The following is a 52,619-nucleotide window of genomic DNA, read 5'->3' on the forward strand; positions in this document are numbered from 1 at the left end:
ATGAGATAAAATCTGCCCATGGGCCATATTGTGCGACCAAGTCAAATCCAAGGCCATCAAGGTAAAACTTTTCGGTTTCTTTGATGTCTGCAACTTGCAGATGCAGATGTCCCATTTTTGTTCCTACGGCTATTCTTTTCCAAGGTGCACGATCCCATTCATCGAGCAGGTGCTCATCTAAAGCTTCCGTGGGCATGAAAACACGTCCGTTTTCCCATTGCCATGAATCCGAAGAACGGTCGCGGTAAATTTCGATCCCATTTCCATCTGGATCTTCTAAATACAGCGCTTCACTCACTGCATGATCAGCACCGCCAACGAGCGGATATCCTTCTTTCATAAGATGTGCGGCTATCGCTGCCAGATCTTTTCGTGTTGGCACAAGCAGCGCAAAGTGATAGAGACCGGCACTCCGCTTCTCCAGAGGCAGTGCGCCATCTTTCTGTTCAATTGTAATGAGCGGGCTGAGCCCGTTAGCAGTAAATGTGATCAGATTTGCCTCCTCTGTTAAGAGGCTTAATCCAAGCATTTTTGTATAAAAATCCTTTGATCTCTGCACATTTTTTACATACAGATCGACTCGGTCAACATAAGTGTATGGTGCTTTCTGAAAGTCCATTTGCAATCCCCCATTAAAAACGTAATAGTTACTTTATGTAAGTAAGTATATATTAATAAGTATACGATGTCTAATTATTTTTACCTCCCAAATTAATGGAAACCTTAACGTAATGGAATAGTCTTTGAAATAGCGTAGAAAGAAAAATAAAAAGAGCATATCCGCTCTTTGTGGATATGCTCGCCACTGCCTTGTATGATCAGTATTTGAATTGCTTAACGACCTGATCGAAGTGCTCGGAGGTTTCTTCCAGATTTTGTGCTTCCACTGTTATTCCGGTCATTGTCTGCTCAATTCGATTCATCGATTGATTGACTTGAGTGACACTTGCTGAGGTTTCTTGTGCCACCGCTGCCACTGCATCAATGGATGTTTTCATCTCAAAGCCAATCTGATTGACTTCCTGCAAACGTTCGGATACTTGTTTCATGTGCACACCGATTATCTGTACCTCATTATTGATAGATGCCAGTGCTTCATCGGTATGCTTCATCTGACCCACACCTGTTTCAGCGTGCTTTCTGCTTTCTGAAAGCGCCTCTTCTACAGTTTCTGAACCTTCATGAATGTCCTGCAGCAGTTCAGCCATTCCCTTTGCTGATTCTGATGTCTGGTTTGATAGTTTTCGAATGGAATCAGCAATGATCTGGAATCCTTTTCCCGCATCCCCAGCTCGTGCTGATTCGATCGTCGCGTTCAAGGCAAGCAGGTTTGTTTTACCGGCAATTTCATCGATCAATTCAGTCAATTGATTCAAGTTGCTGAGGCGAGCTTTAAAATGTTCCATCTTCTGTCTTGCTTCAAGAATACTCGAATCGATCAACTTCATCGTTAATTGTGAATGCTCAACAAGCCCCTCGCCCTCTTCTGTCAATTTTGAGGCATTAATTGTTTTTTTCACAACGGAGGCTAATGTGCCAACCTCCTGATCCAGCTTATGCATGAAGTCTTCGGTAAATCTGGCCATATTGCTTGTACTTGCCGCCTGATCCTCCAGACCATGGGCGATTTCATTCATCACTTTTGCTGTTTCATTGCTTTCCTGAGAGACTGTTTGCGTTGTCTCGATCAGTGTCCTGCCGCTTTTTTTCGTCATCTCCGCTGCCGATCTGATTGCCTGAACGATCGTCAGCAAATTAAGTTTCATCTTTTCAATTGAATCAGCAATTAAAGCAAGTTCATCACGTTTTTTGTGATTATGTATCTTTTCTTTATCTTCGCTTAAGTCACCGGAGGCAATACGATCAGTGGAAGCAATCACTTGTTTAAAGGCCGTGCGTGTTTGCCGGCCGATCCACATGGTAACGGCAACACTGATTGCAATAGTCAGAATGACGCTGACTGATAAAAACACTAATGCCCCAAGTACTTGATTGCGCACATTTTCAATCGCACGCTTTTCATCATTAATGACTGACTGGCGCAATTTATTGACATTGCTGATAATAGATTGCTGCACTTTGACCTGTTCCTTATGAACCTCTGTTATTTTTTGCTTATCATTCATTAAAACAGCCGGCACAAACTCACTTTGGAATAGATTAAATGTACGTGCATCCGCACTCATAATTTGGGTAAACCATTTTTTTTGTTCTGGCGTCTTCATATACGGCTTCAATCTTTTCTCCGCTTTTGTCAGCTTCATTTGATCATTTGTATAGAGTTTGACTGATTGATCGCCTGGATTGAGCAAATAATCAACGACTCTCGCATCCTTGGCACGAAACAGAGAACCGATTTCAGTAATTTGCGCCGCACGCTCCCCTGCTTCCCGGGCCTTCTCTGCTTTTTGCATCGTCTGCTCTAAAATAATTGCCGACGCGGTTGCGGAAATAAGCGTAAGAAACAAAACGATAAATAGTCCAATGGAAAACTTCATGCTGATAGTCAAATCTGTCCATGGCAATCGCATTATTCTAATGTTGCCTTTCAAAATCATCCCCCCGTTGTCCTGTGCTTCATTGCCTACTCTATTAGTATCAAGGAAATTTTTCTTCGAAAAAGCCATTTTATGTAAAGAAATTGTAAAATTCATATTTACACTATTTATTCGTTTTGATCTGATCCTTTTTCATCTCTGCTAAAAGAGCCGAAAAATCACAAATAAATAGTCTATCTTCCCCTTCTCTCCTCATAGAATTAATAGAGCAAAAGAGATAATGACATGAGGAGGGACGGGTTTGAATCCGATAAAATCACCAGATACAACTCATCGTACAATAATACAGCAACTACTCTACCACTACGTTTTTGTTTTGATCCTGATCTACGGACTCGCCATCCTCGTTGGCATCAGTCAAATGAAGATTAGTTATATTGAAGATGCAATGCAGAAAGCCAATTTACCGGCAAGTGTATTGCTGACAGAGACTTTTGGTGGCGAAAATGTTATTTATAACCACGCAATTAAAGCGCAGGAGCGTCCAAAATCAGTCTTCCATTTTTTATTTGAAGCAGCGACGGATCTCCATTTTGACGATAACCGAAGTCTGTTCGGATCAGAACTGCCTGGATTCACTATCTACAACACGCGTATTTTTGTTGCGGGAAAAGGCTTAAACTACAATAACCTGCCACAGGACAATCCTCCGCCACCTGAAATTAACATCGAAACGCCTGCGCCGAAAAAATCAGAGGAGAAAAATGCAGATCAATCAAATACAAAGCTCAAAAAAACGGTTCTGATTTATCATACACACCCGTGGGAGTCATATAACCCGATTAATAATGGGCAGGCAACAACAACAAATCCAGACAAAAGTGTAGCGATTGACGGAAATGAAATCGGCAGAATTCTTGCTCAAAATAACATTGGCTATGTTCATCTCATTAAACAGGGCTGGGGCTATAATGAAGCCTATCAAAGTTCACGCGCAATCGTTCAGAAAGCAATGAAAGAAACGCCGACATTAAGTTATCTGATCGATATCCATCGTGATTCTTCCGGAAGAAAGATAACAACCATGAGTCGCAATGGTGTCGACTATGCAAGGATCAGCATCGTTATTGGTGAAGCCAACCCAAATTATTCGGCTAATCTTTATTTGGCAAAAGAAATAAAAAGTGAACTGGATAAGCACTATCCGGATCTGGTGCGTGGTATTGTTGGCAAGACAAAGTTAACCGGGAACGGTGTCTATAATCAGGATTTGTCGAAAAATGCAATTCTCGTCGAAATCGGCGGTATCGATAATAACGAGCAGGAAATTACACGCAGTTCAAAGGCGTTTGCCGAAGCACTTGTACATGTGATTAAAAAATAAAAAGAGTTGTAATATTTAGCACCTGGTATTAGTATTAAGGTATAAATGTTGCTATTGCATTTATTTTCTGTACTGATAAGGGAGATGAGATCGATATGGAATTCACGGATCTGATTGCACCACAGAAATACAACCTGACGAGCGAGATCGATCGATTTAATTCAGATCGAATTGCACTGCGCTGGGAAAATGAATCCGGTGAAAAACGAACGGTTACGTATCACGAGTTGATTACAAAGGGCAAACAATTTGCAAATGTGTTAAACAAATTGGGCATCAAAAAGGGCGATAAGATTATGACGATTGTACCAAGAATTATTGATGCTTATATTATATATTTGGGCGCTCTGAGAGCCGGCATTGCGGTCATTCCTGGTTCGGAACTGCTCCGTTCCGGAGATATCAGCTTTCGAATTAATCAGGGCCAGGCAAAAGCGATCATTACTTATAAAGATTTCACAGATCAGGTAGATCATATCGAGGAACAGATGACTTCACTGCAATATAAAATTTCGGTAGCCGGTGATACGGATGGATGGCTGTCAATGAACGCTTTGATGGACGGAGCATCGGACGTCTATTCAACAGTCGACACCGATAAAGATGATATGGCATTCCTTACTTATACTTCCGGGACCTCGGGAACACCAAAAGGGGTCGTTCATACACATGCCTGGGCATATGCCCACCTTAGAATCGCACCTAAAAAATGGCTGAACATTAAGGAGGGGGATACAGTCTGGGCAACTGCCGGTCCCGGTTGGCAAAAATGGATATGGAGTCCGTTCCTGTCAGTGCTTGGGAAAGGCGTGACCGGATTGGTTTATTTTGGACGTTTCCATCCGGAAAAGCAACTGCAGCTGCTTCAGGATTACAAAGTCAATGTACTTTGCTGCACACCAACCGAATATCGATTGATGTCGAAAGTCGATCATCTTAAAGAATATGATCTCTCGAATCTTCATACCGCCTGCTCAGCTGGAGAGGCATTAAATCGCGGTGTGATTGACATTTTTAAAAATACCTTTGACATTCAATTGAAAGACGGTTATGGTCAGACCGAAAGTACATTGCTTATTGGCACACTCGTGGGAAAAGATGTACGTATCGGCTCCATGGGTCAGCCTATCCTCAATGAATTCATTACGATCATTGACGAAGATGGCAATCCAGTACCTGAAGGGGTTGTCGGTAATATTGCTGTGCGTCGGGATTTTCCGGCTTTGTTTAAAACGTATTATCAGGAACCAGAACGTTATCAGGCAGCCGTGCTTGGCGATTACTTCCTCACAGGTGACCGCGCGTCCCGAGACGCGGACAACTATTTCTGGTTTCAGGGCCGGCGTGATGATGTGATCATCAGTTCAGGATATACAATCGGACCGACAGAAGTTGAAGATGCCTTGCTGAAGCACGAAGCGGTTAAAGATTGTGCGGTGGTTGCAAAACCGGATACGATTCGTGGCAATATCGTTAAAGCATTTGTTGTCCTTAAAGATGGCTACACAGCGGATCCGTCACTTATTCCGCAACTACAAAAGTTTGTGAAACAGCAAACCGCGCCGTATAAATATCCACGAGCGATTGAATTTGTATCCGACTTACCCAAAACCGTATCCGGAAAAATCATGCGGTCAAAGCTTCGTGAACTGGAATTGCGTCGCGCAGGCGAAAAGCAAGGCAAATAATGCCTTTCCCTGCCATGTCATCAGAAACAGGTACCTAAAAAATCCCATAGATTCATTCCTGTCAATAAAACAAGAGGGTGTCTCAAAAGTCATTTGACGATGAGATGCCCTCTTGTTTGATCAGATCATGCATATGCAGATAGCGAAGTCCCGATTGGGCACGATAAACTCTATGGGAGAAGCCGGTTTATGTCATTCTGTTTCCTGTGTTGCCGACATGATTGCGGCGACCTCTCTCAATCGCTCCTTCCTTGTTCACTCAACTTAATGATCAAGTACATTCGTGAAAGGAGTAACCGGGAATAAAGATGAGCAGATAAATCCTGATGTCACCGTGATCAACAGAATGAATAAAAAATAAAGATCATATACGCTCCATCCAATTTCATAGTAATAGGTTCGGGCTTCTGTCATTGAGAAACGTTTTGCCTCCATAGCAATTGCTGTACGCTGGGCGCGACGAATGGACTGCGCCAGCATCATCAGTAAATAACGAATCATTTTATTAGAAAAAGCCTTCACGCCGTGCTGGTTTGCCATGCCACGAACACGCATTGCCTGACGAATATGTCCAAGTTCTTCCCCCATGACCGGAAGCATGCGAAAGGCGGCAAGACATCCATACGCATAACGGACGGGCACTTTTAATTGCTGCATCAATGAATAGAAAAACGGGACCGGTAATGTAGTCGTCGCAAAAACCATGCCGATCAGACTGAAGCAAAAAGTTCTTAATCCGAGCATAATTCCCCGTGCAAGACTTTCCTGTGTCATCATAATCAGCGAATAGTGAAAGATGACTGTGTTCCCTTTCCCGAACAGAATCATGGCTGAAGCACTGAACAGAGAGAGAATCAAGGTTAAGAGCACAAAACCAAATGACCATTTCCCACTTAACCCACACGCAAAAACATAGAGTACTAAAAAGAAAACCGAAGCCCAGATCATCGTATTCAGATTGTGTACGAATAAATAAAGAATAAACAGCGATGAGGTAAGCAGAAATTTCAAACTGGGATTAACTTTAAAAAATAATTTGCCTCGGTTCGCTATGATGTCACCCATTCCGCTCCCCCACTTTGTTTATAGCCATCACAGTCATCTTTGATGATTCGGCCGCCATCTACATGAACCACATGTGTTGCAAAGCGTCGGACAATTTCCATTTCATGTGTAACCATTACAATGGTTGTTCCTTCATTCTGCAATTGCTGAAATAAGTCCAGTAAAGCGAATGTATTTCGTGCGTCTTGTCCAAATGTCGGCTCATCCAGTATCAGCACGTCCGGATGATTAATCATCGCGGAAGCAACACTGAGCCTCCGCTTCTGTCCTGTCGATAGCTGAAAAGGATGCTGCAGGCGTTCATTTTTCAAATCATATTTTTCTAACTGACGGCTGACCCTGTGTTCGATTTCGTCGTCGCTTAGTTTCTGTATCCGAAGGCTGAATGCGAGTTCATCTTCAACTGTATCGGTAATAAATTGGTGCTCAGGATTTTGAAAGACAAATTGGACATGGTCTTCAGGTTTTTTAAATGGCCACTGAATTTGTCCGTTTGATCGCAGTAATCCCATTATTCCCTCGATTAAGGTGCTCTTCCCTGCTCCGTTTCGTCCAATAATGGCAACCCACTCACCACGGAAAATGGTCAGCTGTTCAGCAGTGAACTGCGCTTTTTTTTGTCGATAAACAACAAAATGCTTAAGCGTAAGCACCGGGGAGTCTCTGTCAATACTGTCGGTGTTCTGTAGTTCCTTTCTGCCTGAATAACCGGCCCACGCGTCCGGATGCCAGATGCCAAATGCATCAAGCTTACTTTTGTAACGTGTCAGAATATCATTTTTGGGACCGTCCGCGAAAATTTCGCCGTCCGCATTGAACAATACGACACGGTCAATGAAATCCAGGACATGGTCAATTTTATGCTCGACAATAATCAAGGTTCGATCGTGACCGATACGCCGCACGGTTTGCCAAAGTGTTTCTGTTCCTTCGGGATCAAGCAACGCGGTCGGTTCATCCAGAAATAAAATCTCCGGTTCCAGAGCAAGAATGCTGGCAATGGCCAAACGCTGTTTCATGCCACCTGATAACGTCCGAATCAGCTGATGGCTGTTCTGTAACTTTAATTGGACCAGATCTAAATAATACTGAATCAGTTGCGGCATCCTCACTCTCGGAATACGACGGTTTTCAAGTACAAAGGCAATCTCCTCATCCACATAAGGCATGCAGAACTGTGTTTCGGGATCTTGGAAAATATAGCCCCAGCGCTCCGGTATCCTTTTCCATTTTGTTCGCATGGGCAGTTCAATACTTTTTGGAGCAAGGCCGGATAACACATGTAAAAAAGTCGATTTGCCACAGCCCGACGGACCAAGAAGCAAAATTTTCTCCTTCGCTTCAAAATGAAAGGAAACATCTTTAAAAAGCATGGTATTTTTCTTAGGGAATGCGAGGCGAAGTTTTTCGACGCCCCAACGGTCCTCTTTATTTGTCAAGGACATCATAGTCTTCCTTAGTAACCGGGCGAAGTGACTGTGTTACTCCTGTTTTTTCCAGCCCTTTAACGAGCACATACGGGAGCAGTCCGGAAAGCAGGATGGCACCAATGATGCGAAAAATTAAATACAGGATCAAATTCCATCCGGCAAGCATCGGCAAATAGGCGTAACCTGCATCCAGAATAATCGATGCAATTAAAGCAGCAAATGCTGACAAAGAGACGACGCTGACTGAGAACTTTTTATACCGCCAAATAGCAAAGACTGCTTCGGAAAAAGCGCCTTGAAGCAAGCCGTAGTATAGATTAACGATTCCGCCGCTTCCGGCAAACAACATTTCAGCAAGTGCGGCTGCCGTTTCAGCAAGAAAGGCAACACCAGGCTTGCGAATCAGCAGTGCCGCAAATGGCGCTGCAATGAACCAGATGCCGTACAGCAACGCATCCAGATGCAGACCTAACGGCTGAACGAGATCATAGACTGGCCCCATCAGTCGAAAAACAAGTCCGAACACAAGTGCAATGACGATCGTAACAAGAATATCGGTTAAATTGAGTATAGTGTTTTTTCCTTTACTCATGGCAAAGGTTCCCCCTTAATTGTTACGAATATTTCATCCAGATCCCATAAAGAAATACCAGTCCGAAAATGAAAAACCGCTTTCATAATCATGAGAGCGGTTGTTGTTTTTCTTTTCAACCACTTTCCTACGCTGGCATTATCCAGATCAGGTCTAAGGGTCGGGAAATTTCCCTCTCAGCATATGATATGCACCCCTAGTGGACGAACTATTCATATTTTATTTTGACAAACTAACTTTACTACATCTCTATCGTTTCATCAAGCACGAGCATCCGTTGTATAAAATAACGAGTGATACACCAAAATAAAGCTACTTAGGTGAAACAAATCGGGGTTTTATTTATGAGACGGACAGGAATATTATTTTGGAAATCTGTGGTAGTGAGCACGCTCTTATTTTTTATTTTATTGCTGACAGATACTTCTGTAAGCAAAGCGGCGGTCGATCAGCTGATTAAAAGCGAACCTGCAGAAAGCGGTACCGCTATTATCCAGAAAGCTGATCTTATTGTACATGCGCGTCTTGATGAGCATATAAATCGATGGGATACGGGGCAGCGCCTCCCATCTGGTGCCCATTTCGTAAATGCCGAACAAGAGATTCATGTTCAGCAAATACTTAAAGGGCATACGGCAATACCGATGAACTTGCTGACGACGGGCATCGAACCGCTCCCTGCTCCCAGCGACTCACTGAACAAGCAATATACCGGTCCGCTTGCGGACGGAGAATATGTGCTGTTTTTAACACGTTATTCCTCATCAGGATTATTCATTTTAAGTAATGGCTTTTCCTCGGTTTATCCGCTTTATTTGGGTAAAACAATTGCTTTGGAAGATGGATTTCACGAATTTAGCGGGAAAACAATACCTGAATTAAAGCGTATGCTGCATACTTTCCAATAACCGTCCTCCCATTTTTCTCTGATCCAGTAATAATTTCTCTGGACAGGCCATATAGTCTACTAAAACAAGCCGAAATGGGAGGAAACAAGCCATGTTAAAAACAGACACATCGACCTATACGACCAAACGAAATCACATTTCTGCACGTATGGAACAAATCACCGCAAAAATCGAGCGTCTGTCCGCTGAAGAATGCTTGAATTGGATTACTCAGGCAATGTATCGTATCATTCTGTTCCTGGGTGTTCCCTACTTCCTTTATGTGCTCATTTCATTTATTCGTATGAACCATTAATTAGACATGACGTTCACTGGTTGCCTGAAGCATGGTATCCAGCACGTAATCAATTGATTTGATGGTTTCATAAAACCTTCTTTTCCGTGTATCTTTCTGAAAAGCGGTCACGCAAACAATTGCCAGATTATCGTAGGTGTCTTTAATCTGAACTGGGAAAAGATGCGCCGGTCTCTCAAACGCAGCCCATTTTTCAGCAAGTGGACGCCACTTATCGATAAGTATCTGCATGTGATCCGCAAATGGTTTAATTTCACGGTAAAAATCTGCTTGATCGTTCTCCTGTTGTGTCCGTTCCGTAAACTGACGATAGGCGGCTTGATTTAAATCTTTTAGTTGTCGGGTCAGCCGGTACAGCTGTGCTTCCATATCCTGATCCACAGTACACTCACTCCAGTCACATTATTTCTTTCAGTGTACCATGCGCTTATAAACGGGCCTTCATTTCTGCCTGAACCTGTTTCAAAAATAATCTTTTTGATACGGCACAAGTTCCGCTCCCTTTAACTAAGCAACTGAATTTTTTGCTTCTTTATGCTTTTTTTGCATACACTGCCAGTCTCTCCGCCAAAGAGGATCGACTCAAGCCGGCCGGATTGATATGGATCTGCGCCTCTCGCGGCATGTGCCAGCAGGTCTCCAATTTGATGCATTTTCTTTTTGGATTCTGAAAGTTTTGCCTGGCATAAGAAAAGATGGTTGTCGATAAGTGCCTCGTTTTTTCGAATAACTTTATTTTCAACCTGCTCCAGCTGCATCATCAAATAATCAATCTTAAAGTGAAGTTCCTGAATACTTATTCCCTGCTTTGCATGCATCCTGTTCCCTTCTCTCTCCGAGTTAATAGTGAAGAATTTCCACGCACAGCCGGAATCCCCTTCTCTCTCGACAAAACTAGAAGCAATCTCACAAAACTAGAGCAAATAGGCAGGATTCCTCCTGCTTTTTGCTTTGCTAAAATCTGCTGTTGTTTTTACTAGAGAAGATAATCATGCGAAAACATAACCTCTATGCGGCGGACTTTGGTATACTGATTTATGAAATAACCTGCTAAACCATGAATCTTTTAAAAGGAGAGCTGATTGTTCATGACCGTCTTTTATCCTAACGGGCAGCCTTACCGCAGCGCCAGGCAGACTAATGATAAAAGAACGGAGTCTGATGTTGTGTATGGTCACCGCGGGATGACATTGGAAGATGACTTAAATGCCACCAATCGTTATTATATAGAAACCGATCAGGCAGTGATTTACAAGAAGCCGACCCCAGTTCAGATCGTGCATGTTGCCTATCCCAAAAGAAGTGCGGCAAAAATTACTGAAGCTTATTTTCGCAAGGCATCGACTACTGATTATAATGGTGTATACCGGGGCAAGTACATAGACTTCGAGGCCAAAGAAACGACGTATGCCGGATATATTCCGTTAAAAAACTTTCACATCCATCAAGTCGAGCACATGAAGCGCATTAAGCGCCACGGTGGCATTGGATTCATTATCGTTAAATTCACGCAAAGTTCGGAAACGTTCCTGCTTGATGCCGATTATCTGGCAATGTTCTGGGACGCTTCTTTAAATGGAGGCAGAAAATCAATCCCCAGGCAGTTTTTTGGTGATCATGGCTACATGATTCCTCAAAACTATCTTCCCCGAATAGACTATCTTCGCGTTGTGAATGAGGTCTATTTTTAAACAGGTCATAATCTCTTGAAACAATCGAATACTATAAAACGTAAACCATGGGATTGGCTTTTGGAAAGGTAGGATCAGACATGGTTGAATACCATACGCGAATGGAAAGACGGCGCGCTGCCGAAACAGAAAAACAAAAAGGAAATCAGCACGCACCGATAAAAAAGAAAAAAAAGTCAGGCGGTAAGAAGCATTGGATGAAAAGAATTCTGATCATTCTATTGCTGACGTTTCTGTTTATGATTCTTGCCGGTACTATTTTTGTGCTCGCCGTGATCAGAGACGCGCCAAAATTGAATGAAAACGCGCTTCATAACGAAGTATCATCTGTCATTTATGACCAAAACGAAAAAAAAGCTACAACCGTTGATTCGGGACAGCATCGACAGTATGTTTCAATCGATTCGATCCCACTAACAGTTCAAGATGCATACCTTTCGACTGAAGATGTCCGTTTTTACAAACACATCGGTATTGATCCGATCCGTATTATGGGTGCAGGCGTTGCCCAGTTTACAAAAGGGTATAAATCTGAAGGAGCGAGCACGATTACTCAGCAGGTCGTACGAAATGCCATGCTGACGCAGAACAAGACATTTACACGAAAGATACAGGAAATGTATCTTGCCATTCAGTTAGAAAAGAAGTATACAAAAAAACAAATTCTCGAAATGTATTTGAACCAGATCTATCTTGGAGGCGGGCCCACATATGGCGTTGCTGCAGCCTCAGAACGCTATTTTGGAAAAAATGTGAAAGACGTGACGTTGGATCAGGCTGCAATGCTGGCGGCAATGACGCGAAATCCAGGTTACTACGATCCGATTAAGCATCCTAAACAAGCCAAAGAAAGACGGGATCTCGTTCTTGACTTAATGGTTAAGAACAAAGCGATTTCAGCTGCTGAAGCGGCAAAAGCAAAAGCGGTTCCAATGAAACAGATGACTAAGGGGCACCATAGCGTACCGGTAAGCAATCGTAAGTACGGCGCATTTCTGGATTATGTGCGTTATGAGCTCGTTAAGGTAAAAAAAGTGATCACAGAGCAAGAATTTGATTCTGGTGGATTAAAAATATATACCACACTTGATCCGGAGATTCAGCAGCAGACACAAGACGTGCTGAACAACGAAAAGTTATATCCGAATGTCCAGAAGAACTTCCAGGCTGCCGTGTCTGTCCTGGACACACAAACCGGAGCAATTCGCGCCCTTGGTGGCGGACGAAATTATAAATATTTGAATACGAACTGGTCATACGATGCACAGAGAAATGTCGGCTCAACAGCTAAGCCGATCATTGATTACGGACCGGCAATCGAGTATTTAAAATGGCCGACTGATTACGAAGTCAATGACTCGAAAGAAATTAAATACAGCTGGGGAAAAGAAATCAACGATTGGGATGGAAAGACACTCGGGAAAATGACCATCCGCAAAGCACTGTATTTGTCAAGGAATATTCCCGCATTGCAGACTTTCCAGAAAATTGAAGATCAGCTTGGCGGCACAAAAAGCATTCGTACCTTTGCAGAAAAGCTTGGATTTACAGATAAAGTCTTAAAAAATCTGGGAGAATCGTATTCGATCGGTGGCGGTGGCTTTGCCTCCAATCCGCTGCAGATGGCCGGTGCCTATGCTGCCTATGGTAACAATGGTATCTATAATCAGCCTTATTCTGTAATAAAGATTGTTAGACCGGATGGAGAGGTTATTCAGCTTGATCATGCTCGGCATGTGGCGATGCATGATTACACAGCTTATATGATTACGGATATGCTTAAAGATGTCATGACACGGGGAACAGGTGTAAGTGCCAATATAGCCGGCGCCAATCTTGCAGGAAAAACGGGTACGCAAAATGTACCGACCGATTACGCGGATCAATTTAATATCAATGCATACGGGCGCAGCAAAGGCTCTCTCGATGCATGGTTTGTCGGCTACAACACCCGATTAACTGCTGCAGTCTGGACTGGCTATGATGCAAATAAGAAAAAAATTGGCGATAAATCTTACGGCTCTTACTTAGGCCCAAACGAGCAGTCCTATGCCAAAGCAATCTTTAAGGATATTATGTCAGGATTCATGCCTGGTGCATCTGATTTCAGGCGTCCGAACTCAGTAACCGTTCTTAGTGGAGGAGAATTGGCGGTTAAAAATTCAAATGTGAGCAATCATTTTAAACAGGAACAAAAGTCGGACAGTTCCAGCAGCAGTTCTGCTCCACCGGAAAGCAGCAATTCAGAGAGCAGCAGTTCGAATCCGGCAAGCAGTAGCAGCTCCGCTCCACCGGAAAGCACCAGTTCGTCAAGCAGTAGTTCTACTCTGCCAGCAAGCAGTAATCCGGTAAGCAGTAGTACTTCTGCCCCACCGGCGAACACGGGAGAAGAACCTAATCCTTAATTCTGTTTTTTAGGTTTCACAGTAAAGAAAACATGGCCCGCATTTGTGTGCTTCCCTACTTTCGGACCGATTAAAAACAGCGACCGTCATTCTAATGGTCGCTGTTTTTATATTTCAATTAATGATTAATGTGTTGTGTCTTTCGGCAAGAACGTCTCTTCGCTGAATCTTCTGTAAGGAATCACCTATACCATAATCATTTTTACACACGTTTTCTTTTTTGCAGATAGGCCGCTCTCTTTTTTGTGAATTCCCGCTCCAGCTCATCCAGTTGAACAAAAGATAGATAACGGCTCGGCTGATGCAGTAAATAATTTAGCCTTTCTTTGCAATTAAGCGGAACAGCGGACAGAGTACTTATATTTTCGTACAAATCTACTTCATCCAGTGATTGAACCGGACACCCATTTGTCCAGAACAATTGATCAATCAATGCGGCAATGGACCGAATCATCGGTGCCCTGGCCTGCTCATACTTTCGCTGATGAAAGCATGAGCAGAGCGCATCTCGGTTCTTTTTCCAGTAAATATGAAAATAATTTTCTTCCTGTTCCCATGGCCATGGAAAAGAAAGCAGAACGTTGTGATGATAAAGCATGTCGTATAGAAAAGGCGTTTGAAAAGTATGGGGCTTGGAAACAGAACACTTTTCAATTCTTTTCTGATTTACAAAAAACGGTGCAAAGCGAAAGGAATCAGGTATCTCAAGATTTCGCGGCAAAACGTTCATAGCCTGCTGCACTTCCTTTCATCCGTTTTTTCCCTTCTCTGCATACGTCCAGCAATGGGCATTCCGGGCAATTCGGACGTTGCGCTTTGCAGTGATATCTGCCGAAGAAGATGAGCCGATGATGCGTTTCCGACCACTTTTCCCTCGGAAGCCGGCGCATTAGTGTTTTTTCTACGTCAAGAACACTATCTTTCCATCGGCATATCCCTAAACGTTTGGCTACTCGCTCTACATGCGTATCAACAGCAAGAGCCGGTTCGTTAAAAGCAACGGAAACAATGACATTTGCTGTCTTTCTTCCGATTCCAGGCAACTTCAACAGCTCATCCCGCTCTCTCGGCAGGACACTGTTATAGCGCTCGATAAGCATTTGACACATTTCTCTAATGTGTCTGGCTTTATTTCGATAAAGTCCGATCGAATGAATATCATTCTGAAGTTCTTCCAATGGCACAGCCAAATAATCATCAGGTTCATGATATTTTTGAAATAATTTTGGCGTGACGCGGTTCACTAATGCGTCCGTACATTGTGCAGAAAGCATAACGGCAATCGCCAGCTCAAAAGGAGTGCTGTGGTTAAGTTCACAGTGTGCATCTGGAAACATTGCTTCAATTGTATTGATGATTGCATCAAATTGTATCTGGTTCAGTTTTACTGCCTCCTTTATTCGCCCTGACCAAGCCAATTGTAGGTAGGCATTTTCGGTGTTTCGTCCGGCTCCCTTTTCTCTGATGAACGTATTTGGCGGCTTCTAATGCGTTCTCCATGTGCTTTCGCCTGTTCAAGCGTTTTAATTCCGTTTTTCTTCCAGTCAAATAATATGCGATCAATGTAACGAAAGTTCAGTTTTCCGGACACTACTGCCTCACGCAATGCTGCTTTTATGAGCACGGGAGAATGTCGGTCCTGATCCATCCACATCGCCAGCGTTTCACATTCAATCGGTGAGAGCGGTCTTCCAAACTCAGTTTCAAACAATGTATATAAGGTATTCTCATTATCTTTTACAGACATGTCTGTTTCACTGCGATACGCAGCACGTATCAGTTTTTCCCACAATGGATCAAGTGAGTATGCCTCCGCGTAAAGCTGCTGGTCGTTTTTCTGAATAATTGAGAGATATCCGCGCTGAATCAATTTGCGAAGCAAATCGGCACAATCGGTTCCATCAAGACTCATACGTTTTGCCAGATCATCGAAGGTAGGGAAGTCATCGCCTTTTGCGAGAAAAGAATGTACTTGAATAAGCATCATGCATTCCTGTTCGTCCAAGCCGATCTTATGGTAATATTCAATCAGCAACGAAGGTACGGATACAGTGCTGTTCTCAATCAGTTTCACCAGAAATTTTACATCCATTTTGCGACACCTCTATAGACATTATACCATGGATTGACCTTCTTTAATGGAATTCAGTTCAGATGTGGCAGCACTCCGGTTGTAGACTCCAAATAACATCAGGCGTATAAAGCCAAAAGAAATAAGCCTGGTTTATTGTTTACCAGGCTTAACACAAATCTGGATCAACTGTGATCATGGATAAATTCGGTTGAGCAGTCTTGGAAACGGAATCGTTTCACGAATATGATCAAGCCCGCAAATCCAGGCAACTGCACGTTCCAGTCCAAGACCGAATCCGGAATGAGGCACTGATCCATATTGACGAAGTTCCAGATACCATTTATAGGACGGATCATTCAAATGGTACTGTTCATAACGTTTTTTCATCAATTCCAGGTCGTCAATACGCTGACTGCCTCCAATAATTTCGCCGTAACCTTCCGGTGCAAGCAAATCTGCACATAAAACCACTTCTTCTCGATCGGGATCTGGTTTCATATAGAACGCCTTGACCTTTGCCGGATATTCGGTAACAAATACCGGAACATCAAAATGCTCAGCGATTGCTGTTTCGTGCGGTGATCCAAAGTCGTCGCCCCATTCGATATCGGTAAATCCCTCCTGCTTTAAAAAGTCAATTGCTTGATCATAGGAGATTCGTGGGAATGGTGCCTTGATCTTTTCAAGCTTTGTCGTGTCACGCCCGATTGTTTGCAATTCTGCTTGGCATTTTTGCAGTATCCGCTGTACAAGATAGGTGACGTAGCGCTCCTGTATTTCCAGACTCTCTTCGTGCGTGCAGAATGCCATTTCCGGTTCAATCATCCAAAATTCGATCAGATGTCGTCTGGTTTTGGACTTTTCAGCACGAAATGCGGGACCAAATGAATACACTTTGCCCAGCGCCATTGCAGCAGCTTCCATATAAAGCTGGCCGCTCTGGGATAGATACGCATCCCGCTCAAAGTATTTTGTATGGAAAAGATCGGTGGTCCCTTCGGCCGAGCTGCCAGTCAGAATCGGAGGATCCACTTTAGTGAAACCATGGTCATAGAAGAAATCATAAGTCGCTTTAATGATTTCATCACGAATTTTCAAAATGGCGTGCTGCCTGCTCGAACGAAGCCACAGATGGCGGTGATCCATTAAGAACTCTACCCCATGTTCTTTCGGTGTAATCGGATAATCATGTGCGATCTGAATGGTCTTCAGCGAGGTGACGGTAAGCTCGAACCCGCTTGGTGCGCGTCTGTCTTCACGAACAGTGCCTGTGATATATAAAGAACTTTCCTGTGTCAGCTCTTTAGCGTTAAGCCAGGTTTCTTCGCTGACTTCGTTTTTCAAAATGACTCCTTGAATATAGCCGGTTCCGTCTCGAAGCTCGAGAAACTGGATTTTCCCGCTGGAACGCTTGTTTGCCAGCCAGACGCCGATTGTAACTTCAGAACCGACATGATTTTTCACATCTGAGATAGTTGCTTTCATGAATCTATGTGCCCCCTGCTTAATCTGTTCAATATGATTTGCGGTGTTTCTTAATGAAATGTTCGATGCGGTCAAGTGCATGCTCAAGATTTTCCAATGAAGTCGCATAGGAAAGGCGAACATAGTCCGGCATGCCGAATCCCGCTCCCGGAACTATGGCCACTTTTTCTTCGTCGAGCAAGGCAGCTGACCATTCAGTTACACTGGAAAAGCCGCATGCATCACTCAGTTTGCGGACATTGGGAAACAGGTAAAATGCGCCTTGCGGTTTGATACAGGTCACTCCGGGGAGTGCAGACAGCCGCGGATAAATCGTATTTAAACGTTTTTCAAAAGCCTGCCGCATCGTTTCAATGCTCTCCTGCGGTCCATTATAAGCCGCGATTGCTGCATACTGAGAAATAGATACGGGATTGGATGTGCTGTGACTTGCAACGGCGGTCATCGCTTTAATTAACCCTGCATCAGCAGCCGCATAACCGATGCGCCATCCGGTCATGGAATGTGATTTTGATACACCGTTAATCACAACCGTATTTTTCTTTACACGTTCAGAGAGTTGTGCAATTGAAAAAAATGTGTTGCCATTATAGATCAGCTTTTCATAAATTTCATCTGAAATGATTAAAATATTATGCTTCAGGCAAAACGAAGCAATCGGTTCGAGTTCTTCTTTTGAATAAATCATGCCAGTCGGATTGCTTGGCGAACTAATGATCAGAGCCCTTGTTTTATGAGTTGCGGTCTTTTCCAGATCAGCAACTGTCATTTTAAAATGATTTTGCTCGGCTGTCGCAATGAAAACCGGTACGCCGCCAGCCAATTTGACTTGTTCCGGATAGCTTACCCAATATGGAGCCGGAATAATGACTTCATCACCCGAATTGAGCAATGCCTGAAACAGTAAATAGAGAACATGCTTCGCTCCGTTTCCAACAAGGATTTGTGTCGGATCGTAATCAAAGTTCTGATCTCTTTTCAGTTTGCCGACAATTGCTGCCTTCAGTTCCGAGAGACCGCCTGTCGCCGTATATTTTGTATGTCCGGCCTTTGCTGCTGCGTAAGCTGCCTCAATAATAAAGTCGGGAGTATTAAAATCAGGTTGTCCTGCACCAAGCCCAATGACATCATATCCCTGTGCCTTAAGTTCTGCTGCCTTCGCTGTAATTGCCAAGGTGCTTGATGGGGTAATCGTCTCCACTCGCTTTGAAAGCCGCATTTTTCTGTTCCTCCCGCAAATGTTGTCTATTGTTTGTTTTTTACACGTCCAAAATACGCTGTGCTTCTTTACCGTCATTAAAATAAAAAGAAACGTAATTATAGTTGTTTCCTGAATTCAGGAATGTAATTTCCCAGACAGGATTGCCGTTAATCGCACCAAGACGAATGGAAATAATTTTTTTTACGTCAAGTCTCTTGTCTGATAATTTTTGAAGTGCTTCTTTTTTTGTAATGCCGGCATGAGCCGCCCGTAAGATAAACGGTGCTCTTTTGGGATGGTCAGGTACCCAAATGTAAATATCCTGGCCGTTTCGCTCGGCCTGAATCACCTGATAAGCCTCTGTTCCATTATAAGGTACAACAGATTTTACATGATTGAAAGTATAAGACTGATGAGCCCTTTTGACTGCATCCTCCGCCGAACGGTTTTGACCACTGATATTACTTGTATAGAGTTTCCACCCACCAATCAGAAATAAAAGAGCTGATGCCGTTGCAACAATGAGAATGATTGTTCGTATTTTTTTCAAAACATCACCTGGATTTATGTACACACGGAGACAGTATATCCCCGCTTACAAATTATACAGCATAAGCATTATTTGAAACATTGGCACACAAAGGATTATGCCTGCTTCCAAAGCAAATTAATCGTATCGATTCTTAAGAAGAAATGCAAGTGTAAATGTGTATAAACACTGGACCGAACCAGCAATCTTTCATTAACATTCAATAGTTATATTGTCAATTAAGCGCGCCTGGTCATAGCAAACGGCGACAGCAATAATGATTTTCCCGTGCATTTCTGGATGCATGCGTTTCAATTCGGGATAGTTCAAAGCGTCAACATAATCAATCTGACCAAGTTTGAGATGGCTATGATAGTAGTTACTAACCGTTGCAATGATACGGTCGAAATTCCTTTCACCTTTTTTGATACAGCAATGCCCGTGCTGCAGCCCTTGATAAATGAAGGGCGCTTCACGTCGCTCGTCTGGGCGGAGTCTTACGTTGCGGGAACTTTTTGCCAGACCGTCAGGCTCGCGAATAATTGGGCAGGCAATCAATTTGATCGGAAAGTGAAACGACTGAATTAATGCCTGAACGATGGCAACCTGCTGCGCGTCCTTCATACCAAAATAGACGTGATCTGGCTGCACAATGGTGAACAATTTACTTAATACAGTAGCAACTCCATCGAAATGTCCTGGCCTGCTTTTTCCGCACAGTACATCTGTCCTTGCATTGACTTTAACCGTGATTTCTTCTCCATTTGGATAGATGGCTTCCGTATTCGGGAGAAACAGTGCATGAACGCCGCATGATTCTGCCAGCATTGCGTCCCGCACCGGATTTTTTGGATAATGAATAAAATCTTCTCTTTCTCCAAATTGTGTCGGATTAACAAAACTGCTGGCAATCACAACATCTGAATTTGCCGCAGCTTTTTTAAAAAGCGAGGCGTGCCCTTCGTGCAAGTACCCCATCGTTGGGGCAAAACCAATAGTCTTTCCGTCTCTTTTTTGCCTGTAAGCAAAAGCGTATACATCAGACGGATTCTTGAATTGAAGCATTTTTTTTGCGCGCAGCAGACGCATTATTATTCCTCCTCTTGTCCTGAGGAGTTTCGAGCACATGCCTGCACTCGTCTCTCCGTCCATGTCCGATCCCGGATCATAGCAGACTGAATACAGCAATACTCGATCAGATAAAATCATAGTACCGCTTTCATTGAAATGCAGCCTTTGCAAGATTTTTTTCTGATCGGCACTCTCATTATAGCAAAAAGCCGCTCGATTTTTTAAACGACTTTTAAGTCATCAGTCAGCCCCATTCAACATCCGCAGAATATATCTTTGCGATCGAACCATCTGATTTCTTCAGAAGAAGGACTCCTTCGTCACTGATCCCGCTTGCGACCCCTTCAATAATCCATCCGCCGGGCTGGCGCACTTTAATTTGTTTTCCAAGATTGAGAGCCCGCTGTTCCCATAGCGGGCGAATACACGTAAACCCTTCGCTGAGATACCGTGTATACAGTGCTTCGAAGGATTCAAGAAATTCCTGGATGATCAGAGCAAGCGAATAATTTTTTCCTGTCAATGATTTAAGTGAGGCGGCCGAAGTTTTCAGTTCTGCCGGAAAAGAAGAGACATCTATATTTACATTGATACCGACACCGATAACAACTGCTTTGACATAGGTAGCTTCTGCCTGTAATTCAGTTAGAATCCCCACAAGTTTCTTCCCATCACAGAGAATATCATTCGGCCATTTAATGCCGCACGAAAGATTGGTCACTTTTTCGATGCACTTAGCAATGGCAACAGCAGTCAGCAAAGTGAGTTGCGGCGTTTTTTCAATCGGCAGCTCAGGTCGGAGGATCATGCTTAAAGCGATGTTCTTCCCGCGCTGTGATTGCCAGGAGTGTCCGAGACGGCCTCGCCCGCTGACTTGTTCGTTCGTCAGTATGACCGTTCCGTGGACTGCGCCTTCATCCGCGAGACGCAGCGCTTCTTTTTGTGTCGAACCGATGGTGTCATAAAAATGAATGGACTGCCCAAGATGCTTTGTTTTGAGACCAACTGTAACAGCAGCTTCATTAAGTTCATCTGGAACATTCGTGAGTCTGTATCCCTTTTTTTGGACAGATTCTATAAGAAAACCATCTGCCACAAGTGATTGAATGTGTTTCCACACGGCCGTACGCGAACAGCCGATCATCCGGGAGATTTTTTGTCCGGACAAAAATTCATTTTTATGCTCATAAAGAAGCGTCAATACGGCTGTTTTCGATTGTCCTGCCATCTTTTGAACCATACATGGATCGCCTCCTTCTCATTCTCGATCCGGCCATTGACAATCTGCTTCTCCAGTTCACTGATCACTGATGTCATCCATGGTCCCGGCTTTTCATTGGACCATGCGATGAAATCATGTCCGGTTGCGGCAAGATCTCTCCTTGAATGGATCGGGCAGTTTTCCCAGAGTTGATGCACTTCCTGCTGTGCATCCGGCAAAGCGGCTTCTTTAATCAAACCTACGGAAACAAGCAGACGGTTCACTGCCATTGCAATGGAGCATCCGGCAAAGTAAACTGACGCGACATCCCAATCAGTTTTCATTCGGAATCGCGTCCAGTGCATGATTTTTGCAACGTTTCTGCTTCTCTCGTTGGACCATTTCCAGTGTTTTGCAAACGTACTCACCTTCATAATCCTGCACCCTGAGAGGAATGCTGCCCAGCGCTCTTCATCTGACTGAAGAATTCTGTATTGAATAGCAGCCGTTTCATTGAGTGCGTCTGCATGGTCAAGCAAAGGGAGCATAAAGATACACTTAGTCTTATACAGAAGGTGTATGGCCTGCTGTACTCCTTGTCCTGCGAGCAGCCGTACCATTTCCTGATCAATCCGTTCAATTGAGATCTTCTTCAGCAGTGAAGCTTTTCTCAAAAAAGCATTCTGTTCTGCATGGCCAAGTGAAAATTCAAGTTCCGAAGCAAAACGAATACCCCGCATCATTCGTAGCGGATCTTCTGTAATTCGTTCATCCGGACGACCAACCATACGTATCTGTTGCCGTCTGATATCCTCCTGTCCGCCGAACAGATCAATGATCTTTCCGGCGCGATCCATTGCAAGTGCGTTGATCGTGAAGTCACGGCGCATTAAATCCTGATCCAGAGAAGACACAAACGAAACGTGATTTGGATGGCGGAAATCCTCGTAACCGCTTTCTGAGCGAAATGTCGTAACTTCATACGTTCGGCCATGATGAAGAACAGCAACCGTTCCATGATTTATACCGACCGGGACCGTTCGTTTAAAAAGGCAAACAACGTCGTTCGGGCGCGCCGATGTTGCGATATCCACGTCATGAATGGGTCTGTCAATTAAATAATCACGTACAGCACCACCGACGACATAGGCTTCAAATCCATGACCTATCAATTGATCGATGATCCAGGCGGCATTTTTAAAAGGAAAACGCAAAAGGGTCACCCCATTTTTAATGAACATAAACATTTCTCTGTCAGGCTTTGCTTTGGCGTTGATGCACTAATTCGCGCCAATGCATTTCTCCACGACTTAATGCATGCATCAGCAATTCCGCAGATGCCAGATTGGTCGCAAGCGGAATCCGATAGACATCACTCAATCTGAGCAAGGCATTGACATCTGGTTCATGAGGTTGGGCGGTGAGCGGATCACGAAGGAAGATGACCATATCCATTTCATTCGAAGCAATCATCGCCCCGATCTGTTGATCGCCGCCAAGTGGTCCTGACTGAAATCGATGCACCTTAAGACCGGTTGCATCCATCACTTTTTTTCCGGTTGTTCCTGTAGCATAAAGCTCATGCTGTTTTAGAACCTGCGAATAGGCAATTGCGAAGTCAACCATTTCAGGTTTCTTCTTGTCGTGCGCGATTAATGCAATTTTCATGATTTATTTCACTCCTCCTCCCTTTAATGATGAATCAGTCCAGTATATTTTCCAGCCCGTATACAAGTGTTTCTAAATTCATGGCTGTTTTGACCGCATAGTGGACACCATGCATAAATGATGCCCGGTCCATTGAATCATGGCGAAGCGTCAGCAGCTCGCCTTTGCCACCGAACAGGACTTCCTGGTGTGCAATAAGACCAGGAAGTCGTACACTGTGAATACGCATACCATCAAAATCCGCACCGCGTGCGCCTTGAATGGTTTCTTTCTCATCCGGTGCGCCCTGTTTTTTTGCCCCGCGCGTTTTCGCCATCAATTCAGCGGTTTTAATGGCTGTTCCCGATGGTGCATCTTTTTTCTGATCATGGTGTAATTCAATAATTTCCGCATCGGGAAAATATTTTGCAGCCATCTGGCTGAACTTCATCACCAGCACCGCGCCAATCGCGAAATTTGGCGCAATGATTCCACCTAGCTTTTTTTGCTCCATTTGTTTTCGATAATCGATGACTTCATCGTTTGAAAAACCAGATGTTCCGATAACCGGGCGTATCCCGTAATTGATTGCTTTTTGCAAGTTCATTTTTCCTGCCTGTGGATTTGTAAAATCAATCAGGACATCAATCTGTTCTGTTGAAAAACACGCATCGATATCCGTGTACACAGGTATGTCTGGAAACGCAATTTCTTCATGTTTGTGATCGATTGCCGCTACAAGCTGCAAATCCGGCGCATTTGTGACCATATGAATAGTTTCTGATCCCATTCGGCCTCTTGGACCAGCTACAGCTACTCTGATCTTGTCCTTACTGTTCATTTACATCCCTCCGTCAGTCTTTCTTTGTCCATCGATCTTTGTCCCGAGTTTGAAATTTATTCAGCACAGTTTCCACTGCCTGTCCCAGGTCAATATGTAAACTGTTTGCCATGCAAATGACGACAAAAAGAAGGTCGCCCAACTCTTCTTCGACGGTTTTTTCCGGTTCTGTTGGTTTTTTCCTCTTTTCCCCATAATAGTGGTTAATTTCTCTTGCCAGCTCCCCCAATTCTTCCGTTAAACGTGCAGTCAGCGCAAGTGGGGTAAAATAACCTTCTTTAAATTGGTTAATATACATATCAACTTCTTTTTGCAACTGTTCTATAGATTTAGATGACAACAGAATCGCCCCCTCTGTCTCCGCTTCCTATTGTAACGGAAAAAATGCAAGATGCCAAAAAATGACTAAGTTAAAGTAAACATTAAAATTCAACCGCGATTTTAGCAGATCTCATCCGAGCCGCTTCATTTTTTTCTTCAATGTGTGATCACATATTGAAGTCTGAGCAAGTAAACCGTATGATAGAGAATGCAATTTGAATGGAAAGGTTGAACGCACAATGAAGTGGAACTTGCAGACAAAAAACATTTTATTTATTTTGCTTGGCGCTGCAATTTATGCATTCGGTCTCGTAAATTTCAATATGAAAAATATGTTGGCTGAAGGCGGCGTTACAGGGATCACGCTGATTCTTTATAATTTGTTATCCATTGACCCGGCCGTTAGTAATATCGTTCTTAATATTCCATTATTTTTTGCAGGCTGGCGTTTTTTCAAACGAAACGAATTTATCTATACGTTAATCGGAACTTTTTCACTCTCGTTTTTTCTCTATATCTTCCAGCATTGGATTACGTTTGATTTTTCCTTAACACATGATTTATTCTTGGCCGCTTTGTTTGCCGGTGCGTTTATCGGTGGTGGTCTCGGAGTCATTTTTCGTTACGGTGGAACCACTGGCGGCTCTGACATTGTTGCACGGATCACGCATAAAAAATTCGGCTGGGCCATGAGTCAGACTATGCTTGTCATTGATGCGGCAGTCATTATTATCTCTCTGTGCTATTTAGATTACCGGCAAATGATGTATACATTGGTTGGTGTATTTGTGGGTGCCAAAATGATTGATGTTATCCAAAAAGGTGCCTATTCGGCTAAGGCAATCATGATTTTTTCAAAACGGAGCGAAACCATCGCAAAACAGATTATCAGTGTTCTGGATCGAAGTGTAACGCTCATGGATGGAAAGGGCGGTTATACAGGGAAGGAAATGAATGTGCTGTACTGTGTGGTGAGCCGCAACGAAGTGTTTCGTTTAAAAAGTCTGATCCATGAAATTGATCCGAATGCTTTTGTGACCGTCAATGACGTTCATGAAGTATTTGGTGAGGGATTTGCAAACAATGATGTGGAAATGACGACAAAGTTTGTTGACAAGACCTCGCGTTCAGGACGCCGGAATCGGTGAAGCAATGGGAACTATATTGACTCAGACAGAGCGCAAAAACGGGATCAGATCCACATTGGTGATTATCCTGTCATTTCAGAACTGAGGTTATGTAGCCTTTAGTCCCAGCAATCATGGAAACAAAACCAAAAAGACACGTCTCTGTATGTTACAGGACATGTCTTTTCCTATTATTTTATTAAAAATGTCTTATTAAAAATCATGTTTCTGGATCTTTTAAGGAATATAGTATAAGTGCACCAATGGATTCGCCGGGGATTGTCAAAGCCAGGTCTACTTTACAGCACTGGTTTTCTGCGATGCCGCGATTCCTGTTCATAAGAATAGGCAAGTTCAATCAGCTTTGGTTCGCTGAATGAAAGACCGACAAACGTAATACCTGCAGGCTCCCCGTTTGACACGTAGCCTGCAGGAACAGTGATGGACGGATAACCCGCTTTTGCTGCGATGTCCGATCCCTGATCATCCGCAAAAACAAGCGCATCCAGCTTTCTCGTTTTAATGGCTGCATCAAGACCTTCTTTTTGGGAAAGACGCAAGTCTTCTGCACGGTCCGCCAGATATTGTCGATCACCGAGGTCTCCATTTAACCGGTCTGCTTCCTCAAGCAATGTTTGTCCGTATTTAAGTGCTTCATCTGCGTGTTCTTTATTGTAAGCAATTAATTCACTTAAACTGTGTACAGACACTTGATCTGATAAACCTGCAAGATATCGATCCATATCGTACTTGAATTCAGAAATCATAACGGAGGATTTTCGGTTCTTAAGTGTATCCGCAGATGGAATAATTGCTGGATCAACAATCACAGCCCCTTTATCACGCATAAATTCAAGTGCATGATTGATCAGATTCACTTTTTCATCACTGACCGAATCAAGATAACGCCGATCGACACCAATGCGCGCTTTCTTCAATGCGCCACGTTTTAAAAAGACTGTATAGTCCTTCGATACATCTCCCTGACTCCAAATCGTTTCTTCATCATTCTCGTCCATACCTATCATCGCATTAAGCAGCAGCACCGCATCCTTAACCGTACGCGCTATCGGTCCTGCCGTATCCTGGCTGTGTGATAAAGGAATTATCCCGGTGCGGCTGATTAGCCCAATAGTCGGCTTGATTCCAACAAGTGAATTGAAAGCGGCAGGGCATATGATTGAGCCGGATGTTTCGGTCCCCACACCGGCCGCAGCCAAACTTGCGGAAACTGCCGAAGCCACACCGCTGCTGGAACCTCCGACATCAAATGCCTGACCATAGGGATTGCGTACTTGCCCGCCCAGTGAGCTGTATCCATTCGGCATCCCTTCCGTCATGAAGTTAGCAAATTCGGTAAGATTTGCTTTACCGAGAATAATGGCACCGGCACGCTTCAATTGCCGGATCAGAAAAGCGTCTTCATCAGTGCGGTTGAACTGAAGGGCGACGGAACCCGCAGTTGTATGCATGCCAGCACTATTGATATTGTCCTTGATGATAATTGGAATACCAAATAATGGCCCTACCTCGTGTATGACTGATCTCTTGACATCGCAAGCTTCCGCTTCATGCAGAGCGTTTGGATTCAGTTCAATGATTGAATTGAGTATCGGACCATTCCTGTCAATCTGCTCAATCCGATCCAGATACTTTTGAACAAGTTCTTTGGAAGTTACCTGGCCAAGTTTCAATGCTTTCTGCATCTGTGATATGGTCATTTCCTCAATTTCAAAAGGTCTGCGTTTCAGTGCTTCCTGACGCAGATACATCCCTGCAGTAACAGCTGCAGCGGCAGCTCCTGTAAGCGCAGCGGCAAAAGCAAATTTCTTTTTTTTGGACATCAATTTCACTCCGTTAGTCAAGATCATTGCTGTAAATTTATTTTTAATCTTAACGTTTAGAGCAAAAACATGCAAATGTTACTGGAAGGTACGGTAACTTGGACTGCTATCAACAGGAATGCACCGCAGGCGCCAGCGCACCTCCGCTTTGTTTTTTCGGCAAGCCACTGGTTTATTGGTTTTCATATGGGTCAAAATCATATACTTTCAAGGTATAAAAAAACTCAGGAAAGTCCTGAGTTTGACGTTGAAATCTTGATTATTTAGTCACATTTCTCGTGGTCATGGTGATCGTCATCGAAGTCAAAGCGTGGTTCAAATGTTTTTATTGCGACAACATTGTCAAGACAAATGTCTGTAGTTGAAACTTTGTTCCTATCGCAGTCAAACAATGTAAGCACATTTTTGGAGACACCGGCAAAAAATCCCTTTACAGGACGTGAACTTTTCAAAAAAACTTTGATAAAATCGTTTTTGGAGACACCTTCAAGCAAATCCCTGCCATCACATTGACGGCTGTATTGATTGGAGTTGTCATTACTGTAGTTATTGCAGCCGCAACCCGTATTCTGACCGTATACAAAATCATTCCAGCCCATAAACAAATTCCTCCTTGATTGTTTAATGACCTTACATGAATAGTGTATGAGCTACTGAATAGATAGCTATGGACAAAGCAGCCGGTTCATTCGTGTATTTTTGTGAACGAATAATAATCAATGTTGTTTTTTGCCGTATCATCGCTTGATAAATCGCTTTCGTATGTGCTTAAATGAAATAAAACTATCACGTGCTCTTATTTCATGAGTCGACAAAGATGAAGATGGAGGGAATGTATCATGGAAATAAAACAAGGAATCCAGCGTTTTTATATGCTTGACGGCAATAAAGAAATAGGTGAAGTGACTTTTACAGAAGAGCATCCACTTGTGCTCAGCATCAACCACACATATGTTGATCCACACTATCGAGGAAAACATATTGCAAAGCAATTAATTCAGGCCGTCGTCGATCTGGCGGTTAAGGAACACAAGACCATTGATCCCGTATGCTCCTATGCAAAAGCTTGGTTTCAGCGGAATGAATCAGCACAAGCTATTCTATATAAAAAGAAACCATGATGAAGAATTATAGCATGTTTTGAGCGTGAAAATCGCCATTGACGCAGGTGAAGTTCTTCAGAATCATTGCATGACGCGTTATGTACAGAGGATGTGCACTTATTTAGCAAAGACTCCTTTTATTCTGATTGGGGCCAGGCCACCCTCCTTTTGCAAGGGTGCTCTACGTACCTCTTGCCAAGCTATGGCTTTGTTAATTTGATAAGGAGCAAAATCATTAAATTTCTTATCGTACAGAAAGGGCAGATTCGCTATGTCAAATCTGCCCTTTTGCACTCAATATCCAAATAATCGGGATAAACGGGTGACAATATTTTTTTTGCGTTTTTTTTCATCGACTGTCTCTCTTAATTGCATCATTAGTTGCTTATCTCTAAGTTCAATTCTTCGTTCAAACTCAGTACTGAAATGATTGATCATATCATCCACAGCATGCTTTGCCGCGGATGATGCCACTTCTTCAATCATCAAGTGAAACTGTGACTGCTTCATATGAATTTCTTCAGCAGTCTGAGATGCGTCAACGTCAGCTGATCCGAAAGCTGGCAACTGTTCCTTTTTTTTGTTTTCACATACTTCCTGAGCCGCTTTATCAATAGTTTTTCCTGCTTTTATCTTTTCAAGGAGTTGCCTGATTGTCTCAAGATCTTCCCTGAAATAAATTCTTTGATTGCTTTTATTCCGCGTGAAACGGTAGCCGTGCTTCTCTAATCCCATGGTTAAATGTCTAAGCTTGTCCTTAGTGACACCGATTTTCTCAGAGGCGAGTTTAGTAAAGTAGCCGATTGAACGTTCATCAGCACGCATGGACGTAACCTCCTGATCTCTCAAAGTATATAACTGTTTATACCTTATACATGCAGGAGGAAAATTCCTACTTGGTGCCGTTTATTTCTTCAAAAATATAACGACGCATTACGATTATAAAAGCCAATATTGGACAAAAATGGAGACGGAAGCAAGGAATAACCAGCAAATCATGCCAAGAATTATCGGACGAACTCCATTCTTAAGCAGTTTGACTATATTTGTATTCATCCCAATGCATACCATTGCCATGACAATCATATATCTGCCTATGGCGACCAGGGTGCCCAGAAATACTGGAGGAAGAGGTATAACCGTACTCATTAGTGAAGCAATCATGAACCAGATAACAAACCATGGAAAAATTTTCATAATCGAAAAATGTTCGGATACTCCCCTGTCTTTGTGCGCCATCATCATGGACAGCCCGATTGTGACCGGAATAATCATTAATGTACGTGTCAGTTTCACAATAACTGCAAAATTCCCTGCATCCTGACTATATGTATAGCCGGCAGCAACAACTGACGATGTATCGTTAATTGCTGTTCCAGCCCACAGCCCAAACTGGTGATCACTCATGGCAAATAAGTGCCCAAGAAAAGGAAATAAAAAAGCAGCAATAACATTAAAAAGAAAAATGGTAGATATGGAATGCGCCACTTCTTCTTCATTGGCACGAATGACCGGGGCGGTTGCTGCAATAGCCGATCCACCGCAAATGGCCGTTCCAACACCGATAAGTGCCGTTGTCCTGCTCTCATTCTTGAGTAACTTTCCAGCGATGTACGCAGTTAGAAATGTGGCAGTCAGTGTAAATATCATGAGAATCAACGTCTGAGCGCCCGCATGGATAATGTTGAATAAGTTGAGCCCGAAACCCATCAAAATAATTGAATACTGCAGAATTTTTTTGCCCGCATATGTGATTCCGGCATTTAACCTTTCAGGTCTTTTCCAATATGAAAACATAAGACCAAGCAGAATGCCAATAATCGGACTGCCAATAATCGGCAAATATATCCCGGCAATCCATGCCGGACACGCTGCGACTGCTGCAAATGTAATACCAGGAAATAATTTTTTTACAGCGTCCAAGTCAGATCGACCTCCTCCATCTCAACAGTTTTGCACATGTGTAGTACAGGTATCGACCTTTGACCCAGAGCGCACCTGTTGGTTTGTACATAAATGTTTACATAAAAATTAATCCGTAAACAAAAAATGCAAACCGCACATTGACAGATTATACTCCCCATCTTTTGCAGCGCAAACTAACATTATGGCAATTTAGTTAAAAAATGAACTTGAAAGCCAGCAGTGACATTTAACATCGCAAAAAAAATCGACTCTTTTATTGAAGGCTGAGAAACTGGGCTGCCAGAATGAAAAGCACTGCGGCGATGATCATGATGCGTGTCAGCTTTTCTGGCAGAAGCTGACGTTTCTTTCCGTTAAAAAAACCATTGAACTGCCATTTGGTTTTATATAGGACAAACAAAAGTATTTCTGCAGCAATAAACCTGAATAAAAAACTTAATCCATTTATATGAAAGCGGAAAAGATAATCGACCAAAGTGCAAATGACCGACAGAAACACACTGCACAAAGTAAAGCTCAGGAACACACGTATAGAATTATCCCGTTTTTTGAACACACTTGTTCACCTCCACATGTTTATCTGCTTGTTTTCATTTTATTCACGATGAAATTACCCCATGCGGTCACGGAAATAAAACTTATGAATTTGAGACATGCTATATAATGAAAAATTTAGGATACGAGGAGGAGTTTATATGGTTCAAGCAGTTACGGAAGATCCAACCAAAACATACACATCCGGCACTTATCCGAAACAGGAGCAGCCAAGGCCGGGATTACAGTCACGGATGACTCCGATTCCGAATTGCGGTGAGAAAACGTACCACGGATCAGGGAAACTTCAGGGGAAAAAAGTGCTCATAACGGGAGGCGACTCTGGCATTGCCCGTGCCGCAGCAATTGCCTTCGCCCGTGAAGGTGCCGATGTCGCAATTAATTATTTGCCCTATGAGCAATCGGATGCCGAAGATGTAAAACAGTTGATCGAACAATCCGAAAGAAAGGCCGTATTGATTCCCGGTGATGTAACCGACGAGAATTTCTGTAAACAATTAGTAGAGCAAGCCTTCAATCAGTTGGAAGGACTCGACACGTTGGTACTTGTGGCAGGCATGCAGCAAGCATACAAAAGTATCGCCGACATACAAACAGACATCCTGCGCAAAACCTTTGAAACCAATGTGTTTTCACTCTACTGGATTATTCAGGCGGCGCTTCCGCATCTGAAAGAAGGTGCATCAATCATTACGACCAGTTCCATTGAAGCGTATAGCCCGAATCCTGAGCTGCTTAGTTATGCGCCAACAAAAAGTGCGATCGTTGCCTTCACAAAAGGATTGGCGAAGGAATTAATTGCAAAAGGAATTCGCGTGAATTCAGTTGCGCCCGGACCGATTTGGACACCACTTCAGATTTGCGGCGGACAACTACAGAAAAACATTCCCAAATTTGGACAATCCTCGCCTTATAAACGGGCAGGACAGCCGGCAGAGATTGCTCCCGTTTATGTTCTGCTAGCTTCTGACGAAGCCAGCTATATTACTGGACAGATCTACGGTGTGACCGGCGGAATGCCGATCGCCTAAAAAAGCAGTTTTCCGTTTGATTTGGAAAACTGCTTTCTTTTATTGAACTTAAATCGAAGTTTCATCAACGATGTAGCGCATCATCAGTTTCCATTTCGAATGACGAACTGTTTCGGTAAAACCCGCTCTCCGAAAAACGCTGGGTACTCCTTTCCATAGAAAAGCATCCGGTACATTCGAATCATATGGATATTCCGGATATGCTTCAATAATTGGGGCACCCTGAAGCATGCCGTATCGAACTGCCGCTTGAATCAATTCAGCCGATAATCCCATTCTTCGGTGAGTTTTGGCAATGAAAAAACAAGTGATTGACCATACCGGAAGATCGTCAAGCTGTTTAAAGACACGTGAATACGTTAAACGGATAAGCTGCTTCCGGGGAGCAACCGCGCACCAACCGACTGGGCTTCCATCGACATACAACAGTATGCCAACCGGTTCACCGCTCTCAACCAGCCGGCGCATTGCCAGTTGATTTTCTTTTCCCTTCTGAACCTCAAAATCGGACTTTTTTAATCGCCAGTTCATACACCAACATCCGCCACAAGCGCCTCGTTCACCAAAAAGAATGGAAAAGTCATGCCAATGTTCGCGATCCAACGCAAAAGCCTTTATCTTTTTTGATTTATTTTCATAAACAAGCATGACGACACCCGCCCTATCTTAAATGGATTACTGCTCCAGGATGCTCCCCTATTCTATGCGTCCTCAAACAGGAAGCCATAAGTTTTCTGGTGGATAGCAGAAAAAAGATATATTATTTCTGTTCGTGCGGAAAACTGAACGACCTTGAAGATGCAATAAGTGCATTGCCTGAATAATTCAGATTCATTCAAATCCGTGTGTAAAAAAACTGCTTTCCTATGTGAGGGGAAGCAGTTTTTTAACCGAGATGGTTAATTCATTAATTCACAAATGCTGTTTGAGAAAGCAACCGGATCCTGAATTGGCAGTCCTTCGATGAGCAACGCCTGATTATACAGCAAATTCGTATAGCGCTCAACCTTAGGTTGGTCATTAAGATCAAACGCAACCTTTAACGCCTTGAATACACTGTGGCTCGTGTTGATTTCTAGAATCTTGTCTGCTTTGACGTTTTCATTGTTCGGCATTTGGTTAAGCACCTTTTCCATTTCAATTGAGACTTCGCCTTCCGTCGCAAAGCAAACCGGATAAGATTTTAATCGTTTTGAAGCGCGGACACCCTTCACTTTATCCGACAGGACCTCTTTCATTTTATCAAAAAGGTTCTTGTTGGCTTTTTCTTCAGCCTCATCTTTCTTCTTGTCCTGTTCATCTTCAATGCCAAGGTCGCTGCTTGATACAGATTTGAACTCTTTTTCTTTATACTTAATCAGCATTTTGACAGCGAATTCATCGATATCTTCGGTAAAGTAGAGAATTTCATAGCCTTTGTCAGCAACTAATTCTGTCTGCGGCAATTTATCTATTTTTTCATTGGATTCACCGACCGCATAGTAAATATATTTTTGATCTTCAGGCATTCGCGATACGTATTCGTTCAACGTAACCATTTTCTTTTCTTTTGATGAATAAAACATAAGCAGATCCTGCAGGTCTTCCTTGTGCTGGCCGAAGTCCATATAAACGCCATATTTCAATTGACGGCCGAACGCCTTATAAAAAGTCTCATACTGGCTCCGGTCTTCTTTCAGCAACTTCTCAAGCTCTTTTTTTATTTTGTGATTAATATTTTTTGCAATCAGTTTCAATTGCTTGTCCTGCTGCAGAATTTCACGTGAAATGTTCAACGACAGGTCTTCAGAATCGACCAAGCCCTTGACGAAGCTGAAATAGTCCGGAAGCAGATCGGCGCACTTTTCCATAATCATGACGCCATTTGAATAAAGTTCCAAGCCCTTTTCATATTCTTTAGAATAATAATCAAACGGAATGCTTTCCGGGATATACAAGATTGCATGGTAGCGAACCATACCATCTGCCTGGATGTTAATGTGTCTGAGCGGCTTGTCATAGCCATAGTGTTTCTCCATATAAAAATTATCATAGTCCTCTTGCTTTAACTCTGATTTGTTTTTACGCCAGATTGGCACCATGCTGTTGATCGTCTGAACTTCCTTAATTTCTTCAAATTCTTTTTCGTTCTCTTTTTTCGGACGGCTTTCAGTTACCTCCATTTTAATGGGATAACGAATGAAGTCCGAATATTTTTTGATGATCTGGCGCAATCGGTATTCTTCGAGATATTCACTGTATTTTTCATCATCAGTATCTTCTTTTAGCGTGAGAATAATTTCTGTACCGACAGAATCTTTCTCAGCCGGTGTAATCGTATAACCATCGGCGCCTTCGGATTCCCATTTATATGCCTGATTACTGCCCAGCGCCTTACTGATGACGGTTACTTTGTCTGCAACCATAAAAGAAGAATAGAAACCGACACCGAATTGGCCAATAATATCATGATCATCTTTTGAATCATTTTCCGTTTTAAATTTTAATGAACCGCTCTGCGCAATGGTTCCCAGATTTTCTTCCAATTCTTCCTCGGTCATGCCAATGCCAGTATCGGCAACCGTCAAAGTCCTGTTGTCTTTATTTGGTGTAATTTGAATGTAATAATTGTCTTTGTCAAAATTCAGTTTGTCATCAGTCAGTGCGCGATAATAGATTTTGTCAATCGCATCACTGGCGTTTGAAATGATTTCTCTTAAAAAGATTTCCTTTTGCGAATAGATGGAGTGGATCATCATATCCAACAATTTTTTTGATTCTGTCTTAAATTCTTTCGTGGCCATCAGTAATCCCCTTTCTCGCGCTTCTCCATAATTAAACTAAATTCACGCAGTGATTAGCACTCATGAACGATGAGTGCTAATACTCTTTTTATAGCTCACAGAGCCTTCTTTGTCAACTTCTTAAAGGGAAGACGTTTCTGTCGAAAGGCTTTGCAATCGTTAAACAAAACCGCCTTCGATCATCTGCCGGAGAAAAGCATTCATTCAAAGATTCTTCATAAAGTGGCGCATCCGTTTCATGGCTTCCTGAAGCTGGCTCATTGAGGTTGCATAGGAACAGCGGACGAAGCCTTCACCGCTGCTTCCAAACGCATTTCCGGGAACAACAACCACACGTTCCGCATGCAGAAGACGCGTTGCAAAAGTCTCGGAATCCAGTCCGGTTGCTTCTATATTCGGGAATGTATAAAATGCGCCCTCAGGCTTATAACAAGGCAATCCCATGTCATTCAGCGATTGAACAATAAAATTGCGCCGCTGACGATAGCTTTTTCGCATATCTGCCATATCTGAACGCCCATGTCTCAATCCTTCCAGTCCTGCATGCTGAGCCATGGTCGAGGCACACATAATTGCATATTGATGGATTTTCAGCATTCCCTGAGAGAGTTCACGTGGTGCACAGACAAAGCCAAGACGCCAGCCGGTCATCGCCAGATCCTTTGAAAATCCGCTGATTAAAATCGTCTGTTCCTTCATTCCATTCAGTGCAGCGAAACTTGTGTAGAGATCATCATAAACAAGTTCTGCATAAATTTCATCAGAAATGATCAACAAATGATGCTTTTTTGCAACTGCGGCAATTTGTTCCATTTCCGCTCTGCTGAGCATTGAGCCGGTTGGATTATTCGGTGAACAAATCATCATCGCTTTTGTACGTCCGGTTACAGCAGCTTCAAGCTGCCTGGCCTGCACCTTAAAATCGTGTTCCCTTTTTGCTTTTACGCTGACCGGAACTCCGCCAGCAAGCGATACAAGCGGTGCATAAGAAACGAAACACGGCTCAACAACAAGAACCTCATCCCCGGGGTCGAGAACTGCCCGAAGTGCAATGTCTATGGCCTCACTCGCACCGACTGTGACCGTGATCTCACTTTCCGGATCATAAGAGACACAGTAATAGTCATCAACATAACGGGCAATAGCTTCGCGCAGTTCAGGCAGTCCGGCGTTTGCCGTATAGGAAGTAAATCCTTCTTCCAATGATAAAATGGCTGCCTCGCGAACATTCCACGGCGTGACGAAATCCGGTTCACCGACGCCAAGCGAAATGACGTCCGTCATTCCTGCAGTCGCATCAAAAAATTTACGTATTCCGGAAGGCTTTAATGTACGTACGTGTTTTGCCAGGTAAGACGTTTTAATCGCCATCACGGTGACACCACAATTCGACGGTCCTGATCGTCTGAGTCATAGATTGTTCCGTCATGTTTATATTTTTTTAAGACAAAGTGCGTGGTCGTTGAAATAACGCCTTCAATCGTCGACAACTTCTGACTGACAAAGTGGGCAACATCATTAACCGACTGTCCTTCCACCTGCACTGACAGATCGTATGTTCCAGACATCAGATATACTGATTTAACTTCTTTATAACGATAAATACGCTCGGCGACATCATTAAATCCGACATCACGCTTTGGAGTTACTTTAACATCGATCATTGCCGTAACGCCCTGATGGCCGTCAACCTTCGTCCAATCGACAAGTGATTCATAGCGAACAATTACTTTATCTTCTTCAAGTTTTTTAACAATTTGCCGAACTTGATCTGTACTGATGTTCACCATTTTTGCGAGGTCGTCATCGCTGAGCCGCGCATCTTTTTCAAGAATTTCAGCGACTTCAATCTCCGTTGCGGTCAATTTCACCTTCATCATTCCTCTCTGAGCTGCTCTTATCTTCATTTAATTATATAACGTCCAGATGTCTCTAACCACTTTTTATTAGGCATTGTTAAACTTTACTGTCATTTTTTCGATTCGTATGAAAACGAACTTCCGTCTGTATTTCAGTAAGTTTACAATGGAGAAAAACAACGTTTAATTTAAATTGAAAGCGTTTAATAAATGATATACCTGATTCAGACCTTTCGCGGCCAATTGGAAAAAATTTTTTTATACAGTATACTAACAAGTATGAAAATGTCCGTCAATATTTCTTGCAAAAACGGGAGGGTTCATCATGAAGCTGGTGATTGTACGCCACGGTGAAAGTGCCTACAATGAGTTGAATCTGTTCTCTGGCTGGGAAGATATTTCGCTCACAGCAAAAGGTATACAAGAAGCAAAAGAAGCTGGAAAGCAGCTTGCTCAGCAGAAAATGATTTTTGATTATGCATTCACGTCCGTCTTAAAGAGATCAATAAGATCGTTAAACTACATATTGGAAGAAATGGATCAAGAATGGGTTCCTGTACATAAAACATGGCGACTGAATGAACGAAGCTACGGGGCCCTGCAGCGTCTCAATAAAGCAGAAACCGCCAAAGAACAAGGAGAAGAACGTGTGAGCAGGTGGAGAAAAAGCTATGATGCACTGCCGCCGCTGCTTGATCCTTCCGACCCCAGACATCCGAGTCATGATCGACGCTATCAATCCATGGATCAGCGTATACTTCCGGCAGGAGAAAGCCTGAAAACGACACTTGATCGCGTATTGCCGTGCTGGACTGATGAAATCGCACCGCGCCTTCTTGCAGGTAACAATGTTCTGTTGGTCAGCCACCGTAACACGCTTCGCGCACTCGTTAAATATCTTGAAAACATTTCTGACGATGATATTGTAAATGTTGATGTGCCAACCGGCATTCCGGTTATTTATCATTTTGACTCGCAACTGTCTATTGTCTCAAAAAAAGAACTCGGAACGGCCAAAAAAGGCGGCAAGTCGCTTAGTCAGTAAGGTGTGTCAGCAATTTTGAATCAAACAATTAAGAAGAACAGCATTGAAATACTTTCATTAGCCGTACCGGCAATGATTGAAAGTCTGCTTCAAACGATTGTCGGATTTGTCGACACCTTGTTTGTCTCACGCCTGGGACTGGCTGAAGTCACTGCCGTAGGAGTCGCTAATACACTGCTCGCTGTTTATATTGCTGTTTTTATGGCAATTGGAATCGGCACTTCATCCATCATTGCCAAATTTACCGGTGCCGACGATTATCATGACGCAAAGGACGCGGCCCGTCAATCCAGCTGGATTTCACTTATTGCCGGCTTTGCCTTGGGAATTTTCACACTGTGTTTTGCTGAACAGTTGCTACGCCTGATGGGCGCCGATGGAGAGGTGCTCAGCCAGGGCACTCTTTATTTTCGCATTGTCGGCGTGCCATCCTTTGTTATTTCTCTGATGATTCACTTCGGCAATGTTCTCCGCGCCTCTGGAAACACCATAGCACCTATGGTGATCAGTATTTGGATGAATATTATCCATATTGTTCTTGACTATCTGCTTATTTTCGGCATTTTTCAATTTAAGGGATTCGGAGTCGGCGGTGCTGCCGCAGCTACTTTGTTTACAAGAATTATCGGGGTCTGCTTTCTTTATGCAGCAATCCGCCGTTCTCCCATTCGTTTTTCACTGCGGGCATCACCGACAAAAAAAGTACTTGTCTGGCCAATCATCCGTTTATCTGTTCCGGCAATCGGTGAACGGCTGATTATGCGTCTGGGACAAGTGGTTTATCTTGGGATGGTTGTCATCATGGGCACTGAAATTTACGCCGCAAATGCCATTGCTGAAAATATAGAAACATTCGCTTATCTCCCCGGACTGGGATTAAGTGTCGCCGCAACCGTTTTAGTTGGAAAAAGATTAGGTGCGAACCAGTATAAAGAAGCTTATACAATTGGACTTCTTGCTTCTGCAATTTCAGCCGCAATCATGACGGTCAGCGGTATACTGCTCTACTTCATTACTCCCTTTCTTGCGGTCTGGTTCACAAATCAGCCAAGCACTGCTGCGATGATTACGCTTGCAATGAGAATCGATGCTTTCTTTATGCCGCCGCTTGCAATCGGTTTGGTTCTGGCAGGGGCGCTGCAAGGAGCAGGTGACACGAAAACACCATTGTACAGTACTGCCATTGGCATGTGGGGCATTCGCGTGATTTTCATTTATTTGCTCGGAATACGCGCACATATGGGTATATCAGGAATTTGGATCGCGCAAGGAATAGATCTGACCGTGAAGGCTGTCTTTCTTTTCTTTTGCTACCAAAGAAAGTTGGGTCACAAGCGGAAGGTTCTTAGCTGATATAAAGCAGCCATTCCGGGTCAGGTTAACAATTTGTTTCCTTGGTAAATTCAGAAAACCGAGGACGTATAGTCAAAATGAACGATCCAATTGACACGTGCCGGGAAAATTATTTAGGCAGGAAGCCAATTATTTTATTGACAAAATCATCAAGAAATTGATGATCCTCCTCGGTTCCATGAAAATTCGTACAAAAAGTCATTTGTTTCTTATACGTGGTTACGGCGACCTGGAAAAATGGTGCATATTTAATTGAACCGGAAATATATGCGTCTAATACTTCAAGTCCATGGAATTGAAGCGCCTTATCGTTGATAATTCCGATATTGGTCATACCGTTCACTGGAATACTGTAAATTGTTGGAAATAGCTTTTTCGCATCCTGGAGACTGTGCGTCCGATATGCTTCCTCCAAGTCCCAGTACACCCGGAGAGGCTCAAGGCTTTCTTTTTCAGCATCCATTACTTTTTTTACACTGTAAAGGGCCTCATCAAAACGTTCGCCGACATGGCTTGGAACAACACAAGTAATATTCGAAGTGAGATTACAGAATCCAGGCTGACTGTTTTCCGGTAAAAAGGCACGTAGATTTACAGGGCAGTCCAGGACAATTGGGTCGGCACGGACAATTTCGGACAACGCGCATACATATGCTGCAAACAATGCGTCATTGATCGTCGCTCCCCGTTTTTTTGCATACTTTTTAATTGACTCAAATCGTTCTGCGGCGACCTGATGAGTAAGAATAAACGGATGATTGCTGTTCCCTTGCAGTGGCAGATGATCTGCTGCACTTTGATCATATCGAGTCAGCCGGGCATGTTTAATTTGTTCCATCTGCTGAACACTCATTGAATCAAAAACCTGATGAATACTTCGTGCGTTGGGGTTGGCAATCAACGGATGACGCAGTGGCAGGCCTTCAGCAAGTCGTGAATAGCATTCGCTTAACAAATATAAGTAATCTTTAATGCCTACTCCATCACAAATCATATGATTTAACAGAATGGCAAGTGTATCTTTCTCCTGATGTCTGATCACAGCAATTTGGAGCTGTGGTCCTTTTTTTTCATTCAGTTTCCTGGTTAACTGCTCCTGAATGGCCGTATCCGGAAATCTCGTATCGACAATACGGACCATGTCTTGAGCTTGCCACCCCGCCTCTTCCCAGAATGCTTCTTCATTTGCTTCAACATAGCGACAGGAAAGCAGGGGAAGAGCAGACAATGTTGAATGAACGGCCTGGATCAGTAAATCCTCTTCAATCATGCGATCAAAACGAATGACGGCATGCAAAAAATGATCATTTTTTTTCTTTTCTCCTGAGACAAAGTGTTTAATATCCGCACTTTCCGCTGGATAAGTTTTTTGTTGTTTCATCATTCATGTTCATCCTCTCTATACGTTCACTTTTCTGAAGGCTCTTCGTTCTGCATAATGGCTGCATACAGGACAAATGTATATCATCCGTCCGTGATCATCGATATATTTTCTCATTCCTCTTACCTGCCTGTGACACAGCACGCATTGTTTGCCACGAAACAATCGGTTCAATGTCTGAAAAACAGAGTTTAGGGTTCGGTTCAAAAGGGGTACCCCCCTTCAAAATGATATTATTTTTATTATACGTGTAAGTCTGGGCAGGGAGCAAACAAAAGGTTGTTTTTAAAACAACGGCGATGTCCAAAAATCATGGGTCAATTTGTTAAGTGGATTCATGACACATAGAGGGCTCAATGGCGACTTGTCAAGTTACCATCGAGCCCTCTCTTTATTGCAGATTTAACGATCCATTGGCGTAATCTCTAATGAAAATACGTTAATCAATAAGTCAGGCAAGATATGCTTCACGGACCTGTTCGTTCTTCATTAACTCTTCGCCTTTTCCATCAAGTACAATCTGGCCGGTCTGGATAACGTAGCCTCGATCAGCAATCTGTAGTGCCTGATATGCATTTTGTTCAACGAGTAAAATAGTCATGCCTTCTTTGTTCATCTCTTTGATGATGTCAAAAATCTGTTCAACGATGATCGGAGCCAGTCCCATTGAAGGTTCGTCAAGCATCAGCAGTTTTGGCTTCATCATCAGCGCACGGCCTATTGCAAGCATTTGTTGTTCCCCACCGCTCATCGTTCCGCCTTTTTGGCTGAGACGTTCCTTAAGACGGGGGAAATAACTGAATACTCTTTCCATTCTTTCGGAAACAACAGTTTTGTTTTTTTCTGAAAAAGCGCCGATTTGCAGATTTTCCCGTACCGTCAACCGCGGAAAAATGCGCCTTCCTTCTGGAACCTGAGCAATACCCAGCAAAGCTGTTTGATGTGCCGGTTTTTTCGTAATGTCTATACCATCAAAACTAATTGTTCCCTGTTTCGGACGTACCTGACCACTGATCGATTTCAGTGTTGTCGATTTGCCAGCGCCGTTGCTTCCAATTAAGGTCACAATTTCCCCTTTATCAATATACAGATCGATCCCGTTTAATGCTTGAATCTGACCATAATAACTGTCAATTTTACTTATCTTCAGAAAATTTTTGGCCGTTGTTTCAGTCATTGGCAACAGCCCCCTTACCAAGATAGGCTTCAATAACCCGTTTGTTTGATCGAATCTCCTCTGGTTTTCCCGAGGCAATCAGTTCGCCATGATCGAGCACATAAATAAAATCAGAAATCTTCATGACCAGCTTCATATCGTGTTCGATCAGAATAATGGTTACATCCAGTTTCGTGCGTAAATCATAGATTAACTGGGTCAGTCGATCCGTTTCTTTCGGATTCATTCCGGCAGCAGGTTCATCAAGCAGCAGAATTTTCGGTTTTGCGGCAATGGCACGGCCGATCTCTAATCGTCGTTGTGCACCATATGCGAGATTCCCGGCATTCTCATTCGTATATTTGTCAAGACCAACATATTTCAAAATGTCGTAGGCTTCTATTTTGGCATTTTCTTCAATTCTCCGAATATGCGGTAATTGAAGCAGCGTCCCGACCCAATGTGATTTAAGATTTTGGTGCATGCCAACCAGTACATTTTCCAAAACAGTCATATCGTTGAACAAACGAATATTTTGAAACGTACGTGTAATTCCAAACTGTGATACTTGATGCGGTTTCAAGCCAACCAATGATTTTCCATTCAGAAGAATATCACCGGAAGTGGGCTTATATACCGCCGTAATCATGTTGAAAAACGTTGTTTTTCCCGCTCCATTCGGACCGATAACTGCCGTAATTGAGTTTTTTTCAATATTCATCGTGATGTCTGAAGTTGCCGTCAGCCCTCCGAACTTTTTGGTAAGATGATTTACTTCCAATATGTTCACGAATCGGCACCTCCTGATGAAGCTTTATGGGCAAGTTCTGCTGATTCTCTTTCAAGACGCGCCACATCCACTTTCCGATTTTTATGCGGAATTAGCCCTTGCGTACGATACAATGCAAAAATAATCAGCAAAAGCCCAAAGATAAGCAACTGCATTTTTTCCGGGGATAACGCCGGCGGAATCGGAATGCCATACGTAGCACTCAAACTGGATAACCAATTGGAAATGTTGGTCAGAACCTGCGTTCTTAGTATAATCACGACTGCGGCACCGAGAATAACGCCAGGGACGCTTCCCATACCACCCAAGATGACCATAACCAATACGATCGTCGATTCAAGATAAGTAAAACTTGTCGCATCAACAAACATTTGTTTAGCTGCAAAAACGACACCCATCATACCTGAAAATGAAGCGCCGATAGCAAATGCGGCAAGCTTGGTTTTTACCAGCGGGATCCCCATCGCCTGCGCAGCGATTTCATTGTCTCGCACTGCTTTCCAGGCACGGCCCAGTTTTGAATTTTCCAGCTTACGCACGATATAAATAACGACAAGGAAAATACAAAGTGCAATATAATAGAACTGACTTGAACTTCCAATCGATATGCCAAAGAAATTTGGAGGCGTGATGGAAGCGATGCCCATTGAGCCATTTGTAATATTGATCGGATGGTCCATGTTGTTCAGCAAGATACGGATAATTTCCCCAAAGCCCAAAGTAACAATGGCCAGATAATCGCCACGTACGCGCAGAACAGGAACACCAAGAATAATTCCAAATAGTGCAGCGACAAAGGCACCAATTAGGATAAAAATCCAAAATGTCCCTCCTGGCAGTGGATAATGTCCGAATGGCATGAATTTGGCGGCCTGGCCACTGGCAAAGATTGCGTAGGAGTACGCGCCAACCGCGAAAAAGGCGATGAAGCCCAAATCAAGCAGTCCGGCAAATCCGACGACGATATTCAATCCCAATGCCATCGCGCAATAAATACCAACCAGTGTGCCCACTTCCATGTAGGTTTGGTATGATCCGCTGAAACTCGAAATAAAAGGAACAATAACCGCAAGAATGACAAGACCTGTAATCCACTTTGCTTTTAAATTGAAATCAATGTAGTACAAGATCAGGATTGAAAAAAGCAAAAGCAAAAACGCAACCGTTGAGTCCGGTAAAAGAATCAGTCCCAAACCCGTCACAAGTACGTATGCGATAAACAGGATGATTTGATTCCGTTTACTTTCGGCAATTTTGTTAAACAATGCACCCAAACTTGTCACCTACACTTTCTCTACGACTGCTTTGCCAAACAATCCCTCTGGTTTAAAGATCAGAACCAGAATTAATATGATAAAGGCAAAAACATCTTTGTATTCTGCGCCCATCGCGCCATGAGTAATTATGGACAGATTTGCAGCTGCAAACATTTCAAGGAGACCAAGCATTACGCCTCCGAACATCGCGCCGCGAATATTTCCGATACCGCCCAAAACAGCAGCAGTAAACGCTTTGATTCCAAGAATAAATCCAATATATGGATCAATCGTCCCATATTGAATCATAAACAGGACGCCTGTAGCTCCGCCAAGTGCCGAACCAATGAAAAAAGTGACGGAAATAACACGATTAACATTAATCGTCATTAAGGAAGCCGTGTCACGGTCTTGAGCGACCGCACGCATTGCCATACCCCACTTCGTTTTATTGACAAATAGATCCAAAGAGACAAGCATGACTACAGTCACGGCAAGGACAAGAATAAACGATCCCTGAAAAGTCGCATTATTAAAAAACGGAAACCAATCATGTGCACTCAAGGTAAACCGATGATTAAAAATCGAAGGTGCAGTTACTATATAATTTCCCGTTTTCAGCTCAGCGATAAAGCGCACTGAATCTTCAAGGACAAAGGAAATGCCGATCGACGTGATCAGTGCGATCAATTTCGGAGCGTTTTTTCGTCGCAGTGGCCGATAAGCGACCCGTTCGATTCCTACGCCCAATAGTCCGGTCGCAATACCTGCAATGATAATAACAATAAGAAACACAATCAATGCCGGTAAAGCTGTTAAAAAGCCCATACCCATAAAAAGGAAGAGAACAGTTGCTCCGATGAAGGATCCGGTCATAAACACATCGCCATGAGCAAAGTTAATCAATTCAAGAATCCCGTATACCATTGTGTACCCGATCGCGACCACGGCATAAACGACTCCGAGTGTCAGACCGTCAATCAGTACCTGGGGAAGATTCTGAATGATATGTGCAAGCATTATCTCACCACTTTCCAAACAGATTATAAATGGATGTATTTTTGAAGAGAGTCCCTCTATATGTGATTGATTTTCTTAAGAAAAAACTTAAAAGGGTACAGCTTGTTCATCCATACCCTTTTAGTACATAACAAGTTATTTATCGATGTTCAATGCTGTATCAATGCTGTCATCGATCACTATTATTGGCTGATTTCTGCTTTTTGAACCGGCGGATATTTAGCTTGTTCGAAGTTGTAGATATAAACTTTAGCATAAGTATTGTCGCCTTTATCATTAAAGCTTACTTTCGTTGTCACACCGTCATAATCTTTGACTGCACGAATCGCTTTTTCCACTTGTTCACGCGATGGCTTTTTACCATCATTGTCATTGATTGCATTCATAAGTCCTTTAAGAATTACGGCAGCACTGTCATAGCCATACGCTGAATAAGATTCAACATTCTTGCCGAATTTGTCTTTGTACTTCTTAGCAAATTCCTGACCTTTTTCCGTTTTCGTAACATCCCCTGCAACAGAGGTCAGATAGACACCTTTAACTGCATCACCTGCAATTTGCACGGTTGAAGACGAATCGAGTCCGTCACCACCCATGATCGGGCCATTAAATCCTTTTTGACGGGCCTGCTTGATAATCAGGCCGCCTTCCGCATAAACACCGCCAAAATAAATGAGGTCCGGTTTTTTGGCAACTGCCTGGCTTAATACTCCGCTGAAGTCTTTTTCACCAACCGTAATGCCTTCATAACCAACAATTTCTGCACCAAGCTTTTTCGCCTGATCTCTGAACTGTTCGGCAAGTCCTGAACCATAAGCTGTTTTATCCTGGATGACAAAAATCTTTTTTGCTTTCAGTGTTTTAACAGCAAAGTTCGCACCTGCCGGTCCCTGAAAGTCGTCACGTGCACAAATACGGTTTACCGATTTCAAACCTCTGTCGGTCACTACAGTTGCGGTCGTTGCCGGAGATACCATTGCAAGATTATTCTTTTCATAAACTTCGGATGATGGAATTGCAACGCCGGAATTCAAGTGACCAACTAATGCCAGAACATTTTTATCCGAAGCAAGAATCTGTGCATTTGCAACGCCTTTTTTGGGATCCCCTTGATCATCAAGATCTTTGAGTTTAATCGTAAATCCTTTTTTTTCAAAAGCTGCCTTCTGATCTTCGATCGCCAGTTGGGCACCAAGACGGATTGCATCGCCTAGCGTTGCGCTGGACCCGGACAATGGAGACTGGCTGCCAATTTCAATAACTTCTTTACCGCCTGAGCTCCCAGAATTTGAGGCACAGCCACTGATTAACCCAAGCACAATTATGACAGCTGCTGCTAAAGGAACCATTTTCTTTAATTTCATTTTAACCCTCCTTTTTGTAAAAACGGAACAACTCAAAAAAATCAGATAATATTATGTAGGACTCACCCCCGCAATAAGGCTGTATTATTTCTCTATTTTTAATGCGGCTCTTTAGAAACATAATAATTAATTATAATAATATAGTCATTGTCTATGTCAGATATTCTGACATTAAATTTATTGTGAGTTCCTCTCCTGATCGTAAAAAAATCCCTTAATACCGCACATAAAAACGTTTTCATTATATTAATAAAAATAATATTATTTGGATAAATGTAAATGTTCGAATTTAATGTCTGAATTCGTAAAATCCGTTAAAAAATGATACCATAATGAAATTGAAATACATCATCCGTTTTCCATATCAATATTTTTCCTGATAACTAGAATGATTAAAAAAAACAGATTATAATAACAATACCAAGTATGCCATGAGGAGAACTAATATTATGCCGATCAAAATTCCGAAACTGCTTCCTGCGCGTGAAATTCTTGAAAAAGAAAACATCTTCATTATGGATGAAGATCGTGCCACAACTCAGGATATCCGTCCTTTAAATATACTTATTTTAAATTTAATGCCGGAAAAAGAAATGGAAGAGACTCAGTTGCTTCGCCACCTTGGAAATACGCCTTTGCAAGTCAACGTTACGTTTATGAGAACAGCCACACATCAATCGAAACACACAAGTCCGCTTCATCTTGATCAATTTTATACGATATTTGCAGAGATTAAGCACAAAAAATTTGACGGCATGATTATTACCGGCGCTCCTGTTGAACAATATCCGTTTCAAAAGGTGGATTACTGGAATGAGCTGACGGAAATTATGAACTGGTCAAAAAGGAACGTTACTTCGACGTTACACATATGCTGGGGCGCGCAGGCAGCGTTATTTTATCACTTTGGGATTAATAAAATTCCTTATCCAGAAAAATTATCCGGTGTTTTTACGCATTCCATTTATGAACCAAAAGAAAAATTATTACGCGGTTTTGATGATCGCTTTTTTGCACCTCATTCGCGTTACACTGATCTTGATCGTTCCTCACTGGATGCCCATTCAGAGATTAAGTTGCTTTCTGGGTCAGAAGAAGCTGGTCCATTTATTCTTCTGGCAAATAACGGAAAGCAGATCATGGTAACCGGGCACTTAGAATATGACACGGGAACATTGGCACAGGAATATGAGCGCGATTTGAAAAAAGGGATTAATCCAAATTTGCCCAAACACTACTTCCCTGATGATGATCCGGGAAAAACACCGATCAACACATGGCGTTCGCATGCCCACCTGCTCTTCTCAAATTGGCTGAACTATTATGTATATCAAGCAACTCCTTACCAGTGGGATTAACAAAAGGCATATTGCTTTTCTCTTTTCATAGATTAAATTGCAAAATTTCATTCCGAAATGGAGAAAATGAGCAACGCCAAACATAAAGAAGCTCGGACGCAATGTCCGAGCTTCTTATGCATAATACACAGTTATGGACTCAAGCTTTTCTATTCACCCAGTCGTACTGTTTATCATGAAACGTATGCTCAATTGTACCAACAACGTTTTCTTTGACCAGCAGCTGTGCCTGTTTGATTGCCGTATACACTGCTTCACTTTTGGCAGCGCCATGCACCTTAATGATTGGAGCAGCAAGTCCGAAAAGCAACGCACCTCCATATGCAGACGTGTCCATATGCTGTTTAATCGCCTTTAATTTGCCGTACATAAGGCCTGTAAGCACTTTGGTATACAGTGACCCTCCCAATGTCTCCTTGAGTAGTTTCATCAGCGACATTGCCGTTCCCTCAATGCTTTTAAGCACCATGTTGCCCGAGAATCCGTCAGCAACGATGACATCTGCCGGTCCTTCAAGAAGCTCGCGTGATTCAACATTTCCGATAAAGTTAATGGGCGCATTGCTCAAAAGCTTATAGGCCTCTTTCACCAGTTCATTGCCCTTACCAGGCTCTTCACCGATATTCAGTAAACCAATCTTCGGATTGGGCCTATTCATCACTTTCTCAGCATAAATGCCGCCCATAATTGCATATTGAAGCATATTTTCAGGCTTTGTTTCTGCATTCGCCCCAACATCCAAAAATAAAAATCCTTTATTTTGATGAATAGTTGGCAAGGTAGGGGCAAGTGCCGGCCGATCAATCCCTTTAATTCGCCCGACTCCGAACAGGCCGGAGGCCATTAATGCCCCCGTGTTTCCCGCTGAAATAGCGGCATCACAACGTTTTTCACGTACTTCCTGAACTGCTAAAACCATTGATGCCTGTTTTTTCTTCCGGACTGCCTGAACCGGCGCATCAGTGCCCTCGATTTTTTCAGTCGTGTGGAGAATCTCAATGCGATCCTGATCACCAAGCAGATTTACCAATTGGTTTTTATCGCCGACCAATGTAATCTGAAGTTCCGGGAATTCTTTTAATGCTTTCAAAGTCCCTTCAACCATCGCTTTTGGCGCAAAGTCCCCACCCATCGCATCAATCGCTAACCTCATTGTCTACTCGCTCCTTTTATCTTGAAAGCTGTTTCAGCCTTGAATCCAAACAAAACATCTTTATTTGATTTTATCACCGATCATCGATTCACTGTAACATTAATTACGTGATCTGTCCAAACTATGTTTCAAAAAACATACTTATACATCAAAAAAATATTTTGTTCCTGTGATTCTATTTAGAAATCCGAATCTCGGGCGTTGTCGTTTTATTTGGAAAGCTGGATGGCCTGCTTTATTTTTTTTATAAAAGAACCACTTGCATAAGTAAGCACTGAGCCGCGATAAAACCGAAGGCTGAACACAAACAATCCTATGATTGTTATGAAGAGCAACATCAGAGACAGAAATGCCTGCCATAATGCCATATCCGTAGCACCAATACGCATGGGCATAATCATAGATGCAGTAAATGGTACATAAGAGAAGATTTTAATTAATAGTGTGTCCGGATTGCTCATGCCACTGATAGCGATAAAAAATCCGATCATGAGCATCATTGTGACCGGCATCATCGCTTGCCCGACATCCTGAACTTTGTTCACGAGTGAACCCAGTACAGCGCCGACAAGCGTATAGAGCAGGCAAGCAAGCAAGAAAAACAGGATCGCGTAGACTGTGTATCCAGGAGTAAGTCCGCCCATTAAGTCACTGATCTGTGTCCAGTATTTTCCATTATGAAAGCTTCGAGCCATAATTAAAGCAGAGCCAATCAGTATTGCAAACTGAGTCATTGCCAGAAAAAGTGTACCGAAAACACGTGAGAGCAGATGTACAATCGGAGACGTACTGGATATGATAATCTCCATAATTCGAGAATCCTTTTCAGCTGCAATTTCAGAAGAAATGATCGAAAGATAGGACAGTACAAATAAATAAATGATTAAAGCGACCGCATATGAAACAATGGTTGCTGTTGCCTTTTGTGCACTGCTTTTACCAGAAGCATCATTTTTTGAAAGCACTGTCTGCTGCAGATCGATCTCCTGATTCATAATTTTCTGCACCTGTTCTGAATTCAAGTTCAATTGTTCGATGGTAAACAATCGATTTGCTGTACGCACTTGCTCCTCAATATTTTTTTGATTGGTCAGCTCAAGTGGTTTTTGGGTTCTCAATTCTGCCTTCAGTGACCCATCCTGTTTTCTGGAAAGAATAAGCAGCCCGTCTTCCTTTCCCTTTAAAACACGTTGTTCTTCCTGATTATATGGAAGGGCTGATGACGTGAAACGAATTTGATTGGTACTGTGAAAATATGCTGCTGTTCTTGAATGGGTTTGATCAGAAATCGCGATTTTCAGCTGCTTTCCTTCAGATGAAAACCAATTGCTGATTGTAGGCCACATAAAAAGGCAGAGCAGCCCCACCAGCAGGAGCAGAGTCGTCAGTAAAAATGATTTCGTTTTTAATTTATTCGTATACGACTGTGAAAAAAGAAGAATGAATTTATTCATCGGCACCGGCCACCTTTCGTTTGAATAATTCTTCAAGTGACAGGTAATCCAAACTGAATCGTTCAATAAACCCGTCTTTGGCAAGCGCCTGAAAAATTGGCCGCGCCTCCTCTTCACTGCTTAATCGCAGACGAAAAAGATCTTTTTTTCGCGTGATTTCAACAACACCCGGAAGTGATCTGAGTTCTTTTTCACTGTATGGTCCGCGGACGGTCAAATTTATTTTCCCATACTGCTTTTTTAAATCAATAATGGCTCCGGAGAATAAGGATTTTCCTTTTTTTAGAAGACAGATATGATCGCAAAGTTCTTCGACATGATCCATCCGATGGCTTGAAAAAATGATCACCGTGCCCTTTTGTTTCAATGAAATAATCGCTTCTTTCAGCAGACCTGCATTTACCGGATCAAGGCCGCTGAATGGTTCATCTAAAATTAATAACCGTGGTTTATGAATCAGACTTGCAATTAATTGAACTTTTTGCTGATTTCCTTTTGACAGTGTTTCTGTAAGTGACCTGCGTTTGTCTGTCAGTTCAAAACGTTCAAGCCAATGGTCTATATCGTGCTTAAGTTCGTGGTTTGACCGACCACGCAACCTCCCAAAAAACAGTAATTGATCTTCAACTTTCATTTTTGGATAGAGACCACGTTCTTCAGGCAAATAGCCTATTTGATCCCGTTCCAATGCATGAATCGACTGACCTGACCAATTAATGGTACCTGATGACGGTGCGAGCAGATTCAGAATCATGCGAAATGTGGTGGTTTTCCCGGCACCATTCTGGCCGATCAAGCCAAAGATCTCACCTTGTTCAGCAATAAAGTTCAAATTATCTACAGCCAGGAAATTTTGAAAACTTTTGGTTAAATGCGCAACAATAAGTGTCATTTTTCCCCTCACTTTTACTCAACTTATTCACGATCTCCATAACCAGTTTACCAAGCTATGTTCTATCGATGCAACCGGCTGCTCAATTTCCGGGAAAACGATATAATAAAATTGAGTGATTTATACTGTATGGAGAACTTATGATGAAAAAGTTGTATGTATCTGCACTTGCTTACATGGTTGCCGGTCTTGTGTCGGGGATCTATTATCGTGAAATCACGAAAATAACACATTTCAGCGGTGATACAATGCTCGCAATCCTGCACACACATTTACTGATCTTAGGTATGTTCTTTTTTCTGATCCTGATTGCTCTTGAAAAGTTATTTCTCCTTAGTGAAAACAAGAGATTCTCCTTTTTCTTTTGGATTTACAACACTGGCGTTATCTGGACAATTGGTATGATGGCCGTTCACGGAACCCTGGATGTCCTTGGCATTACTTCAGGACCAGCAATTGCGGGTCTTGCGGGCATGGGCCATATTATTTTGTCAATCGGGCTCATTCTCTTTTTTCTGATTCTCAAAGATGCATTGTTCGAGAATGATCATGCATAGTCTGTAAAAGCTCCACATGAATGATTTTCAGAAAACTTGGCTTTGCCAGGCCTCGGGCGAAGGCAAGACCGCCGTTGCACTGATATAATAATCCGCTGAATTTTAAACTTTCTATAGTATAAGAAAAAAGGCATAAAAAGAGAATCACTCTCTTTTTATGCCTTTTCTGTTTTAAAAAATTGATGCTGTTCAAAAATTATTTATCATAAACCGGAGTGCATGATTCCGCATATTTTGAATTGCGGCCAACTGTTAGGCCAAAGAACAGATCTTTGATCTGGCGGCATACTTCTCCTTCATGACCGGAACCAATGGTCCGATGATCCACTTCAACAATAGGGGTCACTTCCATTGCGGTCCCACTGAAAAACACTTCATCGGCGACATAGAGTTCAGATCTTGAAATACTGCGCTCTTCCACTGCCAAGCCGAGTTCCTCTCTGGCAAGCTTCATAACAAGATCACGTGTAATGCCTTCAAGAATGTTGTCAGCAGGAGGTGGCGTGACCAGCTTTCCTTTACGGAAGATAAAAATATTTTCTCCGGATCCTTCGCATACACGATCACCGTCAGTAAGGAATATGGCCTCATCAAATCCGGCACGTTTTGTTTCCAGTGCGGCAAGTGCGGAATTCATATAAGCAGCCGTCGCTTTTGTGCGTGGTGGCAGTTGGTTGTTTGAGATTCTTTTCCAGGAGGTAACGCCGACGCTTAATTCAGTCTTACCCGCATATTTGTTCAGTGGCTGTGTATAGATAACCACCTTTACATCTTTTCCATCCAATGTAGGTCCGATGTCCTGAGCATCATTATAAACGATTGGGCGGAGGTATGTAGTCGTTCTGCATTCATTTGCCTTCAGTAAGTCAATCGTTCCTTTAATAAGGTCATCTACAGAAAAATCGAAGTCGAGGTTAACGGTCTTGGCTGACTGTTTCAGCCTTTCATAATGTTCTTTCAGCTTAAAGCCATACAGTTGCTGTGTTTCGTCATCCCAATAGGCACGAATGCCTTCAAACACACCAAGACCATAGTTAAACGCCTTACTGCGGACACTGATCTTAACTTCGTCCTCTTTAACAATTTTCCCCTGATAATAAACATACGCCTCTGACATGTAAACTCCTCCTAGATTCTGATATAAACAGATTTTCAAGTTCTTATGGTAAAAATCTGCCTTTTTTTGTGTACGTATATAATAACATAAAAAATCAATAATATTTCCAAAAAATGAAATAATTATTGGGAAAGCAGAGACAAAGATTGCAAGTTTAGGAAAACCGGGT

At 42.8% G+C, this 52,619-nt stretch carries 51 protein-coding genes and 1 riboswitch; of the genes, 13 read left to right on the plus strand and 38 right to left on the minus strand.

Features of this window, described 5'->3' with window-relative positions; genetic code table 11:
* Together M3N64_RS11750 and M3N64_RS11755 are read right to left on the minus strand one after the other, a co-directional pair.
* Positions 1–619, minus strand: a 619-nt coding sequence (locus M3N64_RS11750; RefSeq protein ID WP_249102447.1) for a VOC family protein, incomplete at its 3' end; no start/stop codon positions are given.
* A 199-nt stretch (positions 620–818) separates the two neighbouring features.
* Positions 819–2,552, minus strand: a complete 1,734-nt coding sequence (locus tag M3N64_RS11755; RefSeq protein ID WP_249102451.1) for a methyl-accepting chemotaxis protein — start codon at positions 2,550–2,552, stop codon at positions 819–821.
* A 247-nt stretch (positions 2,553–2,799) separates the two neighbouring features.
* Here M3N64_RS11755 and spoIIP point away from each other — a divergent pair, with 247 nt between their 5' ends.
* Positions 2,800–3,882, plus strand: a complete 1,083-nt coding sequence (spoIIP, locus tag M3N64_RS11760; RefSeq protein ID WP_249102453.1) for a stage II sporulation protein P — start codon at positions 2,800–2,802, stop codon at positions 3,880–3,882.
* 95 nt (positions 3,883–3,977) lie between these two features.
* The gene (gene mbcS, locus M3N64_RS11765; protein WP_249102455.1) at positions 3,978–5,570 is read left to right on the plus strand and encodes an acyl-CoA synthetase MbcS; all 1,593 of its coding nucleotides are present in this window, start codon (positions 3,978–3,980) and stop codon (positions 5,568–5,570) included.
* A gap of 264 nt (positions 5,571–5,834) precedes the next feature.
* Here mbcS and M3N64_RS11770 read toward each other — a convergent pair whose 3' ends face one another.
* The 3 genes from M3N64_RS11770 to M3N64_RS11780 are packed head-to-tail and all read right to left on the minus strand — an operon-like array spanning position 5,835 to position 8,657.
* Positions 5,835–6,635: an energy-coupling factor transporter transmembrane component T family protein gene (locus tag M3N64_RS11770; RefSeq protein ID WP_249102458.1), complete on the minus strand. Its 801-nt coding sequence runs from the start codon at positions 6,633–6,635 to the stop codon at positions 5,835–5,837.
* The gene (locus M3N64_RS11775) at positions 6,620–8,080 is read right to left on the minus strand and encodes an ABC transporter ATP-binding protein (RefSeq protein ID WP_249102460.1); all 1,461 of its coding nucleotides are present in this window, start codon (positions 8,078–8,080) and stop codon (positions 6,620–6,622) included. The genes M3N64_RS11770 and M3N64_RS11775 overlap by 16 nt, the downstream gene beginning before the upstream one ends.
* Positions 8,064–8,657 (minus strand): ECF transporter S component, encoded by a 594-nt coding sequence (locus tag M3N64_RS11780; RefSeq protein WP_249102464.1) that lies wholly within the window; start codon positions 8,655–8,657, stop codon positions 8,064–8,066. Before M3N64_RS11780 ends, M3N64_RS11775 begins: the two co-directional genes overlap by 17 nt.
* A gap of 107 nt (positions 8,658–8,764) precedes the next feature.
* Positions 8,765–8,865, minus strand: a riboswitch (TPP riboswitch).
* 175 nt (positions 8,866–9,040) lie between these two features.
* On the opposite strand from M3N64_RS11780, the gene M3N64_RS11785 reads away from it, so the two are divergent.
* Together M3N64_RS11785 and M3N64_RS11790 are read left to right on the plus strand one after the other, a co-directional pair.
* Positions 9,041–9,565 carry a hypothetical protein gene (locus M3N64_RS11785; protein ID WP_249102466.1) on the plus strand — a complete coding sequence of 175 codons (525 nt, stop codon included), beginning with the start codon at positions 9,041–9,043 and terminating at the stop codon, positions 9,563–9,565.
* Between the two features lie 91 nt (positions 9,566–9,656).
* Entirely contained in the window at positions 9,657–9,860 is a 204-nt protein-coding gene (locus M3N64_RS11790; protein ID WP_249102469.1) for a hypothetical protein, read from the plus strand.
* Here M3N64_RS11790 and M3N64_RS11795 read toward each other — a convergent pair whose 3' ends face one another.
* Complete coding sequence (locus M3N64_RS11795; RefSeq protein ID WP_249102472.1) at positions 9,861–10,241, minus strand: YppE family protein; 381 nt, start codon at positions 10,239–10,241, stop codon at positions 9,861–9,863. It lies immediately after the preceding gene.
* Positions 10,242–10,363: 122 nt separating this feature from the next.
* Entirely contained in the window at positions 10,364–10,678 is a 315-nt protein-coding gene (locus M3N64_RS11800; RefSeq protein ID WP_249102475.1) for a hypothetical protein, read from the minus strand.
* A 270-nt stretch (positions 10,679–10,948) separates the two neighbouring features.
* Here M3N64_RS11800 and recU point away from each other — a divergent pair, with 270 nt between their 5' ends.
* Both recU and M3N64_RS11810 read left to right on the plus strand, forming a co-directional pair.
* Complete coding sequence (recU, locus tag M3N64_RS11805; protein ID WP_249102476.1) at positions 10,949–11,551, plus strand: Holliday junction resolvase RecU; 603 nt, start codon at positions 10,949–10,951, stop codon at positions 11,549–11,551.
* Positions 11,552–11,631: 80 nt separating this feature from the next.
* Positions 11,632–13,956 (plus strand): transglycosylase domain-containing protein, encoded by a 2,325-nt coding sequence (locus tag M3N64_RS11810; protein ID WP_249102481.1) that lies wholly within the window; start codon positions 11,632–11,634, stop codon positions 13,954–13,956.
* Positions 13,957–14,158: 202 nt separating this feature from the next.
* Here M3N64_RS11810 and M3N64_RS11815 read toward each other — a convergent pair whose 3' ends face one another.
* The 12 genes from M3N64_RS11815 to M3N64_RS11870 all read right to left on the minus strand — a co-directional run bounded on the left by M3N64_RS11815 (position 14,159) and on the right by M3N64_RS11870 (position 24,303).
* The gene (locus M3N64_RS11815; protein WP_249102482.1) at positions 14,159–14,686 is read right to left on the minus strand and encodes a YpoC family protein; all 528 of its coding nucleotides are present in this window, start codon (positions 14,684–14,686) and stop codon (positions 14,159–14,161) included.
* A complete protein-coding gene (nth, locus tag M3N64_RS11820; protein WP_368389917.1) occupies positions 14,661–15,311 on the minus strand; it encodes an endonuclease III in 651 nt (216 codons plus the stop codon). The genes M3N64_RS11815 and nth overlap by 26 nt, the downstream gene beginning before the upstream one ends.
* Positions 15,312–15,352: 41 nt before the next feature.
* A complete protein-coding gene (locus M3N64_RS11825; RefSeq protein ID WP_249102483.1) occupies positions 15,353–16,048 on the minus strand; it encodes a DnaD domain-containing protein in 696 nt (231 codons plus the stop codon).
* A 174-nt stretch (positions 16,049–16,222) separates the two neighbouring features.
* Positions 16,223–17,515: an asparagine--tRNA ligase gene (gene asnS, locus M3N64_RS11830; RefSeq protein WP_249102484.1), complete on the minus strand. Its 1,293-nt coding sequence runs from the start codon at positions 17,513–17,515 to the stop codon at positions 16,223–16,225.
* A gap of 28 nt (positions 17,516–17,543) precedes the next feature.
* Entirely contained in the window at positions 17,544–18,734 is a 1,191-nt protein-coding gene (locus M3N64_RS11835) for a pyridoxal phosphate-dependent aminotransferase (protein WP_249102490.1), read from the minus strand.
* Between the two features lie 40 nt (positions 18,735–18,774).
* Complete coding sequence (locus M3N64_RS11840) at positions 18,775–19,266, minus strand: cell wall elongation regulator TseB-like domain-containing protein (protein WP_249102493.1); 492 nt, start codon at positions 19,264–19,266, stop codon at positions 18,775–18,777.
* A 192-nt stretch (positions 19,267–19,458) separates the two neighbouring features.
* On the minus strand, positions 19,459–20,310 hold the full coding sequence (panC, locus tag M3N64_RS11845) for a pantoate--beta-alanine ligase (protein ID WP_249102589.1): 852 nt from the start codon (positions 20,308–20,310) through the stop codon (positions 19,459–19,461).
* Positions 20,311–20,560: 250 nt separating this feature from the next.
* Entirely contained in the window at positions 20,561–21,556 is a 996-nt protein-coding gene (locus M3N64_RS11850) for a biotin--[acetyl-CoA-carboxylase] ligase (protein ID WP_249102501.1), read from the minus strand.
* The gene (locus M3N64_RS11855; RefSeq protein WP_249102504.1) at positions 21,514–22,758 is read right to left on the minus strand and encodes a CCA tRNA nucleotidyltransferase; all 1,245 of its coding nucleotides are present in this window, start codon (positions 22,756–22,758) and stop codon (positions 21,514–21,516) included. Before M3N64_RS11855 ends, M3N64_RS11850 begins: the two co-directional genes overlap by 43 nt.
* Before the next feature lie 13 nt (positions 22,759–22,771).
* Positions 22,772–23,185: a methylglyoxal synthase gene (locus M3N64_RS11860; RefSeq protein ID WP_249102508.1), complete on the minus strand. Its 414-nt coding sequence runs from the start codon at positions 23,183–23,185 to the stop codon at positions 22,772–22,774.
* 34 nt (positions 23,186–23,219) lie between these two features.
* Entirely contained in the window at positions 23,220–24,005 is a 786-nt protein-coding gene (gene dapB / locus M3N64_RS11865; RefSeq protein WP_249102513.1) for a 4-hydroxy-tetrahydrodipicolinate reductase, read from the minus strand.
* A 13-nt stretch (positions 24,006–24,018) separates the two neighbouring features.
* Positions 24,019–24,303: a nucleotide pyrophosphohydrolase gene (locus tag M3N64_RS11870; protein WP_249102591.1), complete on the minus strand. Its 285-nt coding sequence runs from the start codon at positions 24,301–24,303 to the stop codon at positions 24,019–24,021.
* A 262-nt stretch (positions 24,304–24,565) separates the two neighbouring features.
* Between M3N64_RS11870 and M3N64_RS11875 the strand changes: the two genes are divergently transcribed.
* The gene (locus M3N64_RS11875; protein ID WP_249102516.1) at positions 24,566–25,474 is read left to right on the plus strand and encodes a YitT family protein; all 909 of its coding nucleotides are present in this window, start codon (positions 24,566–24,568) and stop codon (positions 25,472–25,474) included.
* A 278-nt stretch (positions 25,475–25,752) separates the two neighbouring features.
* Here M3N64_RS11875 and M3N64_RS11880 read toward each other — a convergent pair whose 3' ends face one another.
* Both M3N64_RS11880 and M3N64_RS11885 read right to left on the minus strand, forming a co-directional pair.
* Complete coding sequence (locus M3N64_RS11880; RefSeq protein ID WP_249102522.1) at positions 25,753–27,297, minus strand: amidase family protein; 1,545 nt, start codon at positions 27,295–27,297, stop codon at positions 25,753–25,755.
* Between the two features lie 263 nt (positions 27,298–27,560).
* Positions 27,561–27,896 carry a hypothetical protein gene (locus M3N64_RS11885; RefSeq protein ID WP_249102525.1) on the minus strand — a complete coding sequence of 112 codons (336 nt, stop codon included), beginning with the start codon at positions 27,894–27,896 and terminating at the stop codon, positions 27,561–27,563.
* Positions 27,897–28,136: 240 nt separating this feature from the next.
* Here M3N64_RS11885 and M3N64_RS11890 point away from each other — a divergent pair, with 240 nt between their 5' ends.
* Positions 28,137–28,418, plus strand: a complete 282-nt coding sequence (locus M3N64_RS11890; RefSeq protein WP_249102526.1) for a GNAT family N-acetyltransferase — start codon at positions 28,137–28,139, stop codon at positions 28,416–28,418.
* Positions 28,419–28,694: 276 nt separating this feature from the next.
* On the opposite strand, the gene M3N64_RS11895 is transcribed toward M3N64_RS11890, so the two are convergent.
* From M3N64_RS11895 to M3N64_RS11905, 3 genes are all read right to left on the minus strand, one after another.
* Positions 28,695–29,225 (minus strand): MerR family transcriptional regulator, encoded by a 531-nt coding sequence (locus M3N64_RS11895; protein WP_249102528.1) that lies wholly within the window; start codon positions 29,223–29,225, stop codon positions 28,695–28,697.
* A gap of 114 nt (positions 29,226–29,339) precedes the next feature.
* On the minus strand, positions 29,340–30,323 hold the full coding sequence (locus tag M3N64_RS11900; protein WP_249102530.1) for a YeiH family protein: 984 nt from the start codon (positions 30,321–30,323) through the stop codon (positions 29,340–29,342).
* Between the two features lie 256 nt (positions 30,324–30,579).
* The gene (locus tag M3N64_RS11905) at positions 30,580–30,882 is read right to left on the minus strand and encodes a hypothetical protein (protein ID WP_249102532.1); all 303 of its coding nucleotides are present in this window, start codon (positions 30,880–30,882) and stop codon (positions 30,580–30,582) included.
* A 139-nt stretch (positions 30,883–31,021) separates the two neighbouring features.
* On the opposite strand from M3N64_RS11905, the gene M3N64_RS11910 reads away from it, so the two are divergent.
* Positions 31,022–31,912, plus strand: coding sequence for an SDR family oxidoreductase (locus tag M3N64_RS11910; RefSeq protein ID WP_249102534.1), 891 nt, complete (start codon positions 31,022–31,024; stop codon positions 31,910–31,912).
* 48 nt (positions 31,913–31,960) lie between these two features.
* Here the strand turns inward: M3N64_RS11910 and M3N64_RS11915 are convergent, their stop codons facing one another.
* From M3N64_RS11915 to M3N64_RS11930, 4 genes are all read right to left on the minus strand, one after another.
* Complete coding sequence (locus tag M3N64_RS11915; RefSeq protein ID WP_249102540.1) at positions 31,961–32,560, minus strand: GNAT family N-acetyltransferase; 600 nt, start codon at positions 32,558–32,560, stop codon at positions 31,961–31,963.
* Between the two features lie 251 nt (positions 32,561–32,811).
* Positions 32,812–34,695: a molecular chaperone HtpG gene (gene htpG, locus M3N64_RS11920; protein WP_249102548.1), complete on the minus strand. Its 1,884-nt coding sequence runs from the start codon at positions 34,693–34,695 to the stop codon at positions 32,812–32,814.
* A gap of 204 nt (positions 34,696–34,899) precedes the next feature.
* Positions 34,900–36,066 (minus strand): aminotransferase, encoded by a 1,167-nt coding sequence (locus M3N64_RS11925; protein ID WP_249102550.1) that lies wholly within the window; start codon positions 36,064–36,066, stop codon positions 34,900–34,902.
* Positions 36,066–36,566 (minus strand): Lrp/AsnC family transcriptional regulator, encoded by a 501-nt coding sequence (locus tag M3N64_RS11930; protein ID WP_249102592.1) that lies wholly within the window; start codon positions 36,564–36,566, stop codon positions 36,066–36,068. Before M3N64_RS11930 ends, M3N64_RS11925 begins: the two co-directional genes overlap by 1 nt.
* A gap of 313 nt (positions 36,567–36,879) precedes the next feature.
* Here M3N64_RS11930 and gpmA point away from each other — a divergent pair, with 313 nt between their 5' ends.
* Positions 36,880–37,599, plus strand: a complete 720-nt coding sequence (gene gpmA, locus M3N64_RS11935; RefSeq protein ID WP_249102560.1) for a 2,3-diphosphoglycerate-dependent phosphoglycerate mutase — start codon at positions 36,880–36,882, stop codon at positions 37,597–37,599.
* Positions 37,600–37,614: 15 nt separating this feature from the next.
* Positions 37,615–38,952: an MATE family efflux transporter gene (locus M3N64_RS11940; RefSeq protein ID WP_283163439.1), complete on the plus strand. Its 1,338-nt coding sequence runs from the start codon at positions 37,615–37,617 to the stop codon at positions 38,950–38,952.
* A 109-nt stretch (positions 38,953–39,061) separates the two neighbouring features.
* On the opposite strand, the gene M3N64_RS11945 is transcribed toward M3N64_RS11940, so the two are convergent.
* From M3N64_RS11945 to M3N64_RS11970, 6 genes are all read right to left on the minus strand, one after another.
* Positions 39,062–40,336, minus strand: a complete 1,275-nt coding sequence (locus M3N64_RS11945; protein ID WP_249102563.1) for a condensation domain-containing protein — start codon at positions 40,334–40,336, stop codon at positions 39,062–39,064.
* 448 nt (positions 40,337–40,784) lie between these two features.
* Entirely contained in the window at positions 40,785–41,510 is a 726-nt protein-coding gene (locus M3N64_RS11950; RefSeq protein ID WP_249102566.1) for an ABC transporter ATP-binding protein, read from the minus strand.
* A complete protein-coding gene (locus M3N64_RS11955) occupies positions 41,503–42,279 on the minus strand; it encodes an ABC transporter ATP-binding protein (RefSeq protein WP_249102568.1) in 777 nt (258 codons plus the stop codon). Before M3N64_RS11955 ends, M3N64_RS11950 begins: the two co-directional genes overlap by 8 nt.
* Complete coding sequence (locus tag M3N64_RS11960; RefSeq protein WP_249102569.1) at positions 42,276–43,562, minus strand: branched-chain amino acid ABC transporter permease; 1,287 nt, start codon at positions 43,560–43,562, stop codon at positions 42,276–42,278. The genes M3N64_RS11955 and M3N64_RS11960 overlap by 4 nt, the downstream gene beginning before the upstream one ends.
* Positions 43,563–44,555: a branched-chain amino acid ABC transporter permease gene (locus M3N64_RS11965; protein ID WP_249102570.1), complete on the minus strand. Its 993-nt coding sequence runs from the start codon at positions 44,553–44,555 to the stop codon at positions 43,563–43,565. It abuts the gene before it with no gap.
* Positions 44,556–44,737: 182 nt separating this feature from the next.
* The gene (locus M3N64_RS11970; protein ID WP_249102572.1) at positions 44,738–45,919 is read right to left on the minus strand and encodes a branched-chain amino acid ABC transporter substrate-binding protein; all 1,182 of its coding nucleotides are present in this window, start codon (positions 45,917–45,919) and stop codon (positions 44,738–44,740) included.
* Positions 45,920–46,368: 449 nt separating this feature from the next.
* Here M3N64_RS11970 and metA point away from each other — a divergent pair, with 449 nt between their 5' ends.
* Positions 46,369–47,277 (plus strand): homoserine O-acetyltransferase MetA, encoded by a 909-nt coding sequence (gene metA, locus M3N64_RS11975; RefSeq protein WP_249102574.1) that lies wholly within the window; start codon positions 46,369–46,371, stop codon positions 47,275–47,277.
* A gap of 139 nt (positions 47,278–47,416) precedes the next feature.
* Here the strand turns inward: metA and plsX are convergent, their stop codons facing one another.
* The 3 genes from plsX to M3N64_RS11990 all read right to left on the minus strand — a co-directional run bounded on the left by plsX (position 47,417) and on the right by M3N64_RS11990 (position 50,776).
* Positions 47,417–48,430 (minus strand): phosphate acyltransferase PlsX, encoded by a 1,014-nt coding sequence (plsX, locus tag M3N64_RS11980; RefSeq protein ID WP_249102575.1) that lies wholly within the window; start codon positions 48,428–48,430, stop codon positions 47,417–47,419.
* Between the two features lie 209 nt (positions 48,431–48,639).
* A complete protein-coding gene (locus M3N64_RS11985) occupies positions 48,640–49,884 on the minus strand; it encodes an ABC transporter permease (RefSeq protein ID WP_249102576.1) in 1,245 nt (414 codons plus the stop codon).
* Entirely contained in the window at positions 49,877–50,776 is a 900-nt protein-coding gene (locus M3N64_RS11990; RefSeq protein ID WP_249102579.1) for an ABC transporter ATP-binding protein, read from the minus strand. The genes M3N64_RS11985 and M3N64_RS11990 overlap by 8 nt, the downstream gene beginning before the upstream one ends.
* Positions 50,777–50,919: 143 nt before the next feature.
* Between M3N64_RS11990 and M3N64_RS11995 the strand changes: the two genes are divergently transcribed.
* A complete protein-coding gene (locus M3N64_RS11995) occupies positions 50,920–51,333 on the plus strand; it encodes a DUF2871 domain-containing protein (RefSeq protein WP_249102582.1) in 414 nt (137 codons plus the stop codon).
* Positions 51,334–51,529: 196 nt separating this feature from the next.
* Here the strand turns inward: M3N64_RS11995 and M3N64_RS12000 are convergent, their stop codons facing one another.
* A complete protein-coding gene (locus M3N64_RS12000; protein ID WP_249102583.1) occupies positions 51,530–52,450 on the minus strand; it encodes a branched-chain amino acid transaminase in 921 nt (306 codons plus the stop codon).
* Positions 52,451–52,619 lie beyond the last annotated feature (169 nt).

Source organism: Sporolactobacillus mangiferae (assembly GCF_023336505.1).
GTDB classification, from domain to species: domain Bacteria; phylum Bacillota; class Bacilli; order Bacillales; family Sporolactobacillaceae; genus Sporolactobacillus; species Sporolactobacillus mangiferae.

Bases quoted from the DNA above. Each gene is read 5' to 3' on its own strand.
- M3N64_RS11915 (WP_249102540.1), bottom strand. From the start codon at position 32,560: ATGCTTGTTTATGAAAATAAATCAAAAAAGATAAAGGCTTTTGCGTTG.
- M3N64_RS11950 (WP_249102566.1), bottom strand. From the start codon at position 41,510: ATGACTGAAACAACGGCCAAAAATTTTCTGAAGATAAGTAAAATTGAC.
- M3N64_RS11890 (WP_249102526.1), top strand. From the start codon at position 28,137: ATGGAAATAAAACAAGGAATCCAGCGTTTTTATATGCTTGACGGCAAT.
- asnS (WP_249102484.1), bottom strand. From the start codon at position 17,515: ATGAAAGCAACTATCTCAGATGTGAAAAATCATGTCGGTTCTGAAGTT.
- panC (WP_249102589.1), bottom strand. From the start codon at position 20,310: ATGCTTCAATTCAAGAATCCGTCTGATGTATACGCTTTTGCTTACAGG.
- dapB (WP_249102513.1), bottom strand. From the start codon at position 24,005: ATGAACAGTAAGGACAAGATCAGAGTAGCTGTAGCTGGTCCAAGAGGC.
- M3N64_RS11990 (WP_249102579.1), bottom strand. From the start codon at position 50,776: ATGACACTTATTGTTGCGCATTTAACCAAAAGTTTTCAAAATTTCCTG.
- M3N64_RS12000 (WP_249102583.1), bottom strand. From the start codon at position 52,450: ATGTCAGAGGCGTATGTTTATTATCAGGGGAAAATTGTTAAAGAGGAC.
- M3N64_RS11770 (WP_249102458.1), bottom strand. From the start codon at position 6,635: ATGGGTGACATCATAGCGAACCGAGGCAAATTATTTTTTAAAGTTAAT.
- plsX (WP_249102575.1), bottom strand. From the start codon at position 48,430: ATGAGGTTAGCGATTGATGCGATGGGTGGGGACTTTGCGCCAAAAGCG.
- M3N64_RS11985 (WP_249102576.1), bottom strand. From the start codon at position 49,884: ATGAATAAATTCATTCTTCTTTTTTCACAGTCGTATACGAATAAATTA.
- metA (WP_249102574.1), top strand. From the start codon at position 46,369: ATGCCGATCAAAATTCCGAAACTGCTTCCTGCGCGTGAAATTCTTGAA.
- M3N64_RS11910 (WP_249102534.1), top strand. From the start codon at position 31,022: ATGGTTCAAGCAGTTACGGAAGATCCAACCAAAACATACACATCCGGC.
- M3N64_RS11855 (WP_249102504.1), bottom strand. From the start codon at position 22,758: ATGTTCATTAAAAATGGGGTGACCCTTTTGCGTTTTCCTTTTAAAAAT.
- mbcS (WP_249102455.1), top strand. From the start codon at position 3,978: ATGGAATTCACGGATCTGATTGCACCACAGAAATACAACCTGACGAGC.
- M3N64_RS11800 (WP_249102475.1), bottom strand. From the start codon at position 10,678: ATGCATGCAAAGCAGGGAATAAGTATTCAGGAACTTCACTTTAAGATT.
- M3N64_RS11995 (WP_249102582.1), top strand. From the start codon at position 50,920: ATGAAAAAGTTGTATGTATCTGCACTTGCTTACATGGTTGCCGGTCTT.
- M3N64_RS11780 (WP_249102464.1), bottom strand. From the start codon at position 8,657: ATGAGTAAAGGAAAAAACACTATACTCAATTTAACCGATATTCTTGTT.
- M3N64_RS11925 (WP_249102550.1), bottom strand. From the start codon at position 36,066: ATGGCGATTAAAACGTCTTACCTGGCAAAACACGTACGTACATTAAAG.
- M3N64_RS11815 (WP_249102482.1), bottom strand. From the start codon at position 14,686: ATGAACGTTTTGCCGCGAAATCTTGAGATACCTGATTCCTTTCGCTTT.
- M3N64_RS11860 (WP_249102508.1), bottom strand. From the start codon at position 23,185: ATGAAAATTGCATTAATCGCGCACGACAAGAAGAAACCTGAAATGGTT.
- gpmA (WP_249102560.1), top strand. From the start codon at position 36,880: ATGAAGCTGGTGATTGTACGCCACGGTGAAAGTGCCTACAATGAGTTG.
- M3N64_RS11790 (WP_249102469.1), top strand. From the start codon at position 9,657: ATGTTAAAAACAGACACATCGACCTATACGACCAAACGAAATCACATT.
- M3N64_RS11965 (WP_249102570.1), bottom strand. From the start codon at position 44,555: ATGCTTGCACATATCATTCAGAATCTTCCCCAGGTACTGATTGACGGT.
- M3N64_RS11810 (WP_249102481.1), top strand. From the start codon at position 11,632: ATGGTTGAATACCATACGCGAATGGAAAGACGGCGCGCTGCCGAAACA.
- recU (WP_249102476.1), top strand. From the start codon at position 10,949: ATGACCGTCTTTTATCCTAACGGGCAGCCTTACCGCAGCGCCAGGCAG.
- htpG (WP_249102548.1), bottom strand. From the start codon at position 34,695: ATGGCCACGAAAGAATTTAAGACAGAATCAAAAAAATTGTTGGATATG.
- M3N64_RS11775 (WP_249102460.1), bottom strand. From the start codon at position 8,080: ATGTCCTTGACAAATAAAGAGGACCGTTGGGGCGTCGAAAAACTTCGC.
- M3N64_RS11945 (WP_249102563.1), bottom strand. From the start codon at position 40,336: ATGATGAAACAACAAAAAACTTATCCAGCGGAAAGTGCGGATATTAAA.
- M3N64_RS11835 (WP_249102490.1), bottom strand. From the start codon at position 18,734: ATGCGGCTTTCAAAGCGAGTGGAGACGATTACCCCATCAAGCACCTTG.
- M3N64_RS11850 (WP_249102501.1), bottom strand. From the start codon at position 21,556: ATGGTTCAAAAGATGGCAGGACAATCGAAAACAGCCGTATTGACGCTT.
- M3N64_RS11870 (WP_249102591.1), bottom strand. From the start codon at position 24,303: ATGTATATTAACCAATTTAAAGAAGGTTATTTTACCCCACTTGCGCTG.
- M3N64_RS11895 (WP_249102528.1), bottom strand. From the start codon at position 29,225: ATGCGTGCTGATGAACGTTCAATCGGCTACTTTACTAAACTCGCCTCT.
- M3N64_RS11875 (WP_249102516.1), top strand. From the start codon at position 24,566: ATGAAGTGGAACTTGCAGACAAAAAACATTTTATTTATTTTGCTTGGC.
- M3N64_RS11880 (WP_249102522.1), bottom strand. From the start codon at position 27,297: ATGTCCAAAAAAAAGAAATTTGCTTTTGCCGCTGCGCTTACAGGAGCT.
- M3N64_RS11970 (WP_249102572.1), bottom strand. From the start codon at position 45,919: ATGAAATTAAAGAAAATGGTTCCTTTAGCAGCAGCTGTCATAATTGTG.
- M3N64_RS11885 (WP_249102525.1), bottom strand. From the start codon at position 27,896: ATGGGCTGGAATGATTTTGTATACGGTCAGAATACGGGTTGCGGCTGC.
- M3N64_RS11825 (WP_249102483.1), bottom strand. From the start codon at position 16,048: ATGGATGTAAAATTTCTGGTGAAACTGATTGAGAACAGCACTGTATCC.